The sequence below is a fragment of the Saccharicrinis aurantiacus genome (assembly GCF_947489045.1).
GTDB classification, from domain to species: Bacteria; Bacteroidota; Bacteroidia; order Bacteroidales; family Marinilabiliaceae; genus Saccharicrinis; species Saccharicrinis aurantiacus.
In genome coordinates this window covers 115,344-173,014 of sequence record NZ_CANLCN010000002.1, presented here as the reverse complement: position 1 = coordinate 173,014, position 57,671 = coordinate 115,344, and the positions used below count along the sequence as shown (strand labels likewise).

The 57,671-nt window shown below is 34.6% G+C and carries 52 protein-coding genes (2 of these 52 cut by a window edge); 32 read left to right on the top strand and 20 right to left on the bottom strand.

The genetic code is table 11. The annotated features are described in order from the left end of the window. From QMO11_RS03890 to QMO11_RS03880, 3 genes are all read right to left on the bottom strand, one after another. A protein-coding gene (locus QMO11_RS03890; RefSeq protein ID WP_282036121.1) for a CmpA/NrtA family ABC transporter substrate-binding protein crosses the window boundary here: on the bottom strand, positions 1-155 show its beginning. Its footprint begins 1,252 nt before the window's first position; only the first 155 of its 1,407 coding nucleotides appear in the window; the start codon lies at positions 153-155; its stop codon lies beyond the left edge, outside the window. 192 nt (positions 156-347) lie between these two features. Beyond that, positions 348-1,712: an alginate export family protein gene (locus QMO11_RS03885; protein ID WP_282036120.1), complete on the bottom strand. Its 1,365-nt coding sequence runs from the start codon at positions 1,710-1,712 to the stop codon at positions 348-350. Between the two features lie 341 nt (positions 1,713-2,053). After that, positions 2,054-2,716, bottom strand: coding sequence for a Crp/Fnr family transcriptional regulator (locus QMO11_RS03880; protein ID WP_282036119.1), 663 nt, complete (start codon positions 2,714-2,716; stop codon positions 2,054-2,056). Between the two features lie 271 nt (positions 2,717-2,987). Between QMO11_RS03880 and QMO11_RS03875 the strand changes: the two genes are divergently transcribed. The 4 genes from QMO11_RS03875 to QMO11_RS03860 are packed head-to-tail and all read left to right on the top strand — an operon-like array spanning position 2,988 to position 5,185. Continuing rightward, on the top strand, positions 2,988-3,926 hold the full coding sequence (locus QMO11_RS03875; protein ID WP_282036118.1) for a GTP 3',8-cyclase MoaA: 939 nt from the start codon (positions 2,988-2,990) through the stop codon (positions 3,924-3,926). A 3-nt stretch (positions 3,927-3,929) separates the two neighbouring features. After that, positions 3,930-4,169, top strand: a complete 240-nt coding sequence (locus QMO11_RS03870; protein ID WP_282036117.1) for a MoaD/ThiS family protein — start codon at positions 3,930-3,932, stop codon at positions 4,167-4,169. A gap of 45 nt (positions 4,170-4,214) precedes the next feature. Further along, positions 4,215-4,721, top strand: coding sequence for a DUF2391 family protein (locus QMO11_RS03865; protein WP_282036116.1), 507 nt, complete (start codon positions 4,215-4,217; stop codon positions 4,719-4,721). 17 nt (positions 4,722-4,738) lie between these two features. Beyond that, positions 4,739-5,185, top strand: a complete 447-nt coding sequence (locus tag QMO11_RS03860; protein WP_282036115.1) for a molybdenum cofactor biosynthesis protein MoaE — start codon at positions 4,739-4,741, stop codon at positions 5,183-5,185. A 224-nt stretch (positions 5,186-5,409) separates the two neighbouring features. Here QMO11_RS03860 and QMO11_RS03855 read toward each other — a convergent pair whose 3' ends face one another. Further along, on the bottom strand, positions 5,410-6,492 hold the full coding sequence (locus tag QMO11_RS03855; RefSeq protein WP_282036114.1) for an NTP transferase domain-containing protein: 1,083 nt from the start codon (positions 6,490-6,492) through the stop codon (positions 5,410-5,412). A gap of 240 nt (positions 6,493-6,732) precedes the next feature. On the opposite strand from QMO11_RS03855, the gene QMO11_RS03850 reads away from it, so the two are divergent. The 3 genes from QMO11_RS03850 to nirD all read left to right on the top strand — a co-directional run bounded on the left by QMO11_RS03850 (position 6,733) and on the right by nirD (position 13,391). Continuing rightward, a complete protein-coding gene (locus QMO11_RS03850; protein ID WP_282036113.1) occupies positions 6,733-10,239 on the top strand; it encodes a nitrate reductase in 3,507 nt (1,168 codons plus the stop codon). Between the two features lie 227 nt (positions 10,240-10,466). Next, positions 10,467-12,962 (top strand): nitrite reductase large subunit NirB, encoded by a 2,496-nt coding sequence (gene nirB / locus QMO11_RS03845; protein ID WP_282036112.1) that lies wholly within the window; start codon positions 10,467-10,469, stop codon positions 12,960-12,962. An 84-nt stretch (positions 12,963-13,046) separates the two neighbouring features. Continuing rightward, positions 13,047-13,391 carry a nitrite reductase small subunit NirD gene (nirD, locus tag QMO11_RS03840; protein WP_282036111.1) on the top strand — a complete coding sequence of 115 codons (345 nt, stop codon included), beginning with the start codon at positions 13,047-13,049 and terminating at the stop codon, positions 13,389-13,391. 42 nt (positions 13,392-13,433) lie between these two features. Here the strand turns inward: nirD and gldA are convergent, their stop codons facing one another. Continuing rightward, positions 13,434-14,339, bottom strand: coding sequence for a gliding motility-associated ABC transporter ATP-binding subunit GldA (gldA, locus tag QMO11_RS03835; protein WP_282036110.1), 906 nt, complete (start codon positions 14,337-14,339; stop codon positions 13,434-13,436). A gap of 99 nt (positions 14,340-14,438) precedes the next feature. Here gldA and ispG point away from each other — a divergent pair, with 99 nt between their 5' ends. Further along, a complete protein-coding gene (gene ispG / locus QMO11_RS03830) occupies positions 14,439-16,232 on the top strand; it encodes a (E)-4-hydroxy-3-methylbut-2-enyl-diphosphate synthase (protein ID WP_282036109.1) in 1,794 nt (597 codons plus the stop codon). A 201-nt stretch (positions 16,233-16,433) separates the two neighbouring features. Next, a complete protein-coding gene (locus tag QMO11_RS03825) occupies positions 16,434-17,186 on the top strand; it encodes a hypothetical protein (RefSeq protein WP_282036108.1) in 753 nt (250 codons plus the stop codon). Between the two features lie 55 nt (positions 17,187-17,241). Here the strand turns inward: QMO11_RS03825 and QMO11_RS03820 are convergent, their stop codons facing one another. From QMO11_RS03820 to prmC, 4 genes are all read right to left on the bottom strand, one after another. Next, entirely contained in the window at positions 17,242-17,736 is a 495-nt protein-coding gene (locus QMO11_RS03820) for a MogA/MoaB family molybdenum cofactor biosynthesis protein (protein WP_075603296.1), read from the bottom strand. Continuing rightward, entirely contained in the window at positions 17,736-18,185 is a 450-nt protein-coding gene (gene moaC / locus QMO11_RS03815; protein WP_282036107.1) for a cyclic pyranopterin monophosphate synthase MoaC, read from the bottom strand. Before moaC ends, QMO11_RS03820 begins: the two co-directional genes overlap by 1 nt. A 10-nt stretch (positions 18,186-18,195) precedes the next feature. Continuing rightward, positions 18,196-19,371 carry a molybdopterin molybdotransferase MoeA gene (locus QMO11_RS03810; protein WP_282036106.1) on the bottom strand — a complete coding sequence of 392 codons (1,176 nt, stop codon included), beginning with the start codon at positions 19,369-19,371 and terminating at the stop codon, positions 18,196-18,198. A 105-nt stretch (positions 19,372-19,476) separates the two neighbouring features. Then, entirely contained in the window at positions 19,477-20,379 is a 903-nt protein-coding gene (gene prmC, locus QMO11_RS03805; RefSeq protein WP_282036105.1) for a peptide chain release factor N(5)-glutamine methyltransferase, read from the bottom strand. 56 nt (positions 20,380-20,435) lie between these two features. Here prmC and ribD point away from each other — a divergent pair, with 56 nt between their 5' ends. The 4 genes from ribD (at position 20,436) to QMO11_RS03785 (ending at position 24,390) form a co-directional block, all read left to right on the top strand. Then, the gene (ribD, locus tag QMO11_RS03800) at positions 20,436-21,485 is read left to right on the top strand and encodes a bifunctional diaminohydroxyphosphoribosylaminopyrimidine deaminase/5-amino-6-(5-phosphoribosylamino)uracil reductase RibD (RefSeq protein ID WP_282036104.1); all 1,050 of its coding nucleotides are present in this window, start codon (positions 20,436-20,438) and stop codon (positions 21,483-21,485) included. A gap of 57 nt (positions 21,486-21,542) precedes the next feature. Further along, positions 21,543-23,006: a cardiolipin synthase gene (cls, locus tag QMO11_RS03795; protein WP_282036103.1), complete on the top strand. Its 1,464-nt coding sequence runs from the start codon at positions 21,543-21,545 to the stop codon at positions 23,004-23,006. 78 nt (positions 23,007-23,084) lie between these two features. Further along, on the top strand, positions 23,085-23,879 hold the full coding sequence (locus QMO11_RS03790) for a thymidylate synthase (protein ID WP_282036102.1): 795 nt from the start codon (positions 23,085-23,087) through the stop codon (positions 23,877-23,879). A gap of 16 nt (positions 23,880-23,895) precedes the next feature. Then, complete coding sequence (locus QMO11_RS03785; RefSeq protein ID WP_282036101.1) at positions 23,896-24,390, top strand: dihydrofolate reductase; 495 nt, start codon at positions 23,896-23,898, stop codon at positions 24,388-24,390. Between the two features lie 552 nt (positions 24,391-24,942). Here the strand turns inward: QMO11_RS03785 and QMO11_RS03780 are convergent. The 3 genes from QMO11_RS03780 to dnaG form a co-directional block, all read right to left on the bottom strand. Continuing rightward, positions 24,943-26,181: a nucleoside recognition domain-containing protein gene (locus QMO11_RS03780; RefSeq protein WP_282036100.1), complete on the bottom strand. Its 1,239-nt coding sequence runs from the start codon at positions 26,179-26,181 to the stop codon at positions 24,943-24,945. Between the two features lie 73 nt (positions 26,182-26,254). Further along, a complete protein-coding gene (locus QMO11_RS03775) occupies positions 26,255-26,758 on the bottom strand; it encodes a pyridoxamine 5'-phosphate oxidase family protein (protein ID WP_282036099.1) in 504 nt (167 codons plus the stop codon). Positions 26,759-26,775: 17 nt separating this feature from the next. Next, positions 26,776-28,728: a DNA primase gene (dnaG, locus tag QMO11_RS03770; protein ID WP_282036098.1), complete on the bottom strand. Its 1,953-nt coding sequence runs from the start codon at positions 28,726-28,728 to the stop codon at positions 26,776-26,778. Between the two features lie 321 nt (positions 28,729-29,049). On the opposite strand from dnaG, the gene QMO11_RS03765 reads away from it, so the two are divergent. Then, a complete protein-coding gene (locus QMO11_RS03765; RefSeq protein WP_282036097.1) occupies positions 29,050-29,898 on the top strand; it encodes a LicD family protein in 849 nt (282 codons plus the stop codon). 6 nt (positions 29,899-29,904) lie between these two features. Next, the gene (locus QMO11_RS03760) at positions 29,905-30,987 is read left to right on the top strand and encodes a CDP-glycerol glycerophosphotransferase family protein (protein ID WP_282036096.1); all 1,083 of its coding nucleotides are present in this window, start codon (positions 29,905-29,907) and stop codon (positions 30,985-30,987) included. A gap of 159 nt (positions 30,988-31,146) precedes the next feature. Here the strand turns inward: QMO11_RS03760 and QMO11_RS03755 are convergent, their stop codons facing one another. The 8 genes from QMO11_RS03755 to QMO11_RS03720 all read right to left on the bottom strand — a co-directional run bounded on the left by QMO11_RS03755 (position 31,147) and on the right by QMO11_RS03720 (position 42,137). Further along, entirely contained in the window at positions 31,147-32,514 is a 1,368-nt protein-coding gene (locus QMO11_RS03755) for a bifunctional cytidylyltransferase/SDR family oxidoreductase (protein WP_282036095.1), read from the bottom strand. 64 nt (positions 32,515-32,578) lie between these two features. Beyond that, complete coding sequence (locus QMO11_RS03750; protein WP_282036094.1) at positions 32,579-34,678, bottom strand: glycosyl transferase family 90; 2,100 nt, start codon at positions 34,676-34,678, stop codon at positions 32,579-32,581. Positions 34,679-34,735: 57 nt separating this feature from the next. Beyond that, positions 34,736-35,755 (bottom strand): glycosyltransferase family 9 protein, encoded by a 1,020-nt coding sequence (locus QMO11_RS03745; RefSeq protein ID WP_282036093.1) that lies wholly within the window; start codon positions 35,753-35,755, stop codon positions 34,736-34,738. A gap of 71 nt (positions 35,756-35,826) precedes the next feature. Beyond that, positions 35,827-36,084 carry an ATP synthase F1 subunit epsilon gene (atpC, locus tag QMO11_RS03740; RefSeq protein WP_282036092.1) on the bottom strand — a complete coding sequence of 86 codons (258 nt, stop codon included), beginning with the start codon at positions 36,082-36,084 and terminating at the stop codon, positions 35,827-35,829. Between the two features lies 1 nt (position 36,085). After that, positions 36,086-37,594, bottom strand: coding sequence for a F0F1 ATP synthase subunit beta (gene atpD, locus QMO11_RS03735; protein ID WP_282036091.1), 1,509 nt, complete (start codon positions 37,592-37,594; stop codon positions 36,086-36,088). Between the two features lie 131 nt (positions 37,595-37,725). Continuing rightward, entirely contained in the window at positions 37,726-38,700 is a 975-nt protein-coding gene (locus tag QMO11_RS03730; protein WP_282036090.1) for a polyprenyl synthetase family protein, read from the bottom strand. 2 nt (positions 38,701-38,702) lie between these two features. Further along, positions 38,703-41,024 (bottom strand): efflux RND transporter permease subunit, encoded by a 2,322-nt coding sequence (locus QMO11_RS03725; protein WP_282036089.1) that lies wholly within the window; start codon positions 41,022-41,024, stop codon positions 38,703-38,705. Between the two features lie 90 nt (positions 41,025-41,114). After that, on the bottom strand, positions 41,115-42,137 hold the full coding sequence (locus QMO11_RS03720; RefSeq protein ID WP_282036088.1) for a hypothetical protein: 1,023 nt from the start codon (positions 42,135-42,137) through the stop codon (positions 41,115-41,117). 174 nt (positions 42,138-42,311) lie between these two features. On the opposite strand from QMO11_RS03720, the gene QMO11_RS03715 reads away from it, so the two are divergent. The 17 genes from QMO11_RS03715 to QMO11_RS03635 all read left to right on the top strand — a co-directional run. After that, positions 42,312-42,824: a YfiR family protein gene (locus QMO11_RS03715; protein WP_282036087.1), complete on the top strand. Its 513-nt coding sequence runs from the start codon at positions 42,312-42,314 to the stop codon at positions 42,822-42,824. 22 nt (positions 42,825-42,846) lie between these two features. After that, entirely contained in the window at positions 42,847-44,541 is a 1,695-nt protein-coding gene (locus QMO11_RS03710; RefSeq protein ID WP_282036086.1) for a methyl-accepting chemotaxis protein, read from the top strand. Between the two features lie 17 nt (positions 44,542-44,558). Beyond that, positions 44,559-44,864 (top strand): STAS domain-containing protein, encoded by a 306-nt coding sequence (locus tag QMO11_RS03705; RefSeq protein WP_282036085.1) that lies wholly within the window; start codon positions 44,559-44,561, stop codon positions 44,862-44,864. A gap of 29 nt (positions 44,865-44,893) precedes the next feature. Then, complete coding sequence (locus QMO11_RS03700) at positions 44,894-45,259, top strand: response regulator (protein ID WP_282036084.1); 366 nt, start codon at positions 44,894-44,896, stop codon at positions 45,257-45,259. A 68-nt stretch (positions 45,260-45,327) separates the two neighbouring features. Continuing rightward, a complete protein-coding gene (locus QMO11_RS03695; protein WP_282036083.1) occupies positions 45,328-47,364 on the top strand; it encodes a chemotaxis protein CheA in 2,037 nt (678 codons plus the stop codon). A 6-nt stretch (positions 47,365-47,370) separates the two neighbouring features. Next, positions 47,371-47,832, top strand: a complete 462-nt coding sequence (locus tag QMO11_RS03690) for a chemotaxis protein CheW (RefSeq protein ID WP_282036082.1) — start codon at positions 47,371-47,373, stop codon at positions 47,830-47,832. Further along, the gene (locus QMO11_RS03685) at positions 47,832-48,305 is read left to right on the top strand and encodes a chemotaxis protein CheW (RefSeq protein ID WP_282036081.1); all 474 of its coding nucleotides are present in this window, start codon (positions 47,832-47,834) and stop codon (positions 48,303-48,305) included. Before QMO11_RS03690 ends, QMO11_RS03685 begins: the two co-directional genes overlap by 1 nt. 5 nt (positions 48,306-48,310) lie before the next feature. Beyond that, positions 48,311-49,186, top strand: coding sequence for a CheR family methyltransferase (locus QMO11_RS03680; protein WP_282036080.1), 876 nt, complete (start codon positions 48,311-48,313; stop codon positions 49,184-49,186). A gap of 14 nt (positions 49,187-49,200) precedes the next feature. Further along, a complete protein-coding gene (locus QMO11_RS03675; protein WP_282036079.1) occupies positions 49,201-50,106 on the top strand; it encodes a sensor histidine kinase in 906 nt (301 codons plus the stop codon). A gap of 154 nt (positions 50,107-50,260) precedes the next feature. Beyond that, positions 50,261-50,584, top strand: a complete 324-nt coding sequence (locus tag QMO11_RS03670) for a chemotaxis protein CheD (protein ID WP_282036078.1) — start codon at positions 50,261-50,263, stop codon at positions 50,582-50,584. 62 nt (positions 50,585-50,646) lie between these two features. Beyond that, positions 50,647-51,750 carry a protein-glutamate methylesterase/protein-glutamine glutaminase gene (locus QMO11_RS03665; protein WP_282036077.1) on the top strand — a complete coding sequence of 368 codons (1,104 nt, stop codon included), beginning with the start codon at positions 50,647-50,649 and terminating at the stop codon, positions 51,748-51,750. A 98-nt stretch (positions 51,751-51,848) separates the two neighbouring features. After that, entirely contained in the window at positions 51,849-53,726 is a 1,878-nt protein-coding gene (locus tag QMO11_RS03660) for a PAS domain S-box protein (protein ID WP_282036076.1), read from the top strand. A 14-nt stretch (positions 53,727-53,740) separates the two neighbouring features. Then, a complete protein-coding gene (locus tag QMO11_RS03655) occupies positions 53,741-54,583 on the top strand; it encodes a CheR family methyltransferase (protein WP_282036075.1) in 843 nt (280 codons plus the stop codon). 1 nt (position 54,584) lies between these two features. Then, entirely contained in the window at positions 54,585-55,397 is an 813-nt protein-coding gene (locus tag QMO11_RS03650) for a CheR family methyltransferase (RefSeq protein ID WP_282036074.1), read from the top strand. Then, the gene (locus QMO11_RS03645) at positions 55,397-55,972 is read left to right on the top strand and encodes a chemotaxis protein CheB (RefSeq protein ID WP_282036073.1); all 576 of its coding nucleotides are present in this window, start codon (positions 55,397-55,399) and stop codon (positions 55,970-55,972) included. Before QMO11_RS03650 ends, QMO11_RS03645 begins: the two co-directional genes overlap by 1 nt. Before the next feature lie 6 nt (positions 55,973-55,978). Beyond that, a complete protein-coding gene (locus QMO11_RS03640) occupies positions 55,979-56,719 on the top strand; it encodes a GAF domain-containing protein (protein WP_282036072.1) in 741 nt (246 codons plus the stop codon). A gap of 158 nt (positions 56,720-56,877) precedes the next feature. Then, on the top strand, positions 56,878-57,671 hold the beginning of the coding sequence (locus QMO11_RS03635; RefSeq protein ID WP_282036071.1) for a PAS domain S-box protein. 1,666 nt of this gene lie beyond the right edge of the window; the window shows 794 of its 2,460 coding nt (coding positions 1-794); the start codon lies at positions 56,878-56,880; its stop codon lies off the right edge, out of view.

The window sequence follows — 57,671 nt, the reverse complement described above, 5'->3', positions numbered from 1 at the left end:
GTAAGCTGTGGCTTTTCAACCAAAAGGGCACTTTTAGAAGTGGAGCTTTCGCTTGTTTTTCCTGACTTAGAAGAAGAACTTCCTCCACAAGAGGATAATATTACTAAGGCTGTAGCGAATACTGTTGTCGCTTTTAATATGTTTGAAATCTTCATTTTACTACGTTTTTATCGTTAAAAAAAGCATGTAGAATCCCTATACCACCTACAAATGCAAGTGGTGCTATCTACATTTCAACATTTTTTACCTGATTGAATAACTTATGTGATAAGCTATTATTTAGGGATGTTCTATTTAGGTAAAGTGCCAAATGCTAGTACCAACTTGACACCTTACCTATTAAGTTGTTATAAAAATTTAGGTGAGAATGAAACCTGTAACCAAGCCCAAGACTGCATTCCTTGAGTTGAAGCATCAGGAGCCATTCCTTTTAAAACCTTCATTGTTTCACTAATGCCAAACATATGCGAGTATCCTACTTGTAAGGATAACTCCTTCGCTAATTTGCGAGTATATACAAGATCTAATTCAGTTCCTAAAGAACCATCATAAGCTTCGCCCATGTAGGTACGTTCTTGTGCCGACATAAAATAATGTAAGTGACCTGCTAGCGAACTCTTCTCGCCAAATTTAAATGCTGTTTTTAAATAAATATCAACCAAACCAGCACTGCGTTCGTTTTGTCCTCCATGCCCATTACCAACATAGAAGTAATCCATGAAACCATAAAATTTATGGTTGGTTCCATATTTAGGAGACCATCCTTCTACTTTATCACCCGTAGACTCGTCATCACCACTTAGGTAATCTACTCCTAACAATGGAGCTCCAACTACTTTAGGTGCCTGAATATATAAGTTAAACATATAACCTGAAAGGTCTGTTTTGTACTCTTGTCCGGCAGCTATTAAACCTTTGTCAATTGCACCGCCAGTATAGAAGAACTGACCGCCAAATTTAATATCGCCCGCTTTAAACGAAGGTGATACGCCAAGTGTGAAATTGCTGTAACTAAAGTTTTCTGTTGTTTCATCAATAGTCGATGATGAATTATAAATGTCATTCTCTAGCATGATACCAATACTACCTGCATCAAAAGTCTTCTTAAAATATACCATTTGTTGACTCTTTGGTAATTCAAGATTGAAAATGCGCGTATTTTCGATACCACCGCCATTTCGGGTCTGGTAATAGTTACCCGTTAGATTCGCTGGCTCAGGAGCTCCATCACCATAGCCTAATTGATTCCATGATACCATAGCGTCGAAATTAATACCATCACCTTTATACATATATCTTAATGCATCAAATGAACGGCCTTGCATTGCCCAATCTAGGCTACCAATGAAGCGATGATCGTCATAAATCATTTCCTGACGTCCGATTCTAAAAGTAGACTTATCTGTGGCATAGTAATCACCATAAGCTTCGTGTGCACTTAATAATTGGTCTGACTTATTAATTTGCCCTGTTTCACCCCAGATGCGAACATCTTGAATGGAAGCCTTAAATCCAACTTTATCTTTTTTATAACCTACAATTAGTCGAGCTCTATGCTCTACAAATGCACCTGGTTCAGTATTCTCCATAATAGGAGCTTTAAATCCATTTCTCATTTCACCTCTGGCACGATACTGGCCTGTGAAAGTAACTTGAGCATTCATTGTTGCGAAACTTGCAATTGCTAGTAAGAGAGTTAATAACTTTTTCATCTTCAATTAGAGTTTAAACGTTAAACCAGCCAAAATCAATCTTAGGTTAATTTGACTTTGACCTGTTCTGAAATAAAACATCCTCTCAAATAAGTGATAATATAACCGTTGTTATTATTAGTCTTATTTGAATTACCATAATACCGTTGTATGATGGATTTTACACTTACTTACTTTTTGATGTTTGATTCTGATGTAAAGGTATGGTGTATCAAACATCAATTTTATGTAAATGGAGAGGATTAAAGCGGTTTTTTACCATAGTATATTAGGCTTTAAGGTATAAAAAAACCTGCGTAAAAGCAGGTTTTGAATGTAATTATATTAAAGTCAGTGGTATACTAGCTCTGAATAAAGTAGTGATGTTCGTCTATTTCGTCCTTTAATACTTGTATGTTGGGTATTCCAATCTTCTTACCAGCACTTTTTATGGCCTTATCTTTTTTTAATGCAGACAGAATTCTGATCACCTGTTCTTCTGTGGTTCCTGCAAAGTCAGCAATATCTCTTCTGCTTAATTGTATGTCAAGGAAACCATTCTTTTGTCCGAATTTACGGTGCATATATAATAAGGTATCAATTACTTTTTCACGCACTGTCATATGCGCAAACATGCGAACCTTACTTTCTGTGCGGTTTAATTCCTCAGCGTAGTAAACCATAAAATCAAAGGCTAATTTCGGATGGGTTTGCAACATGGTTTTCATGGTATCTAAAGTAAAATGACACATGATGGTTTCATCCAAAGCCAATGCACCGCTTGGATAGGTCTGGCGCGAACTAAAAACACGTTGCCCAAGCACCTCTCCGCTAGTTGCAATACGCATAATTTGCTCTCTCCCGTTAATTCCTGTACTAAAAACCTTAACCTTTCCTTCTTTTACAAAGTAAATTCCATGTATAGGAGAACCTTCAATAATAATACTTTGTCCCTTACGACATCGCATTGTATTCTTTTGCTCAAGTAACACAGTTAGCGCAAGGTCGTTACTGTACTTTTTCATAATACAATGTTTGTTTTCACAATCGATACAGCTAGTGGATTTTATCATTTACGAGTTCTTTTGTTATAGTTTTATAGGGTTGATGCAGTTGTAAATTGTTTTTTAATGTGCTTCTATCTAAAAATAGGTAGGTTCAAATTTTGAAACCATTATTCGCTGATTATAGGAGTAAACAATAAAGCACTACAATCGTTCATTATTAAAACTATATTTGAAGTTTAATTATTACTTTTTATTCCTACGAAGTAAATATGCAATGTTTTAGCATTATATGAGTACAGATAATAGATCTTTTAAAAAATTGAGAATCAGTTTAACTGATACTTGTAACATGGCTTGTACTTACTGTGTACCAGATGGTGATGCGGGAGGTATTAGAGCACAGCTAAAACCGCGACTAGAGGTTTCTGAAATGATTGACTTGCTTGCAAAGCTTCATAAAGAGTTAGGTTTAAAAAAGGTTAGAATAACAGGAGGAGAGCCACTGTTGTTTCCTGGGATTGTTAAATTAGTTGCAGAAATTAAGCATTTGGGAATTGATGACATTGCCATTACCACCAATGCCTTTTACCTGTCAAATTTAGCTCCTCGTTTAAAAGAAGCAGGTTTAAAATCAATCAACGTGTCCTTGGATGCTTTAGATACTGAAGTTTTTAAGGCCATTACCCGAAAAGATATGCTGCAACAATGTTTACTCGGAATTGATGAAGCCATAAAACAAGGAATTAAATTAAAGATAAATAGTGTAATTATAAAAGGAGTTAATGAGAATCAGATATTGCCTTTAATTGCCTTTGGAATTCAAAAACAAGTGAAAGTGCGTTTTCTTGAACTTATGAAAATGGGTTACTTGCATAATAACTATTTACAACACTTTGTTTCGCAGAACGAGATTATTGAAATAATTAAAGGAGCGTATGTCATTGAAAAACAGTTAAGGGTTCCATCGGCCACAGCCAATTATTGGAAACTTGAGGAAGAGGATTACGCCTTTGGCATCATAGCTAACGAATCGGAACCGTTTTGTAAAGATTGCGATAGATTAAGATTAGATAGCTATGGAAAAATTTACGGGTGTATCAGTGCTACAAAAGGTATTGATATTAAAGGGAAACATGATTTAAAACCTTTGCTTACTGAGGCTATACAACAGAAACAACGCTTTAAGTTTATAGGAAATCAAATGAGCATGCAGTTTATAGGAGGATGATTTATGATTAAAGTACATTTTTTTGCTGCCCTAAAGCAGTATTTTACAGATAGCATTAGTGTTGAGTATATTGAGAATGAAACCGTATTGGATTTTATTCAGCGTTTGGCTCAATTGTATCCTGATGCAGCAGAACCTCTTGCCAAATGTAGGGTAGCCATTAACGAAGAGTTTGTTTCATTTTCAGATACCATCCAATCGCAAACAGAAGTATACGTAATACCACCTTCAAGTGGAGGCTGATATACTAAGTATTAGTATAGAGATTAAGAGTTTTAAAGAAACATTATGGAAGAGAGAGTTGAGGTAAAACAAACTACTATTAAACGAATTAATGGTTATCTCCATAGAATAATACCAATAGCTGATACATCTGGTAAGATAATCAACTATGCCATAAAACCTCTCATGGTTGAGTTTAAACCTCGGGATATTATTCAGGTGGTTATAGGTTCATCTTTACTTGCCATACCAGTGTCGTTAACCGAGGAAGCCTGGAACCTTGGGACTACGTTGCCCAATGTTAATATTATTCTAATTGCTTTATTGTCAATGTTGCTTATCTCTATTTTTGTATTCTTTAATTTTTACAGAAATAACTTTAAAGGGTTTAAGTTCTCTTTTTTGAAGCGAACTATTGGAACTTATTTAATATCACTCATTGTGGTAAGTGTAATTCTTACTATTATTGAGAAGTGCCCATGGTCTACAGATCATATCTTGGCCATAAAAAGAATCATAATTGTAGCCTTTCCTGCATCGCTAAGTGGAACCTTAAGTGATATGATTAAATAAATCTATTTGAACGCTCTATGAAACATATAATTAACAGCGAAATAAACGTTTGTGCCGAGTACAATAAAGCAAAGCATCCTGAATCGGGCGCTATTGTGATGTTTTCGGGCGATGTACGCAATCACAACAAAGGCCAAAAAGTAAAATACATTGATTATGAAGCTTATGATGCCTTGGCCGATAAAACCATAGCTAAGATATTAACGGAAGCCAAAGAAAAGTGGGATTTGCAATATGCCGAGTGTATTCATCGCATAGGTAAGGTAGGCATATGCGAAACAGCAGTTGTAGTGCTAGTTTCAAGCGTGCACCGAAAGGAAGCCTACGATGCCAACCGTTTTATTATTGATCAAGTAAAAGCGCTAGCTCCAATTTGGAAACACGAGTTCTTTGAGGATGGCACCAGTAAGTGGGGCGCCAACTGCGATTGTGCCAGCGACGAGCATGAGCATCATCATCATTAAATAGGTCCGATTATGGGGATAGGTAAGGACACACTATCGGGACTTACCTATCCCGATAGCTTGGATAAGTAAGGACAGGTTATCGGGACTTACTTATCCCGATAGCTTGGACAAGTAAGGACAGGTTACCGGGACTTATGTAGTCCGGCTGTCGGACTAAATATAGGTAAGTGAGATAAGACTTACTTCACAACTACTTTGTAAAGCAGATACAAAGTTCTGTCTTAAATAAGGGAATCAAGCTTAGCCTTAATCTGGGTATTTATTGTGTCTTCAGTAAACTCATTACCCATAGAAACCACCAAGTCAGCCTCATCAATTAAATGGGCATTTTTTTCTGAACTACCAGCTTTAACAAATAGCAATAAGTCTGGCTTTAAGATGCCAGATAAAGTTGCCGATTCACAAACTACAATAGCTTCCTCTGCAATATGCTGCTGAACTGTATGGTAGCAATGCAGCAAATACTCAGGCTTACACTGTATGTAAAAGCTTTTATTGGCACCTGCTTGTAAATGCAATGAGCTATCCTTATGGGTTATGTTTCTTTCTTCAATAATATCAAAATCTTCACCTTGTAACAAAAAAAGCTCATTGCTATTTATTGGGTGCATATGGCTTGATGTTTTAATGCTACACACTCTTCTCTCACGTTCTTTTAAATAACGAATTACATGTTGCGTTAAAGTGGTTTTTCCCACATTCTGACCATTACCACATATCATAATAGTGGTATTTAAATTACTTTCTTTTTGCAAAGCCTCCATATCATTAATATTTTTAAAAGCATCAAGCTCATCAAAAACAAGCTGCTTTGCCCCTATTTCATCTAAGAATCGCATCATTGAAAAGTGCCCTTTCTCCAATTTATCCTGAATAATAGGCACCAAGCTTTTGTGATAAATCCCAATCAAAGGATGAACTTTTCCATTGCCATCAACAGCTATTACCGCTTTGGCGGATGCCGATGCTTCTATTAAACGTTCAATTACTTGCAACGAAACAAAGGGCGTATCGCAAGCCAATACAATATTGTAATCGTGTTCACTTCTTAATAATGAGGCATAAATTCCGGCAAGCGGACCTTCTCCTATACTATCCTTAACCAACGTATCACCATAAATACTGTGCTTGCTATTGTTACTGCTAACTATTAGCTCAGAACAGAAACTCTTTAACAGTTCAGCCGACCATTCAGCCATGGGTTTTCCTTTTACAAGAATTGAGGCCTTATCAGAATCCATTCTTCTGCTTTTTCCACCACTTAAAAGTATTCCACCCCATGTTTTTACATCGCTCTTGCTCATTTTCACATTTTTTATGATTCATACCCTATCCCTTAATGGGTGTAGTGTTCAGATATATTAATTAGGTAGTTTGTTGCTTAATTAAAAAATTACTACCTCAATTTAAGAACATATTACAGAATAATTAGTTTACTTTACACTTACTTACTTTTTGAGTTGATTCTGATTTAAATCGATATCGACAGTTTAGTTTTAGTTATAAACTATAATTAAACCATCGTTGGATTAATGGATAATCAGATGGAGAAATATCAGTCAACTTGTTCTTATTGTGGTGTGGGCTGCGGCGTAAACATCACCAAATCAAAAAACAATAGTATCACGGTTAGCGGTAATAAAACTTACCCTGTTAACAAAGGTATGCTTTGCTCTAAGGGCCTTGGATTAGGTCATGTAGTAAACGATACCAGTGATCGTCTGTTATTTCCAACTGTACGCAACACATCTACTGGTGCACTCGAAAGGGCAAGCTGGGATACTGCATTAGATAAGGTAGCCAAACAGTTCTCTGATTCCATTTCTAAATACGGACCCGATTCGGTTGGCTTTTATGTCTCTGGGCAATGCCTTACCGAAGAATACTACATTATTAATAAAATGGCAAAGGCCTACATTGGAACTAACAACATCGATACAAATTCGCGTTTGTGTATGAGTAGCGCTGTGGTTGGTTATAAAATGGCTTTGGGCGAGGATTCTGTGCCAATTTCGTATAACGATATTGAGTTGGCCGATTGTTTTTTGATCACGGGAGCTAATCCTGCTTGGTGTCATCCCATTCTTTTCAGAAGAATAGAACAGCATAAGGCAGCTAACCCTGATGTGAAAATAATTGTTGTTGATCCGCGCAAAACGCAAACTTGTTACTTGGCCGATATTCATTTACAGCTTAAGCCGGGTACCGATGTTTATTTAAATCATGCCATAGCCAAATGTATTATTGATAATGGATATACCGATACTGATTTTATTAAAAACCATGTTAGTGGTTATGATAACTTAGAAGCCTTATTAGCAAAATCGAGTCTTGAAGAATTGGCTGATGCTTGCGACGTTCCTGTTTATCTGATTGAAGAAACGGCAGCATACATCGGACAATCAAAGGGTTTTATTTCTATGTGGGCCATGGGTTTAAACCAAAGTAGTATTGGTGTTAATAAAAACCTATCCTTATTGAACTTATCGTTGATAACTGGTAAAATTGGCAAACCAGGTAATGGTCCATTTTCATTAACCGGACAACCCAATGCAATGGGTGGCCGCGAGGTTGGTGGAATGGCAAACTTATTACCTGCGCATCGCGATTTAGCCAATGCCGAGCACCGTAAAGAAGTGGCCAATTATTGGAAGGTTGATGATATGCCTGCTGCACCTGGCTTAACTGCCACGCAAATGGTGGATGCCTTGCTGGATGGCAAACTAAAGGTTATTTGGATTATTTGTACCAATCCCTTAGTGAGCTTACCGAATGCACGCAGGGTTGAAGAGGCTTTAAAGAAAGCCGATATGGTTATTGTACAAGATATATCTAAAAATGCAGCTACGGCTGAGTTGGCAGATATCGTTTTGCCTGCTGCCGGATGGGCCGAGAAAGAAGGTACTATGACCAATTCCGATCGTAGAATTAGTTATCTGCCCAAAGTGATTGATGCACCGGGCGAAGCTCGTCCTGATATTGATATATTAATCGATTTTGGAAAGCGCATGGGCTATGCCAATATGAATTACGCTGGGGCGGAGGATTTATTTAACGAGCACAAAGGATTAACCGCAGGTACTAATATTGATATTACAGGTCTAACTTACGATTACCTTAAAAAGAATCAATCGGCACAATGGCCCTTTGTGGCTGGCGCCGATAAAGGAGCAGAACGTTTATTTACTGATTTCAAGTTTTATACTCCGGATACAAAAGCTCATGTTTTTGCATCCGAAGTGCAAAACGAATCTGAAGCATTAAGTAAAGATGCTCCTCTGATTCTTACCACAGGTAGAATTCGCGATCAGTGGCATACCATGACTCGTACTGGCAAGCTATCGAAACTCAATAAGCATATTGCCGAAGCTTTCCTAGAGATTCATCCTGCGGATGCAGAAAAAAGAAGCATCCGTGATGGCGAAACTGTTGAGATTTACAATTCTCGCGGCAGCGTAAAGGTAAAAGCCGAAGTCACCGATAATATTAAAGAAGGCGTGGTTTTTCTACCGATGCATTGGGGCAAGATTTTTAAATCCGATTTGTCGCGAGCCAATAATTTAACCAGCGATATTGTAGATCCTAAATCAAAGGAACCCGATTTTAAGTATGCCTCAGTCGAAGTTAAAAAGATCACTAAAACTAAAGAAACCATTGCTATTGTTGGCGCTGGTGCTGCAGCTTATCAGTTTGTATCGGAATACCGAAAATACAATACCGAGGATACCATTAAGGTTTTCTCTAAGGAGGAGTTTCCTTTCTACAACCGTATTTTATTACCCGAATATCTGACTGAAGAGAAATCATGGGACGATATTCAAAAGCACAGCGATAGTGATATAGAAAAGTGGGGAATAGAATTACACATAAATTCTGAGATTGTTAATATCAATAAAGAACACCAAAGCATAACCAATGCTAAGGGCGAAGTTTTCAGTTACGATAAGCTGATACTTTGTACTGGTTCAAGACCGAATGTTCCACGTGGAGTGCATATCGATTTCAAAAGTAGCTTTACCATTCGCAGTCGCAAAGATGCTGATAAACTGAAAGAAAGATTAGCGGGCAGAAGCAAAGCTACCATAGTTGGTGGAGGTTTATTGGGCTTAGAAATTGCGAGTTCGCTATTGGAATTCGGTATTGAGGTAGACATTATCCATCGCAACGAGCGATTAATGAACACCCAGCTTGATGAAATATCAAGCGAAATGCTCAGTGATACCATTGCTGAAATGGATGTCAATCTTTATTTAAAAGAAGAAATTGAAAGTACCAACGCGTATAGCGATGAGATTAATGTTGTGTTAAAATCGGGTAAAAGCTTTACAACACAGGCACTAATTTATGCCATCGGCACTAAGCCTAATATTGAGTTGGCACAAGAAGCTGGTTTAAATGTAAACAGAGGCGTGGTGGTTGATGAGCGTTTGTGTTCGTCTGTTAATAACATTTATGCCATGGGCGAAATTGCCGAATACAAAGGCAATGTGTATGGTATTACTACAGCAGCTGAACAGCAAGCATCGGTATTAGCCAAAAATATGAGTGGTGATACAACCGCATTCTACACGGGGTCAATCCCTATGAATATCTTAAAGTTCCCAGGTATTGAGTTGGCCTCTGTGGGTTTAAGTATTACTCCTGATGATGATAAATATGAAGAAGTGAGTGTGCTCGATAAAGCACATCGTTACTATAAAAAGTGCATTATCCATAATGATAGAATGGTAGGCACAGTACTAATGGGCGACAGAACAGAGTTTGCCGAATACAAAGGCCTGATACAATCAGGAATGGAATTATTTGCCAAACGAAAAACATTATTGCGTGGAGGTCAGGCTGCTACTCCAGTTAAAGGAAAAGTAGTTTGCTCGTGCAACAATGTGGGCGAAGGAAATATACTCGATGTTGTTAAAACCGGAATTACCGACTTGAGTATGGTTTGCGAAAAAACCAATGCCGGAACTGGCTGTGGCAGTTGCAAACCCGAAGTAAAATTAATAATTGAACAAAGTTTATCAAGTGTTGATGTTAAGGAGATAGCTAATTAAGCGCCATGGTTTCGGCTTAGACTATGTAGTTTGGGACCCACTGATTGAAATTGATGTAAAGACAGAAAGCTGTTTGAGCGCAGCGAGTTCTTTCTGTTTCATCAATGAAATCTTAGTGGGTAAATGAAGAGTCAGCCGACGGTCTTCTTTGTTTACTTTCTTCGACTGAAGGAAGAAAGTAAAAGCCTCTGCGGCTTGAGCAGATGAACAACTAAAAAACAATGATTATGAGTGAAAAGAAAAAAATTATAGTAGTTGGTAACGGAATGACTGGCTACAAGTTCTGCGAAAAGTTTATAGAGAAAGGATTAGATAATATATATAGCATTACAGTTTTTGGTGAGGAGCCATGGGCTGCCTACGATAGAGTGCATCTTACCGATTACTACACGGGTACCGATGTGCATGATTTGAAAATGGCACCACGTGCATGGTACGAAGAGAATGGCATAGAACTCAGAACAAGTTATAAAATTACCTCAATCAACCGCGAAGCAAAACAAGTCATTAATGTGCATGGCGATGCTTTTGATTACGATGCTTTGGTTTTAGCCACAGGGTCATCGGCCTTTGTGCCTCCTATCCCAGGTGTGGATAAAAAAGGGGTATTCGTTTACCGAACCATCGAAGACTTAGATGCCATAAAGGCTTACATACCACAAGCAAAAAGTGCAGCTGTAATCGGTGGTGGACTTTTGGGTTTGGAAGCTGCTAAGGCTGTGATGGATGATGGTTTAAAAACATCTGTAGTTGAGTTTGCACCTCGCTTAATGCCGCGTCAGTTAGATGAGGCAGGTGGTGAAATGTTGAAAAGTGAACTTGAGAAACTAGACCTAGATATACTACTGAATAAGGCTACTAAGAATATTTGTGGAAACGGAAAAGTTACCAACATGCAGTTTGATGATGATAGCACACTAGATACTGATATGGTTGTAATATCAGCTGGCATTAGACCGCGCGATGAATTAGCCCGTGAAAGTGGTTTAACTGTTGGTGAAAGAGGTGGTATTTTAGTAAGCGATGATATGCTTACTTCTGATCCTAATATTTATGCCATTGGCGAGTGTGCTTTGGCACAAGGTGCTATTTGGGGCCTAGTAGCGCCCTGTTATGATATGGCCGATGTTTGTGCTGAAACTTTATTGGGTAAAGAGGCCGCCTTTACGGGAGCTGATTTATCAACAAAACTAAAGTTGATTGGTATAGAGGTAGCTAGTTTTGGCGATGCCTTTGGCGTTACCGAGGGTGCTATTCCAATTGTTTATCACAATATAGTGAGTGGCATTTACAAAAAGATATATGTATCTGCCGATGGGCAATATCTTCTAGGGGGTATTTTAGTTGGCGATGCTGAGGATTATAACATGTTGTACCAAACCTACAACTCCAAAATAAAACTACCGAAGAATCCTGAAGGCTTAATTATTAAAGGTACTGATGGAGGATTTGAATTAAGTGTATTAGATTTACCCGATGAGGCCGTTATTTGTTCTTGTGAGAATGTAACCAAAAAAAGCTTAATTGAGGCTGTTGATGAGTTCGACTTTACGCAAGTTAGTCAGCTTAAAAAAGCTACAAAGGCAGGTACTGGCTGTGGTGGCTGTGTTCCAATGCTAGATGACTTATTAACAGCCAAGCTTGAGGCTAGTGGTAAAGTGGTAAAAAAGGTAATTTGTGAACACTTTGATTATACGCGTCAAGAGCTATTTGATTTAATTAAAGTGGGTGAAATTAAAAGCTTCTCTGCCCTACTCGAAAAATATGGAAAAGGGAAAGGCTGTGAAATATGTAAACCTCTTTCGGCATCATTATTAGCCAGTATTTGGAACGAGCATATTACGGAGCATGCCAATATACAAGATACCAACGATCGCTTTTTAGCCAACATTCAAAAGGGAGGAACATATTCTGTAGTGCCTAGAATTCCTGGTGGAGAAATTACTCCAGATAAGTTAATTGTGATTGGTCAGGTAGCTAAAAAATACGATTTATATACCAAGATTACCGGAGGTCAGCGTGTTGATTTATTTGGCGCTAGAGTTGATCAACTGCCAGATATTTGGAAAGAACTAATTGATGCAGGTATGGAAAGTGGTCATGCCTACGGTAAATCATTGCGTACAGTAAAAAGTTGTGTGGGTTCTGCATGGTGTCGTTATGGTCAGCAAGATTCTGTTTCATTTGCCATAAAAGTTGAGGAACGCTACAAGGGGTTACGCTCACCGCATAAATTAAAAGGTGGCGTGTCGGGTTGTATCCGCGAATGTGCTGAAGCTAGAGGAAAAGATTTTGGTATTATCGCCACCGATAAGGGTTACAACCTATTGGTTTGTGGTAATGGTGGCGCAAATCCAAAACATGCTTTATTATTTGCCACTGATGTGGATGAGGAAACTTGCATCAAATACCTCGATCGCTTTTTAATGTATTACATTAAAACTGCTGCCCCTTTAACCCGAACATCTAAGTGGTTAGAGCAATTAGATGGTGGAATCGAGTATCTAAAAGAAGTAGTTATTGAAGATTCGTTAGGTATAGCGGCTCAGTTAGAAGAAGACATGCAGCAGATTGTAAACACTTTTGCCTGCGAATGGAAAAAGGTAATTGAGAGCCCTGAATTACTGAAAAAGTTTAAACCCTTTGCCAATACAGAAGCTGTTGATGATACCATCCAGTTTGTACCAATGCGTGAAATGAAAAAACCAGCTAATTGGGGGTAGCATTAGTCAATGCCTTAATAAATGCTAGTCAGAGTGGCTTAATTACACTACTGGCTTCAGTCTTCACACTTAAAACAATAAGATATGTCCGATATAATTGAAGTACAAGAATGGGTAGCAACCGTACCCGCCACTGAATTTGAAACAAATGGAAGCAATGCTGTTTTGGTAAACGGAAAACAGATAGCCATATATTATTTTGCCGACACACAAGAGTGGTATGCCACTGATAATGAATGTCCGCATCAAAAACAACAAGCCTTGTCTAGAGGTATAATAGGTAGTGAAGGTGATGAGCCAAAAGTGGCTTGTCCCTTCCATAAAAAAAGCTTCTCGTTAAAAACGGGGCAATGCCTATCAGGAGAAGATTATAAAGTAAATACCTATCCTGTTAAAGTAGAAGATGGGGTGGTTTATTTGGGTATATAAATAAAAGATAACTAAGGAATGGGTTTTAGCTCATTCCTTTTTTTATTGCGTTAATCCCCTAAAGATATCCTCCATGGATTGATGCTCTTGATTTAAGGTTAGCAGTTGTTTGTTCTGGGCTACTGTCCATGCAAACAATTCTTTTCTTATATCTTTATTAGCATTAATCTTAAAGAAATTATCTGAAACGCATTCTATTGAGTTTACTCCTTCAATAGCACTAAGTTCTTCTGAATTAACGGGGCTAGCAAATTCAATGCTTATGGTATGTCCTTTTCCTGAAACCAAAGCATCTAAATTGGAAACCTTCTCATTAGCAACCAAGTTTCCTTTATTAATAATTATTACGCGTTCGCAGATAGCCTGCACTTCCTGCATAATATGAGTAGATAACATGATGGTTTTCTTTTCACCAACTTGCTTTATTAAATCTCTTACCTCAACAATTTGGTTGGGGTCTAAACCCGTAGTGGGTTCATCTAAAATCAGTACTTCAGGATCGGGTAATAAGGCTTGCGCTAATCCAACACGCTGACGGTATCCTTTTGATAAAGCGCCAATCTTTTTTGTGCTTTCAGGCGATAGTCCTGTAATATCTATAATTTCGTTTATGCGTTTAGTGGCGTGTTTTCCCAACTTATAAATGCCAGCTACATGCTTCAGGTATTCTTTTACATACATATCCAAATACAAAGGGTTATGCTCAGGCAGATAACCAATTTTATTGCGATACTCTAATGAATCATCAGTAACATCTAAACCACATACCTTTACTACACCACTTGTTTGCGGCAAATATCCGGTGATAATTTTCATCATTGTAGATTTTCCCGCACCATTAGGACCTAAGAAACCCACAACTTCTCCTGCAGCAATTTCAAAAGAAACATTATTTAAAGCCTTTTGAGCTCCATACATACGGGTAACACCAGAAATAGATATTGACATACTTAAATTATTTATCGGCCAAAGTTAAAAAAAATGCATCATCTATTAAGATATGAGTTAATGTTGTACTTTTGCCCTGTAAAATTATAGCACACAATTATGAGCAACTATTGCATTGATATTTTTGAGTTTGGAAGACATAAGACCCAAGAAGTTACTATAGGTGATGTTAAGATGGGAGCCTCTAATCCTATTATAGTTCAGTCAATGACTACCACAAATACTAATGAGACTGAAGAAACGGTTGCTCAAATAAAGACTATAATTGATGCCGGTGGGCAAATGGTTCGAATGACAACTCAAGGTCAACGCGAAGCAAAAAACTTAGAGCATATAAAGGCGCAATTAGTTAAGGATGGTTATAATCAGCCCCTGGTTGCTGATATTCATTATAACCCTAATGCAGCTAATATTGCCGCTTTGCATATTGAAAAGGTGCGTATTAACCCAGGTAATTTCGTTGATGGAGCAAAGAAGTTTGAGAATATCGACTATACCAATGAATCGTATCTTGAGGAGTTAGAGCAAGTAAAAAAGAAACTCATTCCCTTATTAAATATATGTAAGCAAAATAAAACTGCAATACGTATTGGTACAAACCATGGCTCTTTGTCTGATCGGATAATGAGTAGGTATGGCGATACACCACAGGGTATGGTTGAAGCTTGTATGGAATTCCTAAGAATCTGTAAGGATGAGAAATTCTTCAATATTGTTTTAAGTATTAAGGCCAGTAATGCTCGAATTATGGTGCATACCGTGCGTCTGTTAGTTCAAAAGATGAACGAAGAGGATATGTATTTTCCTCTGCATTTAGGTGTAACTGAAGCAGGCGAAGGAGAAGATGGGCGAATAAGATCTGCAGTTGGAATTGGCACACTATTAATGGATGGAATAGGTGATACCATTAGGGTTTCCTTAACGGAAAATCCTGAAAAAGAGATTCCTGTTGCCAATCAAATAATTGATTATATCAATACAAAAGAGGGGCATGATGCTATTAAAAAAGTAGACACTGATAATTACTCTCCGTTTAAATACACGCGTCATCAGACCAATGCAGTAAAAAATATTGGCGGTAACAATGTGCCTGTTGTGATAGGAAATAACCATTTTACAAAAGATTCGGATTACAGTTATATAGCTGATTCTAGTGTAATTGTCTCTGCGGATAAGAAAGAATATCCAGTGGTAAAATACAGCAATTCAAATGAGTTTGATTTTAACAACCACGAACTTTGTTTTGTTAAAATAGCCTATTCCGATATGGATGATAGTGCAATCCAGTTCTTTAAACAACAGAATAACGTAGTAATATTACTAACAAGTAATAATAGTAACTCTACTATTGAGCAAAGAGCGGCTTTTCTACATTTAAGAAATCATCATGTTACCACTCCTGTAGTTATACATAAGTTGTATGATAGTGTATTTGATGCAAATACGCAGATTCAGGCATCATGTGATATAGGACCATTGTTTATTGATGGGTTTGGCGATGGCATCTTTATTGAAAATAATACTGAGAATCAATCGCTAGTTGTCAATACAATGTTTGCCGTATTGCAGGCATCAAGAGTTCGTTTTTCCCGTCCTGATTATATATCCTGTCCGGGTTGCGGACGTACGCTTTTCGGATTACAGGATACAACTGTATTAGTGAAAGAAAAAACAGCCCATCTAAAAGGCTTGAAGATTGCTGTTATGGGATGCATTGTAAATGGCCCAGGAGAAATGGCTGATGCGGATTATGGTTACGTAGGTTCAGGCCCGGGTAAGGTTACGTTATATCATCAACGTGAGGTAGTTAAAAAGAATATCAATCAAGAAGATGCTATAGGAGAGTTAGTTGCACTTATAAAAGAAAATGGTGATTGGGTTGAACCCAGTTAATTAAAGCTATTTATTTTTTACTCGTTTATGTTCAGCTTGAAAAATATACGATTAATCATGTAATATGAATAAGTAGTGTATTTTTCATCATGTATGTATCGCTTTCTTTGCAATGGTAATTATGTTTTTCTAAATTGCAGATCCCTAAACCAATATGCTTATATATACATGAAACAGCTATTTATAACATTACTACTTCTTATGGCAGTTACATCTGTTACAAAAGCAGATGAAATTGAATTGAAGGGCACATTTCAGGGTGATAACCTGTTTGTGAAGAATCCGTTTGCACAAAGCGGTGTAGGTTTCTGTGTTTACGAGGTTACCGTTAACGGTTTAACAACAACCGATGAAATAAACTCAAGTGCTTTTGAAGTCGACTTATCTGTATACGGCTTTAAAATTGGCGAGCCTTTAATAATTGCGATTAAGTATAAAGAGGATTGCAAACCAATGGTATTGAATGCTGAAATTCTAAAACCGAGATCTACATTTGAAATAGTTTCGCTTTCAGTTGATGAGGATAATATCAAATGGAAAACAAAGAAAGAAGCTGGTAGTCTTGATTTTAACGTTCAGCAATTTAGATGGAATAAATGGGTGAATGTTGGTACCGTAACAGGTAAAGGAACTCCTGATGGAGGTACTTATTCTGCAAAAGTTCGTTTACATTCTGGTCAGAATAGATTTAGATTAAAGCAAACGGATCACCGAGGTAAGCCTAGATACTCAAAAGAAACCTCAATTACATCATCAAAGCAAGCAGTTACGTTCTCTCCTAGTAGGGTTGATGATATCATTACTTTTTCGGATGAAACTATGTACGAGATTTATGATGTATATGGTGGAATCATGTTTAAGGGATATGGGAAAGAGATTAAAGTAAATGGTTTAGCCAAAGGAAAATATTACCTGAATATGGATAATAAATTAACCACATTCAATAAGAAGTAATACCTCGATCTAATTATATGATGAAGGGGCTGTCAATTTTGTTGATGGCCCTTTTTCAATGTGCTCCACCCGATAGCATTTTTAATGAATGCAATACTGTTGGTAATATTTCTTTTAGATACTCTTTAACAGCTTTCGGACTTCCGGGAATGGCATAAATAAGAGTTGAATCAATTACTCCTGCAATGGCACGACTTAACAGAGCATTCGGAAATTTCATGCCGTACTTTACTCGTATCATTTCCATGATGCCAGTTATTTCTTTACTTAGCATAGGCTTTATTACATCAGGGGTTATATCTCGTGGTCCAATTCCAGTACCTCCTGAAACACATATAATATGTTTCTCTTTTGCGAATGCCAGCAATTGCTTACGAAGTTTTTCTTCCGAGTCGGGTAAAATAATACGTTCAATTGAAGGTTTTTCACCTTTTTCACTAAAGAAGTTATCAAATAAGTCAGCAGCTAGAGGTCCGCTTTTATCCGTATACTCTCCTACAGAAGCTCTATCGCTCATTGTTATTATTCCAATTTTAATGGTACTGCTCATTATATTTTCTCCTTTTTAAGTAATCGAATATCTGTTATCTCCATGCTATTATCAACTGCCTTACACATGTCGTATATAGTTAAACATGAAATATTAACAGCGGTAAGAGCTTCCATTTCAACACCTGTTTTACCGTTACATTTTGTTTGGGAGGTTACTTTAATTCCATTCTCAAGTATATTAAAGTCAACAGTTACTTGGTTTAATAATAAAGTATGGCATAGCGGAATAAGTGTAGGGGTTTGCTTTGCTGCCTGAATACCTGCTATTCGTGCCGTAGCAAGTACATCACCTTTCTTAATGTTGTTTTCTTGTATTAATTGAAGGGTATCTTTGCCTAGTTTTATAAATCCTTCAGCAACTGCAATACGTTTTTGAATGGCCTTCTCCCCCACATCTACCATTTGGGCATTTCCACTTTTATCTATATGTGTTAGTTTTTCGCTCATAAAATACTTTTTAAAAAGGACGAACTTGAACCATTGTGCCAGATTCTAACTCTGATGTTCCTATTGGTACTTCAATAAAGCAACTCGCATTTGATAAGGCATTAATGTGAGCCGAACCATTGAATAGAATTGGTTCAACTTGATTATCCGAATTAATAATTGCCGGAGTAAACAAGTGACGTCCGGCATTTTTACGCTTAAAGTGATTTGCCAAGGGTAAATTAAACAGAAGCGGCTTATAGTTTAAACCTTGTAAAGCATATAAAAAAGGTTTTGCATATAGCTCAAACTGTATAAAAGATGCCACAGGATTTCCTGATAATCCAAAGAAATATTTGCCCTCTTTATGTGCAAATACCATAGGTTTTCCAGGCTGGATTGCCGTTTTATTAAGCTCAATATTAAAGCCAAGCCCCTCAATTATTTTGGGTATTAAATCGAAGTCACCTACAGAGACTCCCCCACTCATAATTAAAATGTCGGATTTATTAAAAGCACTCCTCATGCTTTCTTTTAAAGTAGCTTCGTCATCCTTTATAACTCCTAAATATTCATAAGGCAATTTTAAAGCTTCTAATTGGGCTTGTATTTGTGTTGCGTTACTATTTCTTATTTGATGGGCTAAAGGCTTTTCAGAAGGTTCTACCAACTCTGTGCCACTTGTAATTATCTTTATTTGTGGCTGCTTATATACCTTTAATTTGGCATATCCGGCACCTGCTAATAATGGTGTTTGTTTCGCCTCTATTAAAATATTTTTAGATAATACAACAGAACCTTTAGTAACATCCTCTCCACAAAAACAGATATTGCCTTTTGCGTTGATATCAGAGCATGTAATAGTTCCATCAGAATTCACAATTGCATCCTCCTGTTTAAAAACTATATCAGCGCCAATAGGTACTGGTGCACCGGTCATTATTTTAGAGCACTCACCCTTTTGTAATTCCTTTTCGGGCTGTTTGCCTGCATGAATAGTTTCTACTAATACAAGGTTTAGTGATAAATCTTTTCGGGCACAAGCATAGCCATCCATGGCAGATTTATCAAAGGGAGGCATATTAATATCGTAAACAATATCTTCAGCAATTACACGGCCTAAAGCCTTTTTCAACGGAATAGTTTCAATTGCTAGTCTGTTGGCTACTTTTGCAATTTGTTGTTGCGCCTGCAGGTATGTTACCATGATACAATTATTAATAGATTAGAAAGCAATATATAGGTATATGATGTTTGAATTATCAAGTATAAGTGATATTACCCTATTTTGTTTGATAAGAATTCTGTTTAATTATGCTATCCCTTTTAGCATTCGGTCTTTACCAAATAAATCTTTTCGCAGTTCAACATTATTGAATCCTAAATTATTTAGTAAATCAATCATTTCTTTGCCAAGAGCCTCATTGATCTCAAAATAAAGTGTTCCGCCAAACTTTAAGTTTGCTTTAGCCAATTGGGCTATTTTTCGGTAAAAAATTAATGGGTCAGAATCTGATACAAACAAAGCCAAATGTGGTTCATGATCTAAAACATTATCATGCATCCACTCTTTTTCTAGTTCCCTAATGTAGGGCGGGTTACTAACAACAATATCTAATTGATTAGGAAGTGCTCCATCGAATTTTAAAACATCTTGATGCTCAAAAGCAACTTCGGTATTATTAATCATAGCATTGTGGTTTGCTATCTCTAAAGCATTTTCAGATACATCCCACGAAGTAACTTTAGCATCGGGTAAATGCTGCTTCAAAGTAATAGGAATACAACCACTGCCTGTGCCAATATCTAATATGTTAATATGTTTGTTCGTATTGTCTTTTAAAATCCACTCCACAAGCTCCTCCGTTTCTGGTCGTGGTATTAAAACATCTTTGGAAACCTTAAAGGGTAAACCATAAAATTCGGTTTCACCAGTAATTTGTTGGATAGGAATGTTTTGTTCAAGTTTCTCAAGCGAATGCTTAAAGAAGTCAGCATCGGATTTATTTAATTCATTTGACGCATTCATCATGCAATCAATTTTTGTATAACCTAATTCGTACAATGCGAGTATCGTAACAAAATTTCTGATTTCATTCTCGTCGTAAATCGATTGTAATCGGTTTTTGTAAGTGCTGGTAATCTGTTGAAGCGTATTATACACAATAATATATTTAGTGAGCAAATATCTGTAAATATTGAGGAATAACCTCATTCATAAATGAATTATTAATACAGATTATCTATTTTTGTTTAATAACTTTTATGGTGATGAGTAGAGATGAGATTTATATGCAACGTTGTTTGCAATTGGCTTCGGTAGGATTAGGAAATACTTATTCTAATCCAATGGTGGGTTCTGTAATTGTAAACAATGGAAAGATTATTGGCGAAGGCTTTCATCATAAATCTGGAGAACCGCACGCAGAGGTTAATGCCGTAAACTCAGTTAAAGATAATAATTTACTACTCTCTTCTACTCTTTACGTAAATCTTGAGCCCTGTGCACATTATGGGAAAACGCCACCTTGTGCAAAACTAATTATTGATAGTAAAATACCAAATGTGGTGATTGGTTGTATCGACTCATTTTCTGAAGTAGCAGGCAAGGGAATTGAGATGATGGAAAAAGAAGGCATTAACGTAAAGGTTGGTGTGCTCGAACAGGAGAGCTTAAATTTGAATGCCCGATTTTTTACCTTCCATAATAAAAAGCGACCATATGTTATATTAAAATGGGCTCAAACTCAAGATGGCTTAATTGATATTGATAGGACAGAAAATAATTTTGGACAGCCAACTTGGATTACCAATAAGCATGCCCGTCAATTGGTGCACAAATGGAGAAGTGAAGAACAAGCTATATTGGTTGGAACAGAAACGGCGATTAAGGATAATCCATCATTAACCGTAAGAGATTGGTCAGGTAAAAGCCCAACACGTTTTTTAATTGATAGAACTTGCCGTGTTCCAGAATCGCATCAGATTCTAGATCGGAAACATAGTACCTATATATTCACAGGTAAAGCGCAAAAAGCCACTACTAATTGTAAATATATTACACTTGATTTTAGCAAGAATATAATACCCCAATTACTTAGTGAAGTGTATAAATTAGGCTTACAGTCCATCATTATTGAAGGCGGAAGACAAGTACTTCAGAGTTTCATTGATGCAAACTTATGGGATGAGGCAAGGGTATTTATTGGAGATAAGTGGTTTATTGAAGGTACGCCAGCACCAAAATTATATTTGAGACCTGACGAAATAAAAACAGTTGGTAATAGTGAGTTACTATATTTTACGAATAGCAATTTGTAACATTGTTCTAAACTAAATTATTAACTACATTGTTGGTAAATATTAGCCTAAATTTATATGTGGTTTACCGAATACTTTACATCTATACTTTCCGGTATTTTTACATCAGCATACTTAATTAGTGTATTGCTAATTATTGGTGTAATGATGCTCGAAAACCGCAGTCCTGTTAAAACATTATCATGGATATTGGTCCTGTTATTAATTCCATTTGCAGGGGTGGTTCTGTATATATTCTTTGGGCAAAACTTTCGAAAGCAAAAGATTATTCGTCGTAAAGGACTTAAAAATCATACTCAAATTCAAAAGCTTGCACACGCTCAAAGCATCAATTTTCCGAAGAGTGAGTTATCGCGTCATGAAATTTTAAAAAACCAGTATGGCCTCATTTTATTGCAATTGAACAACAGTAACTCGGTGGTTAAATTTGGCAATCGTGTAAAGTTATTATTAAACGGGGCATTAAAATTTGAATCTTTAAAAGCTGATTTACTTAAAGCCAAACAGTTTATTCATATGCAGTATTATATTTTGGCAGAAGATAATATTGGTAATGAAATAGTGGCTATACTTAAGAATAAGGCCAAAGAGGGAGTTGAAGTAAGAGTAATTGTAGATGATGTGGGCTCCTGGGATTTAAAATCAGATTACTTTGATGATTTACGATCTTATGGGATTGAGATATTTACATTTTTAAAAGTTAGGTTTCCTGGCTTTACAAGTAAAGTAAACTACAGAAATCATAGAAAAATAGTAATCATTGACGGAGAAGTGGCTTACCTTGGCGGAATCAATATTGCAGATAGATACATTCACGGGTCGAAAAAATTAGGAGCTTGGCGCGATACCCATTTAAAAATTGAAGGAGAAGCCGTAAGCTCACTGCAAACGATATTTTCAATCGATTGGTATTTTGTGAGTCAAAAAGAGTTGATTGATAGTAAATATTATCCTCCTGTTAAAGCCATTGAAAATAAGGTTCTTCAAATTAGTACCTCTGGACCAGATAGTGATTGGCCAGCCATAATGATGGGGTTTCTGAAACTGATATCTACTGCTAAAGATTATGTATATATTGCTTCGCCATACTTTATGCCTACTGAAAGCATTCTGATGGCACTAAAAGTTGCAGCCATGGGCGGTGTTGATGTTAGAATTGTGATACCAGATAAATCGGATGCTCACATAACCAAGTATTCTTCTCGCTCCTATGTAAAGGAAATGATCAATGCAGGAGTAAAAGTTTACCTTTATCAAGCAGGATTTATTCATAGCAAAGTAATTGTGTCTGATGATGCTGTAGCTTCTGTGGGCTCAAGTAATATGGATTTTAGGAGTTTTGAGCAGAACTTTGAAGTAACTGCTTTTGTTTATGATAAAGCATTTGCAGTGGAGGTGCGTGAATCTCTCGAAAATGATTTTAGTAATAGTAAAATTGTATTGCCACACGAATGGAAAAAACGACCGTTAAGTCAGAAGGCAAAGGAGTCTTTTGCTCGACTTTTTAGTCCATTATTGTAGTATTAAACATCTAAAAATAAAAGAAACAAGAGTTCAGATATTTTTCTACTTTTGTCACAAATTAAACGAAACATCTTTATGCGTCAATATCTTGAGTTATGTGATCGAGTGATCAACGAAGGAGTTCAAAAAGGGGATAGAACAGGTACTGGTACTATTAGTGTTTTTGGTCATCAAATGCGATTTAATTTGCAAGATGGCTTTCCTATGGTTACAACTAAAAAACTACATTTAAAATCAATTATACACGAGCTTATTTGGTTTTTAAAGGGTAGTACAAATGTTAAGTATCTTCAAGATAATGGTGTACGAATTTGGAACGAATGGGCCAAAGAAGATGGAGAATTAGGGCCTATTTATGGTTATCAGTGGCGCTCGTGGCCAACTGCAAACAAAACATATATCGATCAAATTAAGCAAGTAATAGATTCTATCAAAAGTAATCCAGATTCTCGACGCCATATTGTAAGTGCTTGGAATGTTGGTCAGCTTGAAGATATGCAATTACCACCATGTCATATCTTATTTCAATTTTATGTGGCTGATGGTAAATTATCATGTCAGTTGTATCAACGTAGTGCCGATTTATTTTTAGGCGTTCCGTTTAATATTGCTTCATATGCTTTATTAACCATGATGGTAGCTCAAGCAACTGGCTTAGAACTTGGCGAATTTGTGCATACACTCGGCGATGTACATATTTACAATAATCACATCGATCAAGTAAAGTTGCAGTTATCACGTGAGCCAATGGAATTGCCAACAATGACTTTAAATCCTGAAATTAAGAATATTGACGATTTTACTTTCGACGATTTTACTTTAAACGATTATCAATCGCACCCGCATATTAAAGGTGCTATTTCTGTATAATACAAAAACTAAATTAATGCCAAACATTGCTATAATAGTTGCCATTGCTGATCACAATGCCATAGGTCGTAAAAACGATTTATTAACGTATATATCTTCTGATTTAAAGCGATTCAAAGCTTTAACGACAGGACATACCATAATAATGGGACGTAAAACTTTTGATTCTTTGCCAAAAGGAGCGTTACCTAATAGAAGAAATGTAGTGATCTCACGTAATACCGATTTGCAAATTGAAGGAGCTGAAGTGGTTAATAGTCCTGAAGCAGCACTGAGCTTATGTAGCGCTGATGAGAAAGTTTTTGTTATTGGAGGAGCCACGATTTATGATGCCTTTTTACCAAAGGCTGATATATTAAACCTTACTGTTATTGATTATTTCTTTAATGATGCGGATACCTTCTTTCCCGAGATTAATTATGATGACTGGGATGTGGTAAATAAAGAAGTTATTGAAGACGATGAAAAAACAAACTTCACATATTCGTTTATAGACTTACAACGAAAATAGAAAACCAGCTTACTGATTCAGTAAGCTTTTTTTTGCTCAGTATGGCCCAAGATATAGACACTTACAGTAGAAGTTAACATTAATAAATGTAGTAGATGCTTTGTTTGAGGTACCTATTTTTGTACCAGTAAGTTTAGTTAAATAAAGGCATAAAAAAAGACCTGAAGGGCAATACAGGTCTTTTTTGCGTTTTTTTTCATCTGATTCTAAGAGAAAAGGTTAAATAACTTTCCGACTGCTAATATATAAAAAATATTAAAATAATTAACATTTATTCACTTATTTTTAACTTTGGTTACATAGTGGAGTTGTTTTATTGGTAATTCGTCATCAAGAATAGCATTCTTTAAATACAATATCGATAGCATTTGTCAGATATCAATAAAGAAGGAACTATGAGAAGTTAGGCTATTCCGTTTTGGATTATACTTATCAGGATAAATATCCGCAGCTTTATGAAGATACAACCTCCTTTGATATAGGGCATCTTAATAGTGTTGGAGCAGCAATTTATTCAGCGTATTTGGCTAACGATATAAAGCTATTGAACTACTAACCAAAAAATAAATATCCAATTACAATTGCAGCAATAATACCTGCAAAATCGGCCAACAATCCGCAGCCAATTGCATGGCGAGTATTCTTAATACCAACTGAGCCAAAATAAACGGCTACAATATAAAAAGTAGTATCAGTAGCTCCTTGCACTGTAGATGCAATTTTGGCAGCAAAAGAATCTACGCCGAAATTTGGGTTGTCAAATAATTCTAACATCATTCCGCGCGCTCCAGAGCCACTTAAAGGCTTCATTAGCGCCGTAGGTAGGGCATCAACAAACCTTGTATCTAAACCCAAAGCACTTACCGCATATTTAATTCCATCTGTAAGGTAATCCATTGCACCAACGGTTCTGAAAACGCCAATGGCTACTAATATTGCGACTAAGAATGGTATAATTTTTATGGCTATTTGGAAACCCTCTTTTGCTCCTTCTACAAATGCATCGTAAACATTTATTTTTTTTATGGCGGCCATTACAATAAATAATATCATAATGGAGAATAGGATTAAGTTGCTTCCAACATTGGAAACTAGTTTAATCTGTTCCTTGTCCAATTGAGATAATCCCCAAATTAATCCAATTACAAAGAGGGTCATCCCGCCAAGGTAGGCGATTACAATTGGATTGTTAAGTTTAATCTTTTGAACGTAAGAAACGGATAGCAATCCCACAATTGTGGAAAAGAATGTAGCCAGAAGTATAGGTAAGAAAATATCAGCAGGGTTGGCAGCTCCAAATTGTGCACGATACACCATTACACTCACCGGGATAATGGTTAAGCCAGAGGTGTTTAGTACCAAAAACATAATTTGTGCATTTGTAGCAGTATCTTTCTTTTGGTTTTCTTCTTGCAGTTGCTCCATGGCCTTTAATCCCATTGGAGTGGCAGCATTATCGAGCCCAAGCATATTGGCCGATAAATTCATAATCATGGTTCCGAATGCAGGATGATTTTTTGGTAGCGTTGGGAACAGTCGGTTGAATAAGGGCGATATTAATCGACTTAAAGTACTTACCATTCCTCCCTTCTCTCCTATCTTCATGAGGCCTAACCAAAGTGTTAATACACCGGTTAAACCTAGTGAAATTTCGAAACCTGATTTTGCAAAATCGAACGTGGCTTTAACTATTTCAGGAAACACTTCAACATCCCCAAAGAAAATAAGGCGAATTAAAGCTATTACAAAAGTGATGAGAAAAAATGCAATCCAAATATAATTAAGAACCATGCTTAGGTAATTATTAATTGTTAATTATTAATTGTTTTACAGCTTGCTAACTCTTCTATCTTATAAACTATAATTAGAAAGAGCGCTTTACGGTATCATCTCCTTGATATTTCTCGTGTGGTGCACCAAACTCTTTACAAGTTACCTTATCAATTGGGACTTCCCATATTTTTACGTTTTTAATAGCCGGATCAGAATATTTAAATTTCTTATCAGAGTACTGCTTCATTAGGATATTTAAGGCTTCTACTTTTTTATCAAAATCTTCTTGAAATTGAACCTTCCCCCATGCCACAACACTTTGAGATTTCATTCGATAACTACAAGCTACTTCAGGGTGTTGAAAAGCCAATTCATGACCGGTACTAAAGGTGATACAAATATTTGCGTTCTTTTCAAGAATATCAACAATACGACCTTCTGGAGCTGAATGCAGGTAAATAATGTTGTTGTGGTATCCAAAATTCATAGGAAGTACGTAAGGCATATCGCCATCAACAACGCCAATAAAACATACATCACATTTTTTAATAATTTCCTCTATTCGTTTGTCGTTTAAATGCTCAACAGTTTTCATTATATATCTTTTATTATTTACAATATTGTTCTGCCACCTAGTTCTTTCGAAAGTGCAGTTTGTATGGTTTGCAGTTTGCTAATCATCTGCATGGTATTTAAAAGCTTTTCTTCGTCTCTGGCTTCTTGAGCAGTCTTCAAAATAGCTCTTTGTTCTTCAATAAATCGTTTTACCTTTTTTAGTTTTAATTCGTGTACTAATTTAGGCACTAACCAACTTACAGAATCACCTTCGTTGGTGACCTTAGATCCGAAGCGAGAATGAATTTTACTTAGTTCAATTTCCTGACTAATTAAATCCGATGTTAGCTGGCTTACTTCCTTATCCATGCTGGCAGCAAAAAATTTTGGTGCATCAAAATCTTCATTCTGATAATTGGCCTCGTACAATTCCATTATCTTTTTATATAAAGGATTGGCACTTTCTAATTCATCTTCTTGAAACTGAGCTAGAATAAATGCACCAACAGTTGTGTTTTCTTCACCTTCGCCTAATTCTTCTTCTTCAAAAAGATTAAAGTGTCCATGCTTTATCATGAATCGAATAATCTCTCGTTCTTCCACTTCATAAGGATTGAGAGATGTGAAGTTACTTGCAGGGGTTTGTTGTCTTGGCGGAGGAGTTGGTGCTTGTTGGTAAGCTGCTTTATATTGCTCTTCTCTCGATTGTTTTCCTTTTTTTGATAACTCTGCGTAAATAATAGGCTCCTCTACACCCATTAAAGTGCTACACTCCTTCACGTATTCAGAGCGTATAATATTATCAGGAATAACGGAAATGGTACGTACAATGTCTTGTAATAATTGGGCTCTCTTTACAGGATCAGTTTTTGCATCCTCAAGTAATAAACTTGTTTTAAACTTGATAAAATCGCCTTCGTTTGCAGCAATGTATTTTTCAAGTTCCTCGGCATTTCTGTTTTTTGAGAACGAATCAGGATCTTCCCCCTCAGGAAGTAAAAGAACTTTAACATTCATGCCCTGCTCAAGAACCAAGTCAATTCCTCGTAACGAAGCTTTTATACCTGCAGGGTCACCATCATAAATAATGGTAATGTTTTGCGTAAAACGCCCTATTAGTCTTATTTGATCTACCGTTAATGCTGTTCCCGATGAGGCCACAACATTAAAAACCCCTGCCTGATGAAATGAAATTACATCGGTATAACCTTCAACCAAGAAACATCTATCCTTGCGAGTGATCTCTTGCTTGGCCTGATAAATTCCGTATAAGATCTTACTCTTGTGATAAATCTCTGATTCGGGCGAATTTAAGTATTTGGCAGTTTTTGCATCGGCTTTTAAAACCCTACCCCCAAAAGCAGTAGGTTTACCAGAGATCCCATGGATGGGAAAAATTACTCTTCCTCTGAAACGATCGGCCTTGTAGGTGTCTCTAACAATAGTTAACCCTGTTTTTTCTAAAAATTCTACTTTGAAGGAATTTTTAAGAGCTTCATCTGTTAACGCCGACCTTGATTCAGGTGAGTATCCTAGCTGAAACTTCTCAATAATATCATCTCTAAACCCTCTGCTTCGTAAATAGGATAGGCCAACAGACCTACCTTCGTCGGATTTATGAAGTGTATTTGTAAAATATTTTTGAGCAAATGCAGATACAGCCATCATACTCTCTCTGTCATCCTTTACTTGTTGTTGTTCAGGACTTAACTCTACCTCCTCAATATGGATATTAAACTTCTTTCCTAAATGACGAATGGCTTCGATGTAGTTAATTTGCTCTACATCCATTAAAAAGTTAACGGCATTACCACCTTTTCCACAACCAAAGCACTTGTAAATTCCCTTGTGGGGAGATACAGTAAATGATGGTGTTTTCTCATTATGAAACGGGCAATTACCAATATAGTTAATGCCTCGTTTACGAAGTGATACAAACTCCGAAACCACATCAACAATTTGTGCTTGAGCACTTTCAAATACTCTATCTACCGTTCCCTGATCTATCATTTATTTATACACCTAATTTCTTGCGAGCTCAAAGATACACAATAAGCTTTTAGATTTGTAATCTAATTTTCAGGCCTTCTTATTTAAAGTATTGGGTACTTAATTGTGATTGCCTCGAGTTTATGATACTTTTGGAAAAAATAAACGAAATCAACAAAATATGTAACTTTAAGTATGCTTTAGGTGTATTGCTATTAAATATTTAATAAAATGTTAAGTCAGTCAACTAAAATACTTAAAATTTGAGTTTGCTGGTTATAATTATAAACACTATTTATTAAAAAGTAACTGGTGTAGAAAAAACGAATTCATTTTTTTAGGATGACGGGAAGAGGGGTTGAATACAATAAGTTAATTAGAGAGCTATCAGATGATCCTTTAAGACAAGCTCAGTTAGTAATGCTTGAGATTTTAAAGGTAATTGATCAAATATGTGAAAAGCATAAACTCCAATATTGGATTGATGCAGGCACTTTATTGGGTGCAGTTAGGCATAAAGGATTTATTCCTTGGGATGATGATATTGATGTGTGTTTAGCTCGAAAGGATTATAATAAGTTTATAGAAGTAGCGAAAAGAGAATTGCCAAAGGACCTTTTTTTACAGACTAGAGATACAGATAAGTCTATTTGGAAATGGATTAAGGTTAGAGATAATTACAGTACTTTTATTCAGACTACGGAGTTAGATCAAAAAGTATCCTATCATCAAGGTATTTTTGTGGATATCTTTCCGTACGATATTATTGAAAAGCAATTTTCAAAAAGCAAGCTACTATTAAACCGTAGATGGCATAAATCAACATCTAAGCTTGTAAGATTCTTTTCGGGTGTATTAAATGGTTTATCAATATTGCCAATTAAAATTATTGGATATAAAAATCTTAAGAAGTTTATTATTAATATGCATACAGGTAAAGAAGCTAATATAGTTAGCACAGGTGTTGATATAACAGTAGGTTTTCAAAATTTCAAATACAATACCGTTTTTCCATGTAAGAAGATCGAATTTGAAGGTTTGCAGTTTAATGCGCCAAATGATTATAAATCATACTTAACTCAAATGTATGGTGATTTTATGAAATTACCTCCAAAGGAAGATAGAATTGTACATGCGCATGAAATATTCCCTTTTACAAAATGTAATCACCCACAATCTATACAATATTAAGTAGTTATGAGTAAGCCGAATTGTAAAAAGTATTATGCTTTGTTTGTTTCCCAACATTTGTATTTTATCCCTCAGTTTTTTCCGATTGCGCAAATTCTGCAAGAACGAGATCATGATTTTTTATTTTTATTGATGGGTAAGGATTTACCATATCAAAATGATGTAGCAATTAATTTTTGTAAGAAGCATAACTTTAATTACGAAATATATAATGAGAATAATGATCCGATTAATTGTAAGTTTATGATTAATGGGGGAAATAAATTTCCAATATTTGAAATTAAATATGACTATTCTGTCTCTGTGGTTCATGGGATTGGAACAAAAGCAGGTTATTATTCTGATATTTTAAATAGTCATGATATTAGATTTATTGAAGGTCCAAAGCGGATTGAAAAAATAAAAGAATTATTTCCGGATACTAAATGTGATTTGCATAATGTTGGGTTCGCAAAGCTTGATACCGCTGTAAATATTATTAGGAATGAAAAGGAGAAGTATCTTGAGCTATATAATCTTGATGCTAGTAAAAAAACATTGCTTTATGCGCCTACTTTCTATCCAAGTTCAATAGAAAATATGCAAATTGATTTTCCGGAAATATTTAAAGATCTCAATATAATTGTAAAGCCGCATTTTTTCAGCTTGCAGCGTAAAAAGTATAAGCACCATTTAAAGAAATTTAAGGCGTGGGAGAAATATAAGAATGTATTTTTTGCAGATGCTGAACACTTTGATTTGTGCCCTTTAATGGCAGTTGCAGACGTAATGGTTACCGATGAATCATCTGCAATATTTGAATTTGCAGCTCTTAATAAACCAGTTATTATAAATCGAGATATTAAATATAGACTGACTTACCGAATCTTTAAATCAAAAATCAGAAAACGACTTGATTCTAATATGGATATTTACAGGAAGGTTGGAGTTGAGATATTAGATTCATCATTACTGAGAGATGTTGTATTAAATGAATTAAATAATCCTCAGAGCAAAGAAAAAGAGAGGTTATCAGTTTCGGAGGATATCGTTGGACTGGTTGATGGAGAAGTTTCTAGGCGAATTGTTTCAATATTAGAAAAGTATTGATGAAAAAATAACCTAATTCAAAAGTAATCTATAAGAAAGAAGACGAATTCTTAGGTTCTCACAGGTTTGCATTTCTTTTTTTTTAATTCCTCTATCTAGCAGTTAATATTTTTTTAACTAAGAGATTAATGCTTAGGATTAACCTCTTAGTTAGAAATATTATATTCTTTTCACATAAATAAGTTGACCAGAAAACTTACCTAAAAGAGTTTTTAAAGATACCTCTGCAACTTTTTCTGCTTTTAAGAGTGTATCTTCTGCTTCCATTCCAAAGTTCTTTGTGCGCATTGGAGTTTTGGTTCTTTCTGGGTTAATGCAATTAACTCTAACATTATTAAGTTCCCATTCTTCAGCTAAAGCTTGTGTTAAATTTACAATGGCTGTTTTGGTTGCCGAATATACAGCATAAAATGCACGTCCTCTTGTGTATGAGCTTGAGGTATAATTTAGCAGCTGACCATTTGTTTTGCATAAGTATGAATAACTCTCTTTAGCTACAATAATTGCTCCCTTTATGTTTATATCTAAGGATTCATTTATGGTTTCATAATCCATTTGAGCCAATGGTTGTCTATTTAATATTGCGGCACTATTTACAACAAAATCAATATTGCCACATTCTTTATATACAAGTTCAAGGGCTGACTTTACGTCATTAGGCTTCGTAATATCCGTGCCTGTTAGGCTTCTACTAAATCGGAATACTTTGGCACCATTCACTTCTGCAAGATCGGCAGTGGCTCCTCCTATTCCATCATTTCCTCCAAAAACAACTAATACTTTACCTTGCATTCCTTCTAACGAAGGTTGATTAAAGAATTGTTTATGCCTAATTTGGAATATCTTGTCTGAAATGAAAAGATCGAGTTCGTGAGTAATTTTTATATTAGTTGGATCTCCATCAACAACAAATATTGATTCTTCAGGCAGGTATTTTCTGATTACACCACAGTCATCGGTAGCTTTAAAGTTGGGGTCCTTAAGACCTAAATCATACGCCCTCTTGATGGTTGATAATTTAAAAGCCTGGGGTGTTTGACCATTCATTAATTTATTACGATCAGGAATACTAACTATCTTGCTATCTTCAACTTCAATTATAGTGTCGGTAGATGGAATGGCAACATCTATTGCATTATAATTATTCAATTGAGTATTTATGTCATTTAGTATCTTATTTGATACAAAAGGACGTACAGCATCGTGAAATATTAAGTTTATCTCGTTCTGTTCAGCAGGACTCCAATATGCATTAATAGCTGCTAAACTTGATTCATTTCTAGTACTTCCTCCTAAAAGGATTTTTTTAACCTTACTAAATGAATTTACATTTATTAGCTCTTTTACTTCATCAACATAACCTTTGTGTGTAACAATAGCAACCTCATCAATAGTTTGTGAGTTTTGAAAAGTATCTAATGTATGCTCTAATATTTTTCTACCCGCAACCCGCAAAAACTGTTTGGGTTTATCGCTACCAAATCTAGTTCCACTTCCGCCTGCTAATATTACTCCTATGTTCTTCATTACTTCTTGTTTATCTTTATATTTTAGAGTTTGCTATAAAATATAATCCTTTTACGATTATTATTTAATTTGTTAGCTTAAAGTACTTTTTTAGCACTAAAGTTGAGATTAGATCTTCCCTTTTTCTATTTCGAAACTGATTAACGTAATTGTTGGCATTAATCCTTATTTCTTCACCTTTTTCTGGGTTTTCTATGTAGTATAATAGCTTCTCCGTAAGGTCAGAGTAGTCATCCTTTATTAGTATATAATGATAGTCAGGAATTAATTGCCCTTCCATAAACCAAGTTTCAAATTTTGGTTTAGGCATTACCGCAATCGATTTAGAAGACATGATCCACTTTAAGTTTGTAGCAACATCATTTCCTTCTATTGATAATACAAATTTATAGGCTAATTGCTCCTCAATAGTTAATTTTTCAACTTTCCATTCAGTGTCAATATCAGCGTCATTTGTATGCCCTATATTACAAAATGGATTATTGAAGTGTTTTTCTAGTACCTCTACCCTCTGCGGTTGGTGTGTCCAAATATTACCTCTCCAAACAATTTTATTTACCTTATCAAAGAATTTTTTATTGTCTTTAACATATATGAAATGCCTCACCTTATTAAGGTTTAATAAAACTGAGTTGGCATTGTTATCACTAATCGGTCTACTTTTTACAACACTAGGAGTTTGTGGTATCTCTGTAATATCGCCAAACTCATATCTTAATCTATAGCTAGGGTCAAAATAGTGAACATACTTCCACATATCTAGGTAATATGTCTCCATATTGTGATCATGGATAAATTCTTTCACACTTTGAGAAGAGTTAGGAAGTTTAGTAATAGTATTTATCTTATTATAATAGTTAACCCTATTACTTATATATTCTTCATCAAAACTATTAAGCGTATTTAGGGTACGCTCTAATCCATTAGGAGCATATGATTTAGAAAGCTTAATTCGTATAAAATTTTTAAAATAATACCAAGCTTTAATGTTTTTATGCCTAACGTTTTTAATAGCAGAGTATTTCTTCTTTGTAGTATCTACTATGGTATAAGGGGCATAACTTTTTTCTTGTAATACCAATTCTTGAAAATAACTATTTACGCTATCAACAGATTGAGATAAGGTAAAGTTATTGTTTACAAATTCTTTGGCTGCAATAGTCATTTGTTCAGCTGCCTCAGGGTTTTCAAACAATTGGTTAAGTTGTTTGTAAATTGATTTTGGATTCTTTGTTTCTATGTATAGGCCTGTTTTATTATTGGTAACAAGTTCCGCAGCTCCGTTTACCGGAGTTGTAATTACAGGAACTCCATCAAGCATCGCCTCAAGCAATACATTTGGCATTCCTTCATATAATGAAGCTAATACAAATACATCTGCTTGCTTGAAGAGTGGATATATATTCTTTTGAAAACCTAATAAGAAAACATGATTCTCTAAACCATTTGAGCGAATGATTCTTTCAAGTTTATGTTGATCCTTACCTGAACCAGCAATAAAAAACTTCCAATCTTTATTATTGATTTTAGCAAATTGAGCTGCTAAGATAAAATAAGGGAATCCTTTTTGATCGTCAAGTCTTCCTGCGCTTAATATAATTTTTGTATTTTCCGATATAGGAGTGATCTTGTTGTAATCAAAAACTGAAGTATCTTCATTTATTTTAATACCATTATAAATTACTCTAACGTAATCTTTATCCCACCAACCATAACTGTCGTATATGGTTTTAAGAGATTTTGAATTGGTTAAAATACCATCTGCCAAATGACTAAATGTAACCTTGTATTTCCATTTGTTTTTGATTAGCTGAACACCTTGTCGACCGACTACCTTTGGTCTGTTAAAAAGTAGTTTATTGGCTACACCAACAATTCTAATATCCCTGTTAAGGCTGCAAATTGCAATATCAGTTTTGTTGTGTCGAAAATAACTTCTAAGGGTACTAATTGCTTTTATATCGAAATCAGTATTATAGGATATAGGCATGGTTTCTAAACCAAGTTCTTCCGCTTTTTGTTGGAGAACAGAGTTTTTTCTAACAGCTATTTTTACTTGATGCCCAATGTCAAGTAGTCCTTTTGCTGTTTGAATCATCCATTTTTCACCACCTCCCCATTTGTTTTTACCTATAGAGTTAACAAATAGAATATTTAGTCTCATGTAGTTTGTTTGTTTGATCATCTTATTATTGAGAGCTTTTGGGGTGGTATTATATCCTTAACAAATATTGTGCTCAAAATGAGCAGCAATTTCTTTTATTACTTTTTCAGGTTTGATATCTATCAAACACTTCTTTATTTCTTTAATCTTGCAGATGGTACTACCATCTTTACTACAAGGTTTACACGGAAGTTCTATTTCAAAAACTTTCATGTTTTTCCCCGATGGGTATCCGAATGCAGAAGGGCCAATTAGTGCAATGCCATGCTTATTAAATAAATCTGCTGCATGCAAAAATCCGGTATCACCACTCAAAACATAATTTGCTTTTGAAGTTATACAAAAACTCTCGTGTAGGGTAGTTTTTCCTGCAAGGTTTAAAACCCTATTTGGGGCTACACTTCTAATGTCCTCACAAAAATGATCATCAGGACCACCTAGTATGATGAACTTTTTATCGGAGAGTTGCGTAATTACTTCTTGCCAATATTTAACAGGCCATTTTTTTAAGTCGTGAGCAGCAGAAGGAACAAGTGTTACTGTATTTTGAGTATAACCATTTATTAGTTTTGAGCACTTGTTCTCAATTTCATCGGGAAATACCCAATTAGAATCGGGGGTTTCAAAATTATTGATATCCCATTTTCTGATGGGCGACCTAAACGATTCAAAAGCTCTAAACGGGTTGGGAAGTTTGTTGATGCCAAATTTAAAAAGTAAGATTCTTTTAATTCGATGCTTGCGTCTGGTTATCAGTTTGGAAGAACTAAGGTTTAAAGGGTTTAGAATAGTTTTTACGATGTTAGAGCGGATATTACTATGCGCATCGTAGATATGAGAGTAACCTTCTTTTTTTAGTTGAAAGGCAAGTTTCAGGAGACCAAGCATTCCTAGCTCTCTGTCAAATTCCCATATTTTATCAATGCGAGGATCAATTTTTATTAACGAAGCTAAATCTTTTCGAACTACCCAATGCAATTCCGTTTTTGGGTGGTGGTTTTTAAAGCCTCCTGTAACTGCCATGCATTGGATAATATCTCCAATAGAACTAAATCTGATAATTAAAATCTTTTTCACAATGATGATATTGAAAAACACAAGCCATTATCGAAAGGATAATGGCTTGCAATATAGTTGCTTTATATTTTTTACTTTTTTATTATAGCATCCATTATAATGGTTGCTTTATTGTTTCGGCACTCAAAAATGCCACTTGTGCATTCAAAAAAATGTTCTTTACCATTTTTACCAATTACTCTGATTGTACCTTTCTCAAGGTTTGATACTATTGGAGCGTGGTTTTTAAGGACTGTAAAGCTACCATTTATTCCCGGAAGTTGAACTAATCCAACATCATTGGAATAAATAATTTTCTCGGGTGTTATAATTTCTAGATTTAAATCCATATTATTTCGCTTCAGCTAATAACTTTTCTCCTTTTTCAATAGCTTCGTCTATTGTTCCCACAAGGTTAAATGCCGCTTCTGGGTATTTATCAACCTCACCATCAATAATCATATTGAAACCTTTAATGGTATCTTCAATGCTAACCAAACAACCTTTTAAACCTGTAAATTGCTCAGCAACATGGAATGGCTGCGATAAGAATCGTTGAACTCTACGTGCTCGGTGTACAATTAATTTATCTTCTTCAGATAGTTCTTCCATACCCAAAATGGCAATAATATCCTGAAGTTCTTTATAACGCTGTAAAATTTCTTTTACTCTTTGAGCCGTGTTATAATGCTTATCTCCTACAATATCAGGACTTAGAATACGTGAAGTAGAATCTAAAGGATCCACTGCAGGATAAATACCAAGCTCTGAAATTTTACGACTTAATACTGTTGTAGCATCAAGGTGAGAGAATGTTGTTGCCGGAGCTGGATCAGTTAAATCATCCGCAGGAACATAAACTGCTTGTACAGATGTAATAGACCCATTTTTAGTTGAGGTGATACGCTCTTGCAATGCGCCCATTTCAGAAGCTAATGTTGGCTGATAACCTACGGCAGAAGGCATACGTCCTAATAGAGCTGATACTTCAGATCCTGCTTGGGTAAAACGGAAAATATTATCAACAAATAGAAGAATATCCTTTCCAGAACCTTCACCATCTCCATCTCTAAAACTTTCTGCAATACTTAAGCCTGACAGTGCAACTCTAGCACGTGCGCCAGGGGGTTCGTTCATTTGTCCGAAAACCATGGTAACTTTAGAGTCATCTAATGCCTTTTCATCAACTTTAGAAAGATCCCAGCCACCTTGTTCCATATCTTTTTGGAATTCCTCACCGTAATCAACAATTCCAGATTCAATCATTTCTCTTAGTAGGTCATTTCCCTCGCGAGTTCTTTCACCTACACCTGCAAATACAGAAAGACCATCGTACCCTTTGGCAATGTTATTAATAAGTTCTTGAATAAGTACAGTTTTACCTACTCCAGCACCTCCGAATAAACCAATTTTACCACCTTTTGAATAAGGCTCGATAAGATCGATTACTTTAATTCCGGTAAATAAAATTTCAGCTTCGGTTGATAAGTCTTCAAATTTAGGAGGATCTTTATGAATTGGGGTACCGCCCTCTTTATCAATATTACCGATCCCATCAATTGGGGTTCCGGTAACATTTAGTAAGCGTCCTTTAACTTTATCTGCCGGAGGCATTAAAATAGGTTGACCTGTTGCAACTACTTTCATACCTCTGGTTAAACCATCAGTTGCATCCATAGAAATACATCTGATTGCGCTTTCTCCAATATGTTGTTGGCACTCAATGGTAATTTTTTCACCATTGTCTCGTACTATTTCAAGTGCATCTAATATTTTAGGAAGTTCACTGTCGTTAAGTTCAAAGCTAACGTCAATAACAGGACCTACAATCTGAATTATTTTACCTTCTACTTGCTTCATATAATGTTATTATTAGCTATCCATCGATTTTTGTGATAGAATATCCGATAGATTAAGGAATAGAACCGCTTTTTGTTTAGCCGATCAAAATAGAAAAAATATTGCAAAACCTTGCAAAAAATAATAGGGTTCTAATTACTTCTGTGCATTAAATTTTTAGCAAAAGAAATTAACTCTTGCTTAGCATTATTATGGATATCTATATTGCTTAAACTATCCATTGCTTTTGAATAATACTCCTCCATTTTTTGTTTAGAAAGCTCATCTACTTTTAATTTCGTATAGAGGTTTTTAACAGCCGTTATTTTTTCATCAGCATCAAATTCTTCTGCTGAAATCCATTTGTTTAACTCTTGGGTTTCATCTTTATCAGCTTTAGCCCATGCGCTTAATAATAGAAATGTTTTTTTGTTTGCAATAATATCTCCTCCAATTTTTTTGCCAAAGGTTTTAATATCACCAAAACAATCTAAGTAATCATCTTGCAGCTGGAAGGCTAAACCAATGTTTAATCCAAAATTATAAATATTGTTAGCATCATCTTTTGGAGCGTTGGCTAATATTGCACCTACCTTAAGGCTTCCTGCTAATAGAATGGCTGTTTTTAAACGAATCATTTCAAGGTATTCGTTTGTAGTAACATCCCTTCTGGTTTCAAAATCCATGTCGTATTGCTGACCTTCGCAAACGCCAATTGCCAATTCGTTAAATAGTGCAAATATTTCAGGTAATACTGAGTCTTCACAATCACTCAAAAACTGGTAGGCTTTAATCAGCATTGCATCTCCCGAAAGGATGGCTGTATTGGCATTCCATTTTTTATGAACCGCAGGTTGGTTGCGTCTTACATCTGCATTATCCATGATATCATCATGTAGCAAAGTAAAATTATGAAACACTTCAAGGGCTAATGCAGGTGGCAAACTATTTTTTATATCTCCATTGAAAAGTTGAGTAGCCATTAAACACAAAATAGGTCGAATGCGCTTTCCTCCCATATCGAGAGAATATTTAATGGGCTCGTAAAGTTTAACAGGTTCTTGATCAAAAGAAATCTCCTTTAACTCTGCATTAACAAAGTTTAGTAATTCATTAATATTTAGCATTCTTAAGCGTCTTTTGTGTTCTTCTTTATTCTTAACTCTTCAAGTTCAATGTCTTCATCTTCATCATAAATATGAAGTAATGGTTCTTTGAAGGATTTTGTTGTGATGTATTTTTCTAAGGTTAAGAGGAGCGAAGGTAATAAAATTAAATTTGAGAAAAGTGCAATGAGCAATGTTACAGCAACTAAAATACCTAAAGCTACAGTTCCGCCAAACTCTGAAAAACCAAATATTCCAAAACCAAAGAATAAAATAATTGATGTATAAATCATACTTACCCCTGTTTCTTTTAAGGCTAGTACAACTGCGGCTCTAATGCTCCAATTGGTTTCAGTAAGCTCTTGTCGATATTTAGCCAAATAATGGATGGTATCATCAACTGAAATTCCGAATGCAATACTAAATACTAATATTGTAGAAGGTTTTATTGGGATGCCAAAATAACCCATTAATGCCGCAGTCATGATTAGCGGAATTAAATTGGGAATTAAAGAAACAATAACCATTCGTTTTGATGAAAACATCCATGCCATAAATGAGGCTATAAGAATTACCGCGAGAAATAAACTGACAAATAAATTCTTAATTAAATATTGCGTTCCCTTAAAAAATACGACACTAGCTCCTGTAACGGAGGTGTCAAATTTAGCACTCGGAAATATTTCTTCAATTTCTTTAATGATTTCTTTGTTGATAATCTCCATGCGGTTGGTCCCGATGTCTTTCATTCTAAAACTCATCCTAGCTTTCTGACTAAGAGAATCTACAAATGTTTCTATGAGCTCGGTACCACTTTCCTCATTTTTGGATATGTATGACAGTATGAAGTTACGTTCTTGGTTACTTTTCGGAACGCCATAGTATTTTTCGTTACCATTATAAAAACTTTGGCGCGCAAATTTTACTGCCTGAGTAAGTGAGAGTGCCTTTGAAATATCAGGATGTTGTGCTAATTTGGTTTCTAGCTTATCCATCTTCATTAACGAACTACTCTTTAATACACCTTTAGCTTTTTTTGTATCAACTACAATTTCTAAAGGCATTAATCCATCAAAGTTTTTTTCAAAAAATTTAAGATCAACATAAAGAGGATCATCATGAGGGATATCATCAAGCATATACCCCGTTGTTTTTATTTGAAATATACCAATAACCCCTAAAAACAAAACTACACCTGTAACAGAATAAACCGTAGTTCGATTATTTAAAGCGATATGAACAAACTTATTTACTATTTTATTAACAGCCGTGTTATTTAGGTGGTTAAGGTGTCTTTCTTTTGGTTCGGCTACAAAACTAAATATTATAGGAATTAGTAATAATGATAATAAAAAGACTACCAATATATTGATAGCTGCAATTATACCAAACTCAATAAGTATGCGGCTGCTGGTAAAAACAAAAGTTGCAAAACCAGATGCTGTTGTTAAATTGGTTAAGAAGGTTGCATTACCAATCTTTCGTATAACTCTTTGAAGTGCTTTTATTCTATTACCATGCTGTTTGAATTCTTGATGGTACTTGTTGAGCAGAAATACCGAATTAGGTATGCCAATCACAATAATTAGTGGAGGTATCATACCTGTTAATATGGTTATTTTAAATCCAAGAAGGGCTTGGGTCCCAAGAGCCCAAATCACCGCGATAATAACTACAAGCATTGAGTAGATCACAACCTTGAATGATCGGAAGAATAAGAATATGATGAGTGCTGTAATTCCAAGAGCCATAAATATGAACATATTAAGCTCTTTCTTAATCATTTCTGCCGTAATCACCCTAATGTATGGTAGCCCAGAATAATGAATAGAAACGTCTGTTTTGTTAGTGTATTCTGTTCCAGCTTCAACAATTCTATTGATTAGTTCTACCCTAGCCTCGCTTTGAAGAATCTCAGGTTCTAGAGTTATGGCCATTAAGTAGCTGTCAGTTTCTTTGTTATGCAAAACTCCTTCATAAAAAGGTAGATTTGTATATACTCTTTGCAGTGAGTCTAAAGTGTATTGACTGTCAATTTCATTATTGAATATTTGAACAGTTTCAAAACGTTTTTTCTCTTTATTTTTAATTAAATTGTAAGATTCACTAGCTGAGAAGACCGCGCTTACACCATCAATTTCTTGAAGTGATTTAGTTAGTTCTTGCCAATTTTTAAAGTTGTCAAGTTCAAAAAAATCTCTGTCTTGAACGCCCAAAACCATTAAGTTACCATCGTTACCAAATTGGGCGGTAAATTCTTGTTGTTCAATATATGCCGGATCATCTTTTGGTAAGAGAGGTGCATATTCATATGACATTTGAACATCACCGGCTTTGAACCCCATAAACAGGGTAAGTATAAATATGAGGCTAAGAAAGAATAGTCTATTTCTTAAAATTGTGCGTGCAATAACTGTCCACATTGTATTTTTGCTCTAAAGTGTTATGTTGAGATTTGTAATCCCTTCTATTTGTATTAATTGATTTTTGTGGGCTGAATTGGCACACATGATAGTAAATGGCACAAGAGGTAATGCTTCAGTAATATATTTACTCACAAAATCAAAGTCATTTTCTTCTGTTACTATAACTCGTAAGAATAGCAAGTCTTTTTCAGATAATTCTTTTTTTTGCAAATGAGGATTTAAACTTGCCTGAAGACTCTTTACTTCTTCAATAATATTGAGGATAGTGTTTGTGGTTTGTTGTTTGATATCTCCTTTTGGGCTTTGATGAATCGTATTTATTTGTGGAGAGGAATTATTAATAATAATACTATTTTTTATTCTCTTGAATGCAGTATTCTCATCGCCGTAAGCTAAAGCACAAATGTCAACAGATAAAATATCGTGATTTGAACCAATATTGATATTTAAGGGTAAACCATTCTTAAATTGAGCACCGCCACAATAGAAATCTTTAATCTCATTAAATTCCTTAAGATTATCTTCTGACAATGCACCAATATAATTATTTTGTTTATAGAGGTGCTCAAAGGTCATTTCTTCTGCATCAAGAATTTGCTCTGCAAAATCGAGCGTTTTCTGAATGTTATAGACTTTGCTTGTCTCGTTAAAAGAAATTGATCCGGAGAAAAGTTCGGTAGAATTATGATTTTCAACAACTGTGTAATGATGATCAAATAATTGTTTAAACTTTACAACTCCTTCTTTTTTGTTATGTAAAGTTGATTCAATAAGAAAAGGAATGTTTCTGTGTAAAGATATTGGGACTATGGATAACCCAGGGGTTTTATCCTTAAAAAACGCTTTGCAATTCTGAAGAGCAGAATCACTTTCTTTAGAAAAACTGTCCTTTGTTTCTGAGTTGATATAAATGGTGACTTTAATAGTGAAATAATCAACATTTTCCTTTTGGATTGTATCCAAAATAGAAATTAGATTTTCGTTAAAATTATCCCCCTCCTTAGCACTATGTTGCTTTACTAATCGAATCATTCCTAAATATAAATAGAGAAGGCAAATTTATGAGTTTTATCGGTTCATTTGGCAAAACAGTGCAAAAATTATAGGTCTTCTCTTTTTTTAACAAAAAATGTTTGTAATAAGTAACCTAATTGTAATAGCTGCCGTAATACCCTTAGAAAAACGTAGAATTAATTGTAATTGTTTATGAAAAAAATGGGTGTATTCCTATTTTTCCTTGTTCTTATTCCAACCCTTAGTTTTGGACAAGTTGAAAAATATAAAGCTGTATTTACATTGAACTTTGTGAGGTACATAGGATGGCCAGATGCAGCTAAAGAAGGGGATTTTGTGATTGGTGTGATAAAGGATAGTAGGGTAGCAAATTGGTTAACTAAACAATCTACAGGTAAAAAATTTGGTTATCAAAACGTAGTTGTCAAAGAGTTTAAATCTATCGATGAATTAACAGCTTGTCAAGTAGTGTTTGTATCTTCATCGATTAATTATTCGAAGCATGCAGCAACTATAAAAAGTGTGATTGGTAAAAATTCACTCATTATAACAGAGGCTGAAGGGGCAACCAAGCATGGCTCTGTAATTAACTTTGTTGTTAGAGATAATAACCTAAAATTTGAAATTAGTGGTAATAATGCACAAGCTCTCGGACTAAGCATTAGTTCTAAGCTTGAGAATATGGCTGCTGCTATTAAAATGTAGTATTACTTTAATAAATTGATGTATGAAAATTAAACTTAATATAGCTCAAAAATTAATTATTGGTTTTGGGTTGATTTTAGTGGCAATACTTATTAATGGGGTTTCAACTTCTGTTACACTTAATAATAGTAGAACACTAAGTGAAGAGATTACTAAGATCTACAGTCCTTCTGAGAAGTTAATTAGTCAATATCACGATATGTTGGTTAGTTCTAAATCGCTTATAAAAAGCTGGGTGTTTATTGATAGACAGCCTGGTACTTCAGATAAGCAGTCTCTCGAAGAGTTGCATTCAAATAATTACCCTGAATTATTAGAAAGCTTAGAGTCGATTAAATCAGAGTGGAGCACTAAAAATCAGTTGTTATTTGATTCTTTAAAAGTTCAAACAGACGACTTGTTTTTAAAGCAAAAATATGTGATGACGAGCTTAAACTCTTTTGAGTCGTATGACGATGTTATGGTGATATTTGAAGTTGAACCAATGGTTCAAGAAGACGGAGAAATCATTATGTTGTGTGATAAATTAACCGAGAGATTGGAGACTCTAGGTGACGAGTTTGCTACACTTAATACCAAAGCATTAGAAGATATGGATGCTTCATTTGGTTGGTTTAATGGTTTTGTGATCATTATGTTGATTGTGTTGGTTTTGGTATCAGCTTCTATCGCATATATTTTGTATAATAGTGTTGTTAAGCCTTTAAATAAAGGAGTTGCTTTTGCTCAAACTATTGGTGAAGGAGATTTAACGGCGAAGTTGGATATACAACAAGAAGATGAAATCGGTTTGTTAGCTGAAGCGCTGAAGACAATGGCAACTAACTTGAAGAATATTGTTGTTTCGATTAAAGAGAATGCGAATGATTTGGTAACAAATGGCCAAACATTAAAAGATAGTTCAATGCAATTGTCTAAAGGATCAGCAGATCAGGCTGCTTCTGCGGAAGAAGTTTCTACATCTATTGAAGAGATGGTTGCTAATATTGACCAGAATACAGAGAATGCTGTTGAAACTGAGAAAATTACGGTTGAAACTGCTAGTGATGTTAATGTTGCCGATGGGTTATCATCCAAGGCTGCCAATTCAATGCAACTAGTTTCTGAAAAGATTACGATAATTGGAGATATTGCCTTTCAAACAAATATCTTAGCTTTAAATGCAGCCGTTGAAGCTGCAAGGGCAGGAGAGCACGGAAGAGGATTTTCAGTTGTTGCTGCCGAAGTAAGAAAGTTGGCTGAAAGAAGTAAGGTTGCAGCAGATGAAATTCATAGTTTAGTAACTGATGGATTAAAGGTATCTAAAGAGGCTGGAGAAAAATCACGTTTGCTTGTTCCGGATATTGAAAAAACAACACAGTTAATTAAAGAAATATCTGCAGCTAGTTTAGAACAAAAAACGGGAGCTGAGCAGATAAATATGGCAATGCAACAGCTGAATTTAATTACTCAAGAAAATGCATCGTCTTCTGATGAGTTAACACAAAGTTCAGAGCAGTTGTCTGTTCTTGCTGATCGGCTAAAAGATGCGGTTGGCTTCTTTACTATTGGAGATTCAGATGTTAAGATAAAGCCATCAGAACCAAAGTCTACCGATGCTGTTGCTGAAAATAAACAAGATAGCGTACAAGAAAGAGAACCAATAAAACCATCTACAAGTGGTGAAATAATAAATCTGGATAAGGATTTTAATTTAGACAATTACGAGAAATTTTAATCACAAAGCCTATTTCAATGGATGCACCATTTAAGATTGATGTTAATAAATCCGATACAGAAACCAATATTGCAGTTTCAGGAGATCTGATAATTAACCATATTGAAAAAATAAAAGAAGGATTAGATAATTCTATTGATTTTTCTAAGAACTTAACTTTAGATTTAAATGGAATTACGAGTATTGATATAACTTTTATTCAATTAATTATTTCGTTAAAGAAGTCATTTCAAAGTAGTGCTAAACAAATAGTGTTTAAGAATAACTTTAATGATGAGATTAAAACTTTGCTTCAAAATGCAGGTTTTAACAATTTATTTTAAACAATAGATATAAAAACAAATATAACATTATGGCTAAAACAGTTCTTATTGTTGATGATTCTGAGAGTATTAGAGAAGTTGTAAACTTTACTTTAGAAAATGAAGGTTATGATGTCTTAGTGGGAATTGATGGAGAAGATGCTCTGCAATTTTTAGATGGAAGACATATTGATATTATCATTACCGATTTACACATGCCTAACCTCGATGGTTTGGGTTTAATACGTAAAGTTCGTGAAATAGAGACTTATAAACATATTCCAATTTTATTTTTAACTACAGAATCACAAGCATCCAAAAAGATGGAAGCCAAACAGGCAGGAGCAACAGGTTGGATTATTAAACCATTTGTGCCAGCAAAGCTGTTAAGTGCTATTTCGCGAGTGCTGAGGTAGTCTAAAAACCCTAAGAAACTCATCCCTAATTGGCTTGAGTAGTTAAGAAATGAAAATCAAGAACGAGCATGATTGATAAGTTTAGAGCTAAATTTGTAGAAGAGTCCCTCGATAATGTTCAGGACCTAGAAGAATCTCTGCTGTTATTAGAGAATGATAGGACTGACAAAGAAATAATTGAGCGTATATTTAGAGCCATGCACTCACTGAAAGGTGGTGGCGCTATGTTTGGGTTTACAGATTTAAGTGAGTTTACTCACCATCTTGAAACTGTTTTTGATTGGGTTAGAAATGGCAAATTAGCAATCTCAGACGACCTAATTTCGTTAACTTTTGAAGCCATTGATCAAATTAAACACTATTTAAGTGTTGGTGATTTAGAGGATGAGGATGAAAAAAAACAAGCCAATGCCCTAACAAATAAAGTAAAACGCTTTGTTTCAAATCCATCAGAGCACGATGAAGTTGAGTTGACTGAAAGTGTGCAATCAACTGAAGAAGAGCAAGATGGTTCAAAATCTTACTTTATTAAGTTTGTGCCTCATGCAGATATTCTACGTAATGGTACAAACCCTCTTTTTTTATTAGATGATCTTCATGATTTAGGTAAGGCGCATGTTATTTATAATGACGCTAAGGCGCCTCTTTATGATGCATTTGACCCAGTAAGTTGCTTCGTTTCTTGGATAATTATTTTAAATACAGAAGAGGCAATAAATGAAATTCAAGATGTGTTCATTTTTGTTGAAGATGAATGTGATCTTGAAATAACAGAGGTTTCTGATGGCAATATATTAGAGCAAAAAGCCTTTCAAGATTTACTAGAAAGTAATAAGGAGTCAGGCGATACAATAAGTTCTGAAAAATTAAAAAAGTTAGAATCTGTTGATGCTAAAGAAGAACCTAAGGAAGCAACCAAGAAAAAGGTAGTTCAGCTTAAAGAAACGAAGATATCAAGTATTCGTGTAGCCTCAAATAAGATTGATGAGCTTGTTAATTTAGTAAGTGAATTAGTTACTATCCAGGCGCAGTTAAACTTATATGCAGAAAAAGATGGTCAGCCAGGGATAATTGCCCTATCTGAAAATATTCAAAAACTAACCAGACAACTGCGTGATAATGCTTTTGAAATTAGTTTGATACCTCTTCAAAACGATTTAATGAGGTTTCAGCGTTTGGTTCGCGATTTATCAAAAGAACTGAATAAAGAAATTGACTTTATTATTGAAGGTGGAGATATTGAGTTAGATAAAAATATAATTGAGCACCTAACCGATCCTTTACTTCATATGATACGTAATTGTATCGATCATGGTATTGAAATGCCCGACGAACGTATCACCAAAGGAAAGTCACCGAAGGGTACAATTATATTTAGAGCTTATTACGAAGGAGCTAGCGTTATAATCAAAGTTATAGATGATGGTAAGGGTATAGATCCTAACTTTATTCTTAAAAAGGCAATTAGTAAAGGTTTAGTTGCCGAGGATGTTGAGTTAACTAGAAAAGAGATTTTCGATTTAGTTTTTATGAGCGGTTTTTCTACACGAGAAAACGTATCTGATCTTTCAGGGCGTGGAGTAGGAATGGACGTTGTGAAAAGAAAAATTGGAGCCATACGAGGTGAAGTTTCTATAGACTCAGAGGTTGATAAAGGAACTACAATTACACTTGAATTACCATTAACATTATCTATTATTGATGGCCTTTTAGTGGAAGTTGCCAAAAAACAATATGTTATTCCTATTTCTTCTATCGAAAAGTTATATCCTCTGCCAGAAGCTGATAAAAGTAAGATATTTAATGAAGTAATATCTCTTGGCGAGGAACAGTTTCCGGTTATTGATTTGCAAAAAGTGTTCAAAACACCATCATCAAACGAAAAACAGCATATTGTTCAGGTTAAATACGAGAACAAAAAGATTGGTTTAATTGTAGATGATGTTATTGGAGAGTACCAAACGGTAGTTAAACCTTTGGGCAAATTGTTAAGAAGCCAAGAAATTATTTCTGGGGCATCAATTATGGGAGATGGATCAATATCAATGGTAATTGATACCAATAGATTAATTCATAATAATTGGATCCAAAAATTGAATAAATAATTCGTTATGGAGGGTTTACCAACTACAAAAATATCATTCAAATTACAAAATCAAACCTATGCTATTGATAGCTTAAAGGTTAGGAATATATTGCCATTTGAGGATAATATTACATCAGTACCAAATACTGAAACATATGTTTTAGGTGTAATTAACCTTCATGGTAATATCATCCCAGTGGTTGATATGCGTATGGTTTTGGGTATCGATGAAAAAGATATCACCAGAGATACTTCTATTGTTATAGTTTCACCAGAAGATAAAATAGAAACCCAATTTGGGATAATGGTTGACTTGGTACAAGAGGTTTTTGAGATTGAGGAAGATAAAATTACACCAAGCCCTTTTACAAAAGGTATGGGTATGATTCAGCATTTTGAAGGTACAATTCAACAAAAAGATCAATTTATTCACCTAATGGATATCATGCATATCAATAGTCAACTTGAAAGTAAAGTAATTAAGTAATGGAAGAAATAACAAACTCATATTTATCTTTCTCTGTGGGCGATCAATCCTTTGCTATTCATGTTAGTAAGGTAAACGAAATAAGGGAGTTCGAAGAGCCAAGAAACATGCCTGAAGCGATTTCCTTTATGAAGGGAGTAATTGACTTTAGAGATGAAGTAATACCAGTTATTGATACAGCGGTTAAGTTTGGTATGAAGGCTTCAGAATATACAGCACAGACGTGCATTGTAATTATTGATATTACTAAAAAAGAAGAAGGTAAAGTATTTCGTTTAGGGATTATTGCTGATGCAGTATCAGATGTTTTTGAGGCCGAACAAGAGAACTTTAAAGCTATCGAGAATGATTATAGTCCTAATTACATTGAGGCAAACTATAATAGCAAAGACAAGCATTATTTAATATTAAATGCTGATGAAGTATTTAGTACAAAAGATATTATCGATTTACAACAAATTATAAAACAATAAATTAATTGGTACACGAAAACAAAACATATATAAAAGAGTTGGATTGTTTTAAGGCAGAATTGTCAGAGAAGGATTTTAAGGCGTTTAGCAGTTTTATTTATACTGAGTTTGGTATAAAAATGCCTGCAGTAAAGCGTATTATGCTTCAAGGCCGTTTGCTAAAACGTATCCGTTCTCTTAATATGAATTCGTATACCGAGTATAAAGACTATCTGTTTAGTGCTGAAGGTCACAAGGAAGAGATTTTTAATTTTCTGAATGTAGTCACAACCAATAAAACAGATTTTTTTAGAGAGCCTGTTCATTTCGATTTTCTTAATAGTACAGTTTTACCTAATCATATAAATGGTAATCAGTCGAGAGAAGTTTTTAAAATTTGGAGTGCAGGATGTTCTAGTGGTGAGGAATTGTATACTATTTCTATGATTCTTAATGAATTTAAAAGAAGTAATGTAAGTTTCAATTACTCAATGTTAGGTACAGATATCTCAAAAAATGTATTGAGTAAAGCAGCTAGAGGAGTATACCCTTTTAATAAGGTTGATATAGTACCTCTCGATTTAAAAAGGAAGTATTTTTTAAAAAGTAAAGATAAAGAGAATCCAACAGTTAAGGTTCAGTCTGAATTACAACGTAATTTAAATCTGAAATTTTTAAACCTAATGGATTCAAGTTATTCAAATATTACTGAAAAATTCGATGTGATTTTTTGCAGAAATGTACTCATCTATTTTGATAGAGCTACACAAGAAGCAGTAATAAATAAACTAAGTATGCACCTAAAAGTTGGCGGTTTTTTCTTTATAGGACATTCCGAATCACTAACGGGTATGGATGTACCCTTAGAGCATATTAAACCAACCATTTTTAGAAAAAAATAAAGCAGAAATAAGCCATGAGTACTAATTTAACAGACAGGCAGTTACTTAAGGAATTAAGACTGAGACTAGAAGAGGGTAAAAAAAGTCAGAAAGAAATAACGGATCTTACTCTTGATTTACAAAGTGTTTCAAAAAAATTTAAAGATTCTGAAGCTCTTAAGAGTCATTTCATTTCTAATATTTCAAATGAGATTGTAAATCCATTTACGTCTATACTTGGATTATCTAAAGCCATTCTATCGGTTGAAAAGCACGATTGGAAAAAGGTAGTATCAATGGTTGCATTAATACACTCAGAGGCTTTTAATCTTGATTTTCAGCTTAAAAATATTTTTGTAGCGGCAAAAATTGAAGCGGGAGAAATAGCACCAAATATCGCGAAAGTTAATATCAGAAGTTTACTGCAAACAGTTGTAGATTCATTCAATATCATTTCACGTAAGATGGGAATTTCATTCGATATTCAGTTTAATATCGAACATGGTTTTGGAAAGAATTTCTACTTTAAAACAGATTCTGAGAAGTTAAAGCTAATACTTAGTAATCTTATTAATAATGCATTAAAGTATAGTTATAAAGATAGCAAAGTAGTTGTTTCTGTTTGGCTTGATGATGAAGATGTATTAAAGATAGGTGTTCAAGATTTCGGAACTGGAATTACAGAAAAAAATCAAAAAACTATTTTCGAACGTTTCAAACGTTTGGATACTGGTATTAATTCTATTAATCGTGGTCACGGTTTAGGATTATCCATTACCAAAGCTTTACTTGATGTTCTTAGTGGAAATATTGAAATAGATAGTAAAAAAGGAGAAGGTTCAACTTTTACAATAAGTGTTCCTGAAGCAAAAAATATTGTGGATGGATTTAGTGGAGATGGTAACGATATTTTCTTCGATGATGAAGATGAGATCTTTTAAGGGATATTAGATGACTCAATATTTACAACATTTTTTATACCCTTCTTCGCTATTTGTAAGTAAGGAGCCTTATCTGGTAAAAACGATTCTGGGCTCTTGCGTAGCAATATGTCTGTGGGATTCAAGGCTTCGGATAGGCGGTATTAATCATTATATGCTTCCTACCTGGAATGGTAATGATTTAGCATCGCCTAAATACGGAAACATCGCAACTGATAAACTTATTGATCGGTTGGTTTTTCACGGATCAAGGATTCAGGATCTTCAGGCCAAAATATTTGGCGGTGGTGAAATGATGGAAACCAATTCAAAAACCTTAATCGGTGAACGAAATATTCGATTAGCTCGAATTATACTTGAAGAACGTGGCATACCTATTGTTGCGTCAAGTACAGGAGGAAAGCGTGGCCGTAAGATTATCTTTTTCACAGATACAGGCGAAGTGAGGCATAAATTATTAGAAAAGAAAACGCTTTAAATACATAAAACATTAATTTGTTGCGTATTTTACAAAGTGGGTGATTTTTAACAGCAAATTTTATGGATAAAATAAAAGTTTTAATAGTAGATGATTCAGCAGTAGTGCGACAAAGTTTATCATCAATATTGAGTTCCGATTCAGATATTGAGGTAATTGGTACTGCAGCAGATCCTATTATTGCCGTTAAAAAGATCATGAAAGAAGTGCCTGACGTGATCACCTTGGATATAGAGATGCCTAGGATGGATGGACTAACTTTTTTAAGAAAGATTATGTCTCAACATCCAATCCCTGTAGTGGTTATTTCTTCTCTTACCAATGAGGGGACTGAAGTTGCAATGAAAGCACTAGAATATGGTGCAGCAGAAATTATTGGTAAACCAGCTATGAATGCTGGTAAGTTTATAAACGAGTCTAAAATTACAATCTGTGATGCAGTTAAGGCTGCTTCTCATGTAAAGATGTTACGAAGGAAGGCCGCACCTACTTCAACATCAAAAAAGGTTTCAAGACCACGAGTAAAACCTAAACCTATTGAAGTAAGTCCTAGATATTCTGCTGACGTAATTCTTGAAAAGGGTTCAGCAGCAAATAGAATTACAAAGACAGAAGATGTTATAGTTTTAGGGGCTTCAACAGGTGGTACAGAGGCCATTCGAACGTTGCTAAAAAGTTTGCCTCCAAAAATGCCAGGTATTGCTATTGTTCAGCATATGCCTGAGGGATTTACAAAATCTTTTGCCAATAGTTTAAATAATATTTGTGAGTTAGAGGTTAAGGAGGCTGAAAATGGCGATAAACTATACCAAGGCAGAGTTTTAATAGCCCCAGGAAACCATCACATGCTATTAAAGCGTGTTGGTAAGGAATATTTTGTTGAGGTTAAAGATGGCCCTCTAGTAAACAGGCACCGACCATCAGTTGATGTATTATTTCGCAGTGCCTCTCGATATGCGGGTAAAAATTGTACCGGAATATTACTTACAGGGATGGGTAATGATGGAGCTAAAGGTTTGCTTGAATTAAAGGATTCGGGCGGAGAAACCATTGCACAGGATGAGCAAAGTTCTATTGTATACGGAATGCCTAAAGAAGCTGCCAAGTTGGGCGCAGCAAATCATATTAAAGCATTAAAAGATATTGCCCCATTTTTACTAAAGTAATTGTTTTATTAAAAATTGGGATGTACTTTCAGCTTTCTTTCGTGGAAGCTAAGTATTATATAGATTATAAAGTATTTTGATAAATAAAAATATTAAACGTGAAGAAGCTAGACTTATCTCGCATCATTAAAAGATTTACACTAGGAGGGGTGCTATTAGGAATTGTAATTCTTGTATTAGTTTACCTATTCAACTTAAATTCAGGTGTATTTCAACAGTCCAATAGAACAATCGCAGATATGTTCTATTTTTTTCCAGGTATGTGGATTGTTTTTTTACTACCAATTTTATCTGGTAGCATCGGTTACTTTTATGCAAAAGTATTTGTCAAAAATATTAGTAAGCAAAATGAATATATAGATGCTGAGTCAAAGAAATCTGAAATTGTACTAGACTTCGTGAATAACCTGCGTCAAGGTAATTTGAAGAACACTGATTTACAGACTGCAAAAAAAGATAAGCTTACAAAATCATTATTGAAACTGCGCGATTACTTGGTACAAAGTAAACAAGAGCAAGAGCAAGGTAGAATAGAGGAGGAGCAACGTACTTGGGTAACCAATGGTTTAGCTCAGTTTGCTGAAATTTTGCGCCGAAATAATGATAATATTGAAGAGTTATCGTACAATATTATTTCCTATTTGGTTAATTATATGAAGATTAACCAAGGAGGTTTCTACCTGCTGACAAAAAATGAAAAAGGAGAAAAAGTATTTGAACTTAGTTCATGCATTGCCTTTGATAGAAAAAAGTTTGCCGATAAAACAATTCAGTGGGAAGAGGGACTTATTGGACGTTGTGGGTTAGAGAAAGAAACAATTTACATTACCGACGTTCCAAATAATTACATAAATATTACTTCAGGCCTAGGAGAAAGTAATCCTAGCGCAATACTCCTTGTGCCACTAAAGGCAAACGATGAAATTTATGGAGTTATTGAGTTGGCATCATTTAGGCCATTTGAATCTTTTGAAATCGAATTTGTTGAGCGTTCCGCAGAAAGTATTGCATCTACTATATCAACAGTTCAAATTAATATTCAAACTACAAAGTTACTCCACGAAACTCAGATTCAAGCTGAGAAAATGGCGCAACAAGAAGAGGAATTACGTCAGAACCTAGAAGAAATGCAAGCGACACAAGAAGAATCTGATCGTCGTGAGGTTGAAATGAAAGGTATACTCGAGGCTATTGATAACTCTGCCATTAGTTGCGAGTTTGAAACAGATGGTACTTTAATTTCTGTAAATCAATTGTTTTTACAAACTTTTAAATATTTACCAGAGGAAGTAGAGGATCAGAATCTTAAAATTTTCTTCTTTCATGATGATGTTGAAGAACTGTCTAAAATACTAACTGATTTACGTAATGGGCATAATTTTAAAGGCCGTGTAAAGCGTAGAACAAAATTAGGGGAAGAAATATTCTTATTAACAACATACACTCCTGTAGTTGATAATGCAGGTGAAATTGTTAAGATTTTAAGTCTTGAGAATGACGTAACAGAGCAAGTTTATATGGAAGAGCAAATGAAGCGCTCTAAGGATGAACTTGGCTTAATGTTAGAGCAGGCTCGCGATGAAATGAAAGAGCAGTTTAAAGAAATTGAAGCTGTAAAAGTTAGAAATGAAAAAACACTCGAAGGCGCATTAGATGCTATTGTAACTATAAACAAAGAAGGTATCCTAGAATTCTTCAATGAGGCTGCAGAAAAGTTGTGGGGCTATGAGCGCAATGATGTTTTAGGTCAGCATGTATCAATGCTTTTTGCAGATGACAAAGCTAAAAATGATGCATTTATTAATGCATACGTAACTACAGGAGCTCAAAAAGTTATTGGTGAGCGTAAAGAGGTGCCTATAAAAACTAAGTTTGGAGAAGAGGTTTACGTATTGTTTTTATTATCTGATGCACAAACTGGCGAAGACCACTCTTTTACAGCGTTTATTCAAAACGTTGAGGTGGAATTGTTTTAATATTAAAAAGAATAGTGGAGAAACTTAACTTTAAAACATACCTCGAGGAACTAAAAAAATATTCAAGATATAACTTTTGTGGATATTCAGAGAATTCGATCTATCGTAGGCTTGAAAAGGTATTAACTGATAAACGAATTTCTTTAGAAGAACTACTTGATATTACTAAAAAGGATCAAAAGTTTGTTGATAACTTAGTTGACGAAATAACGGTAAATACTACAGATCTATTTAGAGATCCTGATACCTGGGTTTATCTTTATAATCATTTGTATAAGAAGCTAATAAGCAAGGATTCTATTAATGTATGGCATGCTGGCTGCTCAACAGGACAAGAAGTCTATTCTAGTCTAATTTTATTTAATGAATTAGGAGTACTCGATAAAGTAAATGTAATTGCCACTGATTTAAATTCTAAGGTTTTAAAAACAGCTCAAAATGGTGAGTACAGTTATAAAATTAATAAGCTTTATAGCAAATCATATAAAGATTTATTTGATAGGATAAATCCTGATGGGAACGATTTTAGTCATTATTTCGATGTTGATATAGATAATGACCTTATAAAGGTAAAAGACTTTTTAAGAAAGATTCCTAAGTATAAGCGTCATGATTTAGTGGAAGAAGATATACCATTTTATCAGAAATTTGATGTGATCTTTTGTCGCAATGTGATGATCTACTTCGATGGAGATCTTCAACTTAATGTGGTCAGAAAATTCTTTGATAAAATGAATGGAGGGGCATCCTTAATTCTTGGTTCTCATGAGTCTCTTCATGGATTTTTTAAAACTCGATTTACTAAAAAAGGTTTAGTTTATACTAAAACAAATACGTTTCATTATAAATATAAATAAGATGGCTTATATACCAACTATAAATGATATTAGGGATATAACACCATTACTATCAGAAAAACTTCATTTTGATTATACCAATTATGGCTTTTCTTTTTTAAAAAGAAGGTTTACTTTCCTTTTTCAAAAACTGAGCATTAAAAAGCTATCTCAATTTATTGATGGAATTCACGATGGCAGTTTATTAGATGATATTAATTATTTATTCCCAATACCTACCACTGAATTATTCAGAGATCCTTCATTTTGGAGGATATTAAGACAAAAGATAAATAAATACCATTCAGATAAAAAACTCGTGTTTTGGCTTCCTGAGCTATCTTCAAATGAAGAGTTATTTTCTTTATTAATAATAATTCAAAGTCTGAATGTTGGTGAAGATGTGAAAATCTACCTTAATATTAATAACCCACAAAGTAAATCAGAGTTGCTAAGCGGATATTTAGATGTTAAAAACAAGGAACTAAATAAGAGCAATTTAAAAAGGTTGGATGATAAATTGAACGAGGATGATTTTATTCTTAATACAGAAGATGAATATTCTTTAAAGTCAGAGTTGCTAAAATCACTATCTGTTTTAGACGGTAACTTTACAGAAGCACAACCACCTAAGAATTCTGTATTTATGATTTTGTTCCGAAATACAATGGTTAATTATAATCTAAGGTTACAGAAAACTGTAGAAAGCTCTTTTGTTGAATGCCTTCAACCTGATGGCTTATTGGCATTAGGTATACAAGAAAGAATAAGTCCAAACTCAAATGAATATTTTCTATTCAATGAGAATGAAAGCATATATAAAGTGATAAAATAATGACTGTATCTATAAACGATTATAAAGCCATTGTTATTGGAGGTTCAGCCGGAAGTTTTTCTGTTGTCTCTAAAATGCTTGCTAAAATTAAACCAGATTTTAAGTTGCCAATAATTATCTGTATGCATAGATTAAAACATGTGCGTTCAGGTTTGGTCGATAGTTTAAATATTAAATCAAACATCCCGGTTGTTGAACCGTTTGATAAAGATAAAATTGAACCAGGGAAGGTTTATATCGCGCCATCAAATTACCATTTATTTATTGAGTTTGATAATACATTTTCATTGTCAACAGAAGGCGTCCATAATCATAGCAGACCAGCAATCGACTATACATTAAGTTCTGCAGCAACCTCGCTTAGAGGAAAATTAATAGGTATTATATTAACAGGAGCTAATAAGGATGGAGCCCAGGGTATGAAACAAATTCATACAAAAAATGGATATACAATTGTTCAGGATCCTAAAACTTGTGATATAGTTACAATGCCCAAAGCTACTTTAGATCTATTCACTCCAAAGGCTATAATGAGCCCTGATGAGATTACCAATTTTTTAAATAATCTTGAATAATTCATTATGAAAAGGAATCATAAACTACTTTATCTTATTGCTACGCTTGCATTCATATTTACTTTGTGTAAGTATGTTTTCACGCAATTTGAGGTTTCAGGATCATTTATAATTTTTGAAGGCTTTTCGTATATTTTCTTCTTACTTATTATTTTCATAAGTGATCGTAGTTTATCTGAAAGTAGAAATAGTATTTTTAAACTAAATGAGAAAATTATTCAAAACGATAAAGAATCTCAATGTAAAATTGGGGATTTAGAATCTCAATTAAAAGAATTCACGGGTGATGGTAAGAAGGAGGCAGATGATTCTAAAATTAGCTCTATAAAAGGAGCTATTCTTAATTTAGATGATGCATCAACATTATTAAGCGAACTATCAAAGTTTTTTGAGATTGGATTAGCAATATGTTACATAAAGAAACAACCTTCTGAAGAATTTGTCGTAGAAGGACATTACGGTTTATCTGATGAAGTTGAAATTGAAAACTTTATACAAGGTGATGGCTTTAATGGCCAGGCAGTTGTTGATAAAAAGCCACTAGTGATTACAGATATAGATTCAGAATATTTTAATATTGAATCTTGTTCAGGTGCTGAAAAACCTTGCAATCTGTATTTGCTTCCTTTGGTAAAGAACGGAGAGACAATTGCCCTTTTGGAATTGGCTTCATTTGCTGATATACAAATACAGCATTATTGGGAAGAAATTAATAATGTGATAATTGAATCAAAGCTCATTAACTAGTAATTATGTTCAATAGAGAAAAAATATTGAAAATTAAGAAAAGTATTGATCTGTCTCTTATATCGGATAGCAATTTCTTTTTTCTTTGTTGCCTAGTGTTGTTGCTATTGCTAATTGTATGGGGTGGTTTTGTTAATTTTATTAACTCACCTTTCTCAATGAATGCAATTGTACAAATACATTCTTCATTACTTGTGTGGTTTGTTGATGCCTTGGTTTTATCAATCCCATTTATTTTAATATTAGTATTAGGCTATAATAAAGAAATTAGGAAAAGGTATAGTAAAGAAAACAGCTTGTTAAAGCAGGAAATTAAGACAAATCTAGATTTTATTGATGTTATCCGAAATGGAAAAATCCAGAATTATATGGATAATAGTCAATTAAAATCCTCTCCATTATATCTTTTAGCCCGCGATTTAGATAAAACCAAAAGAAAGGAAGATGAGCAAAAATGGGTTACCGAAGGAAAAGAGCTATTAAATGACATTCTGCGAACGCACCGAAATATAGATAAGTTATCAATTGAAACCTTAAAGGGTATAATTAATTATACAGGTGCCTCATTAGGTTCGTTTTATATATTTAGAGATGGCAAACTTTTTAACAATGCCACTTATGCATATAGTCGTCAACGCTTCGAGAATCAAGAAGTATCCATAGGAAAAGGACTTGTTGGTCAAGTTGCGTTTGAAAAAGCCATGGTATATAGAACCGAAATACCAGATGACTATTTTATTATAAAAAGTGGATTAATTGGAGATCAGAAACCAAAATCTTTAATTATTCTGCCTTTAATGCAAGAAGAAGAACTTCAGGGTATTATTGAATTAGGATTTTTAGATAATAGTTTACCAAAATATAAATTAGAATTTGCCGAAGAGTTAAGCAGTATAATTGGTAGAACTATTTATGCGCAAAAGATTAATTATAAAACTGAGCGCTTATTAGA

What these genes read in the sequence shown, in the direction of transcription:
- QMO11_RS03885 (WP_282036120.1), bottom strand. Translation starts at nt 1,712, where the DNA reads ATGAAAAAGTTATTAACTCTCTTACTAGCAATTGCAAGTTTCGCAACA.
- QMO11_RS03880 (WP_282036119.1), bottom strand. Translation starts at nt 2,716, where the DNA reads ATGAAAAAGTACAGTAACGACCTTGCGCTAACTGTGTTACTTGAGCAA.
- QMO11_RS03875 (WP_282036118.1), top strand. Translation starts at nt 2,988, where the DNA reads ATGAGTACAGATAATAGATCTTTTAAAAAATTGAGAATCAGTTTAACT.
- QMO11_RS03870 (WP_282036117.1), top strand. Translation starts at nt 3,930, where the DNA reads ATGATTAAAGTACATTTTTTTGCTGCCCTAAAGCAGTATTTTACAGAT.
- QMO11_RS03865 (WP_282036116.1), top strand. Translation starts at nt 4,215, where the DNA reads ATGGAAGAGAGAGTTGAGGTAAAACAAACTACTATTAAACGAATTAAT.
- QMO11_RS03860 (WP_282036115.1), top strand. Translation starts at nt 4,739, where the DNA reads ATGAAACATATAATTAACAGCGAAATAAACGTTTGTGCCGAGTACAAT.
- QMO11_RS03855 (WP_282036114.1), bottom strand. Translation starts at nt 6,492, where the DNA reads ATGAGCAAGAGCGATGTAAAAACATGGGGTGGAATACTTTTAAGTGGT.
- QMO11_RS03850 (WP_282036113.1), top strand. Translation starts at nt 6,733, where the DNA reads ATGGAGAAATATCAGTCAACTTGTTCTTATTGTGGTGTGGGCTGCGGC.
- nirB (WP_282036112.1), top strand. Translation starts at nt 10,467, where the DNA reads ATGAGTGAAAAGAAAAAAATTATAGTAGTTGGTAACGGAATGACTGGC.
- nirD (WP_282036111.1), top strand. Translation starts at nt 13,047, where the DNA reads ATGTCCGATATAATTGAAGTACAAGAATGGGTAGCAACCGTACCCGCC.
- gldA (WP_282036110.1), bottom strand. Translation starts at nt 14,339, where the DNA reads ATGTCAATATCTATTTCTGGTGTTACCCGTATGTATGGAGCTCAAAAG.
- ispG (WP_282036109.1), top strand. Translation starts at nt 14,439, where the DNA reads ATGAGCAACTATTGCATTGATATTTTTGAGTTTGGAAGACATAAGACC.
- QMO11_RS03825 (WP_282036108.1), top strand. Translation starts at nt 16,434, where the DNA reads ATGGCAGTTACATCTGTTACAAAAGCAGATGAAATTGAATTGAAGGGC.
- QMO11_RS03820 (WP_075603296.1), bottom strand. Translation starts at nt 17,736, where the DNA reads ATGAGCAGTACCATTAAAATTGGAATAATAACAATGAGCGATAGAGCT.
- moaC (WP_282036107.1), bottom strand. Translation starts at nt 18,185, where the DNA reads ATGAGCGAAAAACTAACACATATAGATAAAAGTGGAAATGCCCAAATG.
- QMO11_RS03810 (WP_282036106.1), bottom strand. Translation starts at nt 19,371, where the DNA reads ATGGTAACATACCTGCAGGCGCAACAACAAATTGCAAAAGTAGCCAAC.
- prmC (WP_282036105.1), bottom strand. Translation starts at nt 20,379, where the DNA reads ATGAGGTTATTCCTCAATATTTACAGATATTTGCTCACTAAATATATT.
- ribD (WP_282036104.1), top strand. Translation starts at nt 20,436, where the DNA reads ATGAGTAGAGATGAGATTTATATGCAACGTTGTTTGCAATTGGCTTCG.
- cls (WP_282036103.1), top strand. Translation starts at nt 21,543, where the DNA reads ATGTGGTTTACCGAATACTTTACATCTATACTTTCCGGTATTTTTACA.
- QMO11_RS03790 (WP_282036102.1), top strand. Translation starts at nt 23,085, where the DNA reads ATGCGTCAATATCTTGAGTTATGTGATCGAGTGATCAACGAAGGAGTT.
- QMO11_RS03785 (WP_282036101.1), top strand. Translation starts at nt 23,896, where the DNA reads ATGCCAAACATTGCTATAATAGTTGCCATTGCTGATCACAATGCCATA.
- QMO11_RS03780 (WP_282036100.1), bottom strand. Translation starts at nt 26,181, where the DNA reads ATGGTTCTTAATTATATTTGGATTGCATTTTTTCTCATCACTTTTGTA.
- QMO11_RS03775 (WP_282036099.1), bottom strand. Translation starts at nt 26,758, where the DNA reads ATGAAAACTGTTGAGCATTTAAACGACAAACGAATAGAGGAAATTATT.
- dnaG (WP_282036098.1), bottom strand. Translation starts at nt 28,728, where the DNA reads ATGATAGATCAGGGAACGGTAGATAGAGTATTTGAAAGTGCTCAAGCA.
- QMO11_RS03765 (WP_282036097.1), top strand. Translation starts at nt 29,050, where the DNA reads ATGACGGGAAGAGGGGTTGAATACAATAAGTTAATTAGAGAGCTATCA.
- QMO11_RS03760 (WP_282036096.1), top strand. Translation starts at nt 29,905, where the DNA reads ATGAGTAAGCCGAATTGTAAAAAGTATTATGCTTTGTTTGTTTCCCAA.
- QMO11_RS03755 (WP_282036095.1), bottom strand. Translation starts at nt 32,514, where the DNA reads ATGAAGAACATAGGAGTAATATTAGCAGGCGGAAGTGGAACTAGATTT.
- QMO11_RS03750 (WP_282036094.1), bottom strand. Translation starts at nt 34,678, where the DNA reads ATGAGACTAAATATTCTATTTGTTAACTCTATAGGTAAAAACAAATGG.
- atpC (WP_282036092.1), bottom strand. Translation starts at nt 36,084, where the DNA reads ATGGATTTAAATCTAGAAATTATAACACCCGAGAAAATTATTTATTCC.
- atpD (WP_282036091.1), bottom strand. Translation starts at nt 37,594, where the DNA reads ATGAAGCAAGTAGAAGGTAAAATAATTCAGATTGTAGGTCCTGTTATT.
- QMO11_RS03730 (WP_282036090.1), bottom strand. Translation starts at nt 38,700, where the DNA reads ATGCTAAATATTAATGAATTACTAAACTTTGTTAATGCAGAGTTAAAG.
- QMO11_RS03725 (WP_282036089.1), bottom strand. Translation starts at nt 41,024, where the DNA reads ATGGGGTTCAAAGCCGGTGATGTTCAAATGTCATATGAATATGCACCT.
- QMO11_RS03720 (WP_282036088.1), bottom strand. Translation starts at nt 42,137, where the DNA reads ATGATTCGATTAGTAAAGCAACATAGTGCTAAGGAGGGGGATAATTTT.
- QMO11_RS03715 (WP_282036087.1), top strand. Translation starts at nt 42,312, where the DNA reads ATGAAAAAAATGGGTGTATTCCTATTTTTCCTTGTTCTTATTCCAACC.
- QMO11_RS03710 (WP_282036086.1), top strand. Translation starts at nt 42,847, where the DNA reads ATGAAAATTAAACTTAATATAGCTCAAAAATTAATTATTGGTTTTGGG.
- QMO11_RS03705 (WP_282036085.1), top strand. Translation starts at nt 44,559, where the DNA reads ATGGATGCACCATTTAAGATTGATGTTAATAAATCCGATACAGAAACC.
- QMO11_RS03700 (WP_282036084.1), top strand. Translation starts at nt 44,894, where the DNA reads ATGGCTAAAACAGTTCTTATTGTTGATGATTCTGAGAGTATTAGAGAA.
- QMO11_RS03695 (WP_282036083.1), top strand. Translation starts at nt 45,328, where the DNA reads ATGATTGATAAGTTTAGAGCTAAATTTGTAGAAGAGTCCCTCGATAAT.
- QMO11_RS03690 (WP_282036082.1), top strand. Translation starts at nt 47,371, where the DNA reads ATGGAGGGTTTACCAACTACAAAAATATCATTCAAATTACAAAATCAA.
- QMO11_RS03685 (WP_282036081.1), top strand. Translation starts at nt 47,832, where the DNA reads ATGGAAGAAATAACAAACTCATATTTATCTTTCTCTGTGGGCGATCAA.
- QMO11_RS03675 (WP_282036079.1), top strand. Translation starts at nt 49,201, where the DNA reads ATGAGTACTAATTTAACAGACAGGCAGTTACTTAAGGAATTAAGACTG.
- QMO11_RS03670 (WP_282036078.1), top strand. Translation starts at nt 50,261, where the DNA reads ATGCTTCCTACCTGGAATGGTAATGATTTAGCATCGCCTAAATACGGA.
- QMO11_RS03665 (WP_282036077.1), top strand. Translation starts at nt 50,647, where the DNA reads ATGGATAAAATAAAAGTTTTAATAGTAGATGATTCAGCAGTAGTGCGA.
- QMO11_RS03650 (WP_282036074.1), top strand. Translation starts at nt 54,585, where the DNA reads ATGGCTTATATACCAACTATAAATGATATTAGGGATATAACACCATTA.
- QMO11_RS03645 (WP_282036073.1), top strand. Translation starts at nt 55,397, where the DNA reads ATGACTGTATCTATAAACGATTATAAAGCCATTGTTATTGGAGGTTCA.
- QMO11_RS03640 (WP_282036072.1), top strand. Translation starts at nt 55,979, where the DNA reads ATGAAAAGGAATCATAAACTACTTTATCTTATTGCTACGCTTGCATTC.